This window comes from Acinetobacter sp. V89_7 (assembly GCF_029967895.1).
Lineage (GTDB): Bacteria > Pseudomonadota > Gammaproteobacteria > Pseudomonadales > Moraxellaceae > Acinetobacter > Acinetobacter soli.
On the sequence record NZ_JASCAJ010000034.1, the window covers coordinates 1 to 55,995 of the forward strand.

Sequence of the window (55,995 nt, forward strand, 5' to 3'; positions counted from 1 at the left end):
TCAATTAATGATAATATATATCGATTAATCAACCAGTAAAAATCCACACAAGTTGTTCTTCTATTCTCTTAATGATCTTCTCGATGATTCGTCATCATCAAGCTAGGTCGGCTATGTTACTCTAAATCTCTTCAAAGTCAACAGGCAATTTCGATATTTTTAAAACTTTATCTTCAAACCCATAACCCAACCACTCAAGCCAAGTTACTGTTTTTCAACAAGTTTCTATCTGCATCACCGCCGATGGATGTGCATTCTACACCATCTCCATTCCTTTACAACCCCTTTCGCCTTTCTTTTTTTTCAAGCGAACAGTTTTTGTTCGAAATTATGATTTTCGGTTTATTTTTAATCTTTTTTTAGTATACAAGGCTGAATTTCAGTGTTTTTAAGCTCTAATAATGCACTTTGATCTTTTTCTTGCCAGTGTAACGGCCGCATATCGATGTATTCGATATACCCAGCTTCGCCCTTGTAATGTTGATTGTTATAAATCGCATTGAATTGAAAGCTTCCGGCATAACCTGCTGCCAAACCGAATTTAAAATCGCCTCGACTCTTTCCTTTGACCTCTAATAACAAACAGTCTTTCACATATACCTGCCATAAGAACTCACGCGGCAAATACATTTCTTTAAAATTGGGGGTCGTCACTTTTGGATAGACACGCTGTATCTGAAAAAACACATTGTCTTTATAGCTTTCTACACGGCCATCCAAATTCCGTAAATCGGCGCGTGAATAAATAATCTGGTTCCATTGATTGCGTACTTGAGTCAAAAGTACCTGTAACTGATCAGTCAAATTTAAAACATGATGAGTAAAGAAACAAACGGGCATATAAGGCAAATGCGCAGAGCGTGCATATTCAAAACTCCCCATGCCCTGCACTTCATAGCAGTGATTTTCAAACATCACGCGCCCTTGACACCAGCACAAAAGCGACCAGTGTTCAAACACGCCCCACTTTAAAGGAGTGTAGTGTGACAGTACATTAACAGTATGTACTTTCAAATCTACACTTAAAGCAGAGTCGGTTCGTTTAAAGTGAAAATCTGGAAAATAGCCTTGAATAACGTCTTGCTGATCAAAATTAAATGCGTCAGATCTGAAATGACATTGTTCTGAAATGGAATAGGATTTGAGTTGGCCTGCCAGATGCGGACTCGAACTGACAAAAACCGATGCGGTATCTAACGCTTTGTGTTTGAGAATATTTTTATTGTATAAAATCGGAATTTTCGCCTGACCGATCAGGCTCATGAAATTGATGTAGTGTAGCGGTGCGGGTAAGCCCGGCAAAATCAGACCCTGATAAATCAACTTAAAACGCCCTTTGGGCGGATGATATGCCAAGGTCCGTTGTCGGGAGTGAGGACTCAGTTGCATCGATGGATTAAATGGTGTCATCAACATCTGCATACTCAACCTCACTTCGAATTTATGTCTTGGTGACTGAAGCCTGTTTTCGAGCAAATAAAGTGGTCACAAAACCAGATAATGCATAAACCAGTGATACCACTAAAATACCCATAGGAATATTATACGTGATTGCTGCAAAAATTAGCACCACTGGCAACATCACGGCAAATGGAACGCGTTTACGATCCATTTCTTTAAACGAATAATATTTAATATTCGAGATCATGAGCAAGGCCACAACAACCATATAAACCGCATATCCGATTTGAACGGCGATATCTCGCACATCAAAGATAAACGGATAATCACGACTGACCCAAACCAATGAAATCACAAGAATAGCCGCTAGAGGACTGGCAATACCAATAAAATAACGTTTATCGACTACACCAATTTGAACGTTGAAGCGTGCCAGACGAAATGCGGCACATGCTGTATAAATAAAACAACAGGCCAGTCCAATTCGACCCAAATCATGCAGACTCCAACTGTACATCAGCATTGCTGGTGCAACACCAAAAGCCAGTAAGTCGGATAAAGAATCGTATTGTTCACCAAAAGCACTTTGCGCACCAATCGCACGCGCCACTCGTCCGTCTAGACCATCGAGCAATGCTGCCAGGAAAATGGCATACACTGCGTGAACAAAATCGCCATTAAAACTTGCAATGATCGAATAAAACCCCGACAGCAATGCTGCCGTGGTAATCAAATTGGGCCAGAGATAAATGCCACGGCGTTTAACTTTCTGACCTTCATTGGTGTGCTCTTCTTCGACCACTTCAAAAGTGATGCCGTCAAATCCATGCTCGTCTGACTTGGAGTCATTTTCAAGTTTTGGTGTATTTGTCATTGTTATGTATTCCCAAGAATCCTCTCGCTTAGATGCCGCGTATTATTCGCCAACCAACCAGCGCACTGCCGCGTGTCCACCTGTCTCTTGCATACGCAAATGTGGAAATAACCACTGTAATGCTTGATCCGCTTGCTCTGAGAACTGCCAAGGTGGGTTGATCACCAATAATCCACATCCATTTAAACCGACCGGTGTATCGTCAGGCCATACGCAAATTTCGCAAATCAATTGACGACGAATGCCGGTTTTCATCATTTTCTTTTCAAAACGATCAATCATGGCGCGGTCTTTGATTGGATACCATACCGCAAAAACGCCTGTCGGCCATTTTTTGTAGGCTTCACACAACAGCTCGACCAACTGCGGAAAGTCTTTACGCTCTAGCTCGTAAGGTGGATCAATCATCACCAAGCCACGTTTTTCTTTGGGTGGAATCACCGCAAGCAAGCCTTCGTAAGCGTCGCGCTCATGTAAGCCAGCACGCTTGTCACGAATGTTGTCACGTAACTGCTGAAAAACATCACGCTGCATTTCAAATACAGTGGCTTTATCAGTCTCGCGCATACCTTGAAGTGCAAACCAAGGCGAACCCGGATATGTTCCCCGCCCTTCTTCAGCGCGAAGTGCTTCAACGAGTTTTAGATACTGCTGAACGCCTTCAGGTGCTTGACGCTTTTCCATGTCGCCCAATTGAACCAGACGATGAATACCGGTTAGAAACTCACCCGACTTCTGCGCAGGTGCAAGTGACAAGTCGTATTTTCCCGCCCCACCATGCGTATCGATATATCGATATGGCTTATCTTTGGCATTTAATTTTGTCAAAAGTTGTAGCAGGAGCACATGCTTCATTACATCCGCAAAGTTGCCCGCATGAAAATGGTGACGATAATTCATCTTTCAAATAATTCCTCAAATCAGCGGCTATATTAGCATGAAAAAACTTACTTACGTGTCGATCGGATGTTTTAGAATACTTCAGAGTATTGATTTTTAGTTTTGAGAATGTATGCAACCCGAGTATTCAAATTGTGAATTTGACCTGGATCGTGTGCTCGATGATCTTAATTTTAAAGGCTTTAGTCTGATCGATCAGTTGCATCCATTGAGCTTGATGCAAAAACTAACCAACGAATGCACTCAGCATTTGAATGCGTTTCGTGAAGCACAGATTCAAAATGGCGTGGTGAGCCAGATTCGTAGTGATCATATTTTATGGATTGATGATCAGCTTCCTATCGCACAACAACACATCGATGTATTACACGCTTTAGGACAAGAGATTAATCGCGCTTTTTATACTGGAATACAAAATATTGAAGCGCACTACGCACGCTACAATGCTGGTGAATTTTATGCGCTGCACCGAGACAACCCGCAGCAAAAAAATCATCGCGTGATTTCAAGCGTCTATTATTTACATCAAACATGGCAAGACAGTTGGGGTGGACAACTTCGTCTTGAAGATAAAAATGGCGAGTGGCATATCATTCAGCCACGACCTAATCGCTTAGTAATCTTTCAAAGTGACTTGTTGCATGAGGTTTTAATGTCTCATCAGCAGCGATTATCCATTACCGCTTGGCTGCGAAGTGCAAGTAGCGCTTGGTCAAGCTGAGATCATATCGATCACCAATATTACCTTGGGTCTTTTAAACGATAAATCTACCCTCATTAATGTCATAAGAATCTCGAGGATCAATATATGTCTGATACAAGCAAAATGATTGTAGAACGAATTGGAGAAACGGATCAGCGTTATCTTGACGGCAACTCTCCTGAGCTTGCATTGGAGCGAGGTGATCTGCGACTACAACTGGTCACTTTAAGTCATAATCGCCAAGAGCGACTGCATTTTTTACACGAAGCGATTGCCATTTTAGAGCAGTCACGCGTGGAGTTTGAGGAAATGCCGATGTCGATGTATATCGACCTGTCGTTGCAACTGGCAAAAGCCTATATGGTTTATTTTGAATTAAGCCAAGACAACAAATTTGCGCTCATTACCCAGCAAATTTTAAAGCCGCTCGCACATTTAAATCATGGTGACGTGTATTTCTTTTTGGCTTATGCGTCTATAGTCAAAAAAGAGCTGGCCTTCACACGCCACTGGCTCGACAAATACATAAAGAGTGAACAGCTGGATCTTGAATTGCTGCAACAGCATAGTGCATTTAATTCAGTACGTTCGCTTGATTGGTTCAAAGCTTTGATACATTCAAAAACTCACTAATCAATTTCCAGCTTCGAGCTGAGACTATAACTTAAGATGAATGCGCCTCAACATGCAATTGTTGATTGAGCTCATCGACCACAATGGCCCATTCATCATCTTTTTCCCAGTGACTCTCTAGAAACTGGCGTTGTCCAGCCGACCAGAATTCGGCCTCATGAAGTTTAGTTTCAGCAGCAATCTGGTGAGTTTGGATAAATTGCTCGATAGCCTCCGGGGTTGCTTCCAAGCCCAATTGTTCAAACAGTAGTTCTAATGTAGGTTGTGACTCAAACATGCTGACATCCTCTTTTAAATCATATTGTTATATATTCAATATAAACAATATGATTTGAGTTTTCCGTTTGAGCGGTGTGTGTTCTTGTGAGTGTTTGTATGAGCATAAAAAAAGCACTTCATAAGAAGTGCTTTTTTTATGCGAGGGTGAATTATTTCACCATGTCTGCAATTGCAGCGCGCTCTTCTTCAAGTTCATTCAACGTGAAGTTGATGCGTTCACGGCTGAACTCGTCGATTTCAAGACCTTGAACAATTTTGTATTCGCCATTTTCACACGTCACAGGGAAACCAAACATTACGCCTTCTGGAATACCGTATGAACCGTCAGATGGAATACCCATCGTCACCCATTTGCCGTTTGTACCCAACGCCCAATCACGCATGTGATCGATCGCTGCGTTTGCAGCAGATGCAGCAGATGATAAACCACGTGCTTCGATGATCGCAGCGCCACGTTTACCTACTGTTGGAAGGAACACGTCTTTGTTCCAAGCCGCATCGTTGATCTTGTCTTTTAGGCTTTCACCATTTGCAGTTGCAAAACGATAGTCTGCATACATGGTTGGTGAGTGGTTGCCCCATACTGTCATGTTTTCGATGTCAGATACAGCAACGCCCGCTTTTTGCGCAAGCTGAGTCAAGGCACGGTTGTGGTCAAGACGTAGCATGGCAGTAAAGTTTTTCGCTGGAAGATCTGGAGCAGATTTCATTGCGATGTACGCATTGGTGTTCGCAGGGTTACCTACAACCAATACCTTTACGTCACGGCTAGCAACTTCATTCAGCGCTTGACCTTGACCGATGAAAATCTCGCCATTCACTTTAAGAAGGTCAGCACGCTCCATACCTGGACCACGTGGACGTGAACCCACTAACAATGCATAGTCTGCATCTTTAAATGCAACTTTTGGATCATCTGTACCGATCATACCCGCCAATAATGGGAATGCACAGTCGTCAAGTTCCATCATTACGCCTTTTAGCGCTTGTTGAGCTTTCTCAACTGGAATTTCAAGCAATTGCAAAATAACTGGTTGGTCTTTCCCTAACATTTCGCCGCTTGCGATGCGGAATAATAAGCTGTAACCAATTTGACCTGCAGCGCCAGTAACGGCAACGCGAACGGGTTGCTTCATGTAATTATCTCCAATTGAGGATCGTTAAGATGATTAAACAGTTCGTCCATTTAATCTAATAATCATAAACGGCAAAGATTGTACTCCAAACCCACAACAGTTGCATGTAAAAGAGAATGGATTTCAACAAAAGTATGATAGGAAATATGAATAAAATAACAAGGCTTTGGACCAAGGTCTAATAACTACCTTTAATGGTAAATTCTTCTGGGCAACTCGACACCACATGACTGGCACACTGCGTATAAGCACCGCTGACCTGATAACACACCTGAACCTCGGTCAGAATGGGTTTAGAGCGCGAGCTTTGGCAGGTAAATTTAATGCCACTGGCGGGAAGCGATGGATTAAGTCTTAAAAACTGCTGTCGAATGGTATTTTTCTGCACATCTTTAGTGGTGGGACCAGTCAGCTCAGATGGAATTTTCAAACGATCTGCAAAGTTAACAATCGTTCGGAAATATTGGCTGGCATTCATAGGCACACATCCGCCAACTCCTCGCCAGAGTTGCGTACGAGCACTCTCGTCTGGCATCAAACGGGCCACTACACTGGTTTGTATCGGAGAGAGCATGGCCGATGAATTGGTTTTACATTCGGTAATATTGCCTGTTTCTGGAATCAGGCCCATCACTGTAAGAGAATAACCTTCGAGACACTTGCGCTGTTTACGTTTGGATGCATCTATTGAGCAGACTGCGGGTGTCATTTCAATTTGCATGACATAGCCTTGTAATCGACCAGAATCGGCGTGGACCTGTGGTGTGACGATAAGTACATAGACCCATAAACATGCGCCTATCAACCCTGCCAAATATTTGGATACAAAACTTGTTTTTTTCATCGAATCAAAACTTAACGTTATTTCAAGGAAAACCCGATTAAGGTGTACTTCGTACTGGAATAGCACGCATTCGCTGTTGCAAAGATTGCGCACCTTGCCCCAACAGAACACCATAGTGCGATGCATTGGTCATCACATGTTTTACATAGTCACGTGTTTCGGTTAACGGAATACTTTCTGTGTATTGATCTGCTGCAATCGTTTGGGTATCCGGTTGCCAACGTCGTGCCCGATTCGGGCCTGCATTATAGCCTGCCGTCGCTAAAACGGCATTGCCACTCAGCTGATTCTGAATCATGGACAAGTAAAAGGTACCATATCGAATATTGGTATTCATATCGGTTAAGGCCGCCGGATTGTAGGTTTCTCCCATCTGACGCGCAACCAGTTTGGCGGTATCAGGCATGATCTGCATCAAGCCTCCTGCACCAACATGAGAACGCGCAGAAATCACAAAGCGGCTTTCCTGACGCATTAAACCGTATGCCCACGCCGGATCAATACCTGCATTTTGGCTATGGTTCACCACCGTCACCTGATGCGGCATAATATAACGATAACCATAATTGTGCTTGCTTACTGTACGGTCTGCGGCATAAATCGCACGATCATACCAGCCCATTTCTTGGGCACGCTGTGCAGCTGCAAGCAATAAACCATCGTCGTTACGCAAATACGCCTGACGAACAGCCCAGTTCCACTCACGATTGACATAATTGTCTGGTGCATTGATACGGCGCAGTGTAAATGCACGATTAAAATGAATATCTCGGCGTAAACGATCGAGGTCGCTGGCGGTGGCTTGCGCATACGGCGGAATATTACTGTAGCGCTCACCCAAACGGTCTTTGGCAAGCAAATTGTGATAGTCATCGCCAGATTGCGCCAGCTTACGATAGATTTGCTGGGCTGTTGCCTTGGCATTTGCATCATTGCGCTGCTCAGAGGCGCGTGCAAGCCAGTATTGCCAGCGATCTTCTTGCTTTTGCGCCACCGACATACTATCAATCGCGCGAATCACACTTTCCCAAGCCCCAAAACGAATTGCCTGTCGTGCGTAAATTTCGGCTTCTTCTGGGCTAAACGGGTAACCGTAACTCATGTCAAACAAGGTCAACACATCACGGTTAAAGTTATTTTTCATCACCGTGGTGCCGCCAATATAGGCGACAGTGCGATAAAGATATTTCTGAACGTCTGCTGGTGTGCCTTCGGCATTACGTCGAACCGAAGCCAGCGCACCGTTTAGATCAGTATCTGCCAAACGGCCTGTTGCATAAATGAGATAAGCATAATCGGCATCGTTGTTTTTAGGTGCCGACCATAAATAGTTCTGTGGTGCCGCCTGAATCTGATTGAGCTGCGCTAAAGATAAATTCACGCCAATGGTCTGTGCAGTACTGAGCGCCAACCCGGACTGACCCGCACGCAACTGCCCCCACAAACGCTGTTTTTTATCCTGAGTGGTCATCAGTGGACTTGAAAGCATCATACGCCCCAAACCGTTACATAAATCTGGCTGGGTATTTGTCGTGAGCCAGACATCTTTGTATTCGGCAAAAACCAGATCATCGCCCGCTTTGGCACGTACTTGTGCCAGCGCACAGCTTTCCGCGCGATCAGGATTGGTCACATACGGCACCACACTTTGCGGACTAACATAGTCGCCAAGTTTGACTTTTTCTTCGACATAATCTGCAGAAAGCTTTTCTGCCATGGCAGACTGTGGATAGCGCTGGGCAAAAGCAACAATATTCGCGGGTGGTTGTAACACCAGATTGGTATTGAGTTTCCAGTACTCGGGGTAGTAACCCAGAACATCATTTTGCATGGACAACTGATACTGCTCTAAGAGTACGGTGTCGCCAGCACTGGCGGCACGGAGCGCATCGTTAAACTGTTCTTCGGCAGCAAAAACGGTAGAGCCTGACAACGTAGCCAAACTTCCGAGCATACTCAAGCGAATCAGCCGGCGATTTAGAAGCGTTGCAAGTAATGATTTGCTGTTTTTATTCCATGCCATAGATGCTTTTTTCCAAACCCCAACATTCGGTATGCAGTGCTAGTGTAATTATTCTTCATGCATCCTACTGTTGTGTTATGTAACCTTCTGATTCACCAAAATTAATCATGATTATATTTTAACTGGAAAATCAATACGCATTGTGCCCGATTTAATTTGCTATCTTTTGTGCAATTACTGCTACAATTGCGGCCTTTCAAAGTGCGTAGTTAAAATACGTGCGTTATCCCGTTTGTTTTAGGAGCCTACATGACGGTTCAAACCTTCATTCCAAATGGTGCCAAAGCTGCCTCAGAAAACACTGTTACCCAGCCAACGCACACCCCTGATGTTTCAATTAAAAAACTGTATATTGAAACTCAAGGGTGTCAGATGAATGAGTATGACAGTCACCGTATGGCAGATCTTCTCGGCGACTCTCACGGTTATGTGTTGACGCAAGATCCCAAAGAAGCCGACATTTTGCTAATGAACACCTGTTCGATTCGTGAAAAAGCGCAGGAAAAAGTATTTAGTGAATTGGGGCGCTGGCGCAAGCTAAAAGATAAAAATCCAGAGCTGATTATTGGCGTGGGTGGCTGCGTAGCCTCTCAAGAAGGCGACAATATTCAAAAACGCGCGCCATATGTCGATATGGTCTTTGGTCCGCAAACCTTGCATCGTTTGCCACAGATGTTAGATCAGTATCAAGATCAGATTGAAAAACCTAAAAAAGACAAAATCAAGCTGGTGGATATTTCCTTTCCAGATATCGAAAAATTCGACTTTTTGCCTGAACCGCGAGTTGAGGGCTTTAAAGCATTTGTTTCGATTATGGAAGGCTGCTCAAAATACTGTTCGTTTTGTGTAGTGCCGTATACGCGTGGCGAAGAAGTGTCGCGCCCACTCGACGACGTTCTGGCTGAAATTGCGGGTCTGGCCGAAAAAGGCGTGCGTGAAATCTCGCTCCTTGGTCAAAATGTAAACGGTTATCGCGGCGAAACATTCGACGGCGGGATCTGCACCTTCCCTGAATTGTTACGACTCGTTTCAGAAATCCCGGGCATAGGTCGCTTGCGCTATACCACATCGCATCCACTTGAGTTTTCAGAAGATCTTATCCAGTGCTACCGTGATTTACCGCAAATGGTCTCGCACCTGCATTTACCTGTTCAAAGTGGTTCAAATGCAGTATTACAAGCCATGAAACGCAACCACACCATTGATGTGTATATCGAGAAAATTGCCAAGCTACGTGCTGTTCGCCCCGATATGCATCTCTCTAGTGATTTTATCATTGGCTTTCCGGGTGAAACCGATGAGCACTTCGAAGAAACTTATCAGTTTATCAAAGACTTGGATTTTGATCATTCGTATAGTTTTGTTTACTCAAAACGCCCGGGAACACCGGCTGCCGAGCTTGAAGATACGACCTCTGAAGATGTGAAAAAAGAGCGATTGGCCAAGGTGCAACACTGGATCAAACAATCGAGTATCCGTAAGACCGATGCCATGAAAGGCACAATACAGCGGGTTTTAATTGAAAAAGTATCTGATAAAGATCCGAATCTTTTACTCGGCACAGCGGACAATACCCGTATGGTCACTTTTATTGGTGATGCAGCATGGGTGGGGCGTTTTGCAGAAATCGAGATTACCGAAATTAAAACTTTAAATTTAGTTTACGGTGAGCTCTTGAATCTTGAGCCTGACGTGGCGTAATGTAAGGGTACTAGAACAAAGGCTACAAAAAGGATAATTCTTTGACTGCAGCGATTCGACGTACCGTTAATTTTCCCGGCGTTTCAATGACCCGTTTAAAAAGCATGCTTGGTGCATACAACGGTCATTTGAAGCAGATTGAACAGCGTTTAGATGTACAAATTACTCATCGTGGTGACGCGTTCTACATCGATGGTGACATTGATGCAGTCGAGCGAGCTGAGTCCCTGCTCCAGCGTCTTTACGACGAATCTGAAATTTCCGATCAGATCAGTGCCGATATTTTGCACCTTATGATTCAAGGCAGCCAGACAGATCGAGAACTGATGGATGATGCAAATCAGGAACATACAGGTCTTGATAATGTCTGGTTACAGACCCCAAAAGGTCGTATCAATCCACGCGGAACCAATCAAAAACGTTATGTGCAGCGCATTTTACAAAGCGATATTTCGTTTGGGATCGGGCCTGCAGGAACAGGTAAAACCTATCTTGCGGTAGCTGCGGCCGTCGATATGCTAGAACGCAATGAAATTCAGCGCATTCTACTGGTTCGACCTGCAGTTGAAGCAGGTGAAAAACTGGGGTTCTTGCCGGGCGATCTGGCACAGAAAATCGATCCGTACTTACGTCCCTTGTATGATGCGCTTTACGAAATGCTCGGTTTTGAAAAAGTGGCCAAGCTGATCGAACGTCAAGTCATTGAGGTGGCACCACTGGCGTATATGCGCGGTCGTACACTGAATCATTCCTTTGTTATTCTGGACGAAGCCCAGAATACCACGCCAGAACAGATGAAAATGTTCCTGACCCGCTTAGGGTTTGGTTCACGCGCGGTCATCACTGGCGACATCACTCAGGTGGATTTGCCTCGCGGTCAGCAGTCGGGTCTGGCACATGCTTTACGCGTGCTGGAGCCGGTTAAAGAAATTCACATTACGCGTTTTCACTCGCGTGACGTGGTCCGTCACCAATTGGTTCAGAAGATTGTTGAGGCCTATGAAGGCTGGGATTCTGAACAAAATCGCTTAAGTTCTGAAGCACGCGCTGAACGTAAAGCGCGACAGGAAGCCTTAATGAGTGAACATGATGCCGCTGCGGATGCTCAGCATCAGGAAGCTTAAGTTATAGCTCTTGTACCCATTTTAACAACACACTTAAATCAGGGGATTGCCATGCTTTCCCCTATTTTTATGAAGGTAATATTTTGAAACTCAATCTTAGTTTGCAAGACGATGTGCAATCGCCCGATTTAATTTTGAAACGAGCTCCGCTTAAAAAAGCCATCGAAATGACATTGCGTCATGTCGATGTGCAGTCGGATTGCGAAATTGGGATTGCCTGTGTCGATCATGAGGAAAGTCATCGCCTCAACCTCGAGTATCGCGGTAAAGATAAATCTACTAACGTGCTGTCTTTTCCAAGTGACTTTCCAGAAGATATTTTACCGTTACTCGATGCGCGTCCACTGGGTGATCTGGTGATCTGTATTCCAGTGGTTTTGCAAGAAGCCATTGATCAAAAAAAAGCGGCCTATGATCATTTTATGCATATGCTGGTACATGGCACCTTGCATTTACTCGGCTATGATCATGAAATAAGTGAAGAAGATGCCGAGGAAATGGAGGCACTTGAAATTGAGATTTTGGCTAAACTCGGCTTGGCCAATCCGTATCTCGAACAAGATTAACTGTTCGCTGATCTGTTCCCCATTTTAATGACCGCAAATGCGGTCTTTTTGATGCTGTCTTGGCTAATTGCGTATCCGCTTATATTAATTTTTATTCCATTGGCCAAAAAAATATTGATGATGATTGTGCATGTTCCCAAAGATCCACTCGATGGCTAGATCAAGAAACAACATCTTTTTTTATGTGCAAAATCCTATTGAAACATTGAATGATCAAATGATCTTATATAAAGCAAATATATCTGAATTGTTAACTCGATCACAAAATATTGCATCGTAAGACGAAAAAAGTCGTTATCATAACACTTGTAATTTGTGCACAAATGTAATCAACTTTAAAGGGAATTGCGCACCCGCTCAATTTAAAAAAATTAGACTTCTCCTGAAACTGAAATGTGTGATTTGCAAATTTTCTGATTTGTAATTTCTGATCATTTCAATGTGTTCAACTTTATTTTGGAACGCTTTTATGCCAACAATTCTGTCATCGATTGCTAAACAGCTTCAGCGAGTCTATCGTAAAGCTGAAGACTTCATTGAAGAAGAACGTGAATTTCCACTCTCTCAGGTTTTTCTCAATGCAACGTTTAAACGCTATGTGACAGACAATGTTGAAATTCTTGAAGATCTGCATGCCGATTTATATAACGACTGGTTACGCCTGTATGCCACATTAAATGTGAAGGGCTTACATACTACACTTTCAGTCGACTTAAAACTCATTCAGATGGAGCTAAACAAAGAGCTGCAATTGATTGTTTTTGAACAAATTAGTGACACGCAAATCGTCACAGCCACATACAAAAATATCTTTCAGAAATTTGCAGTGAAATCAGCGCTCTTTTTCTATCAAAAAGTCCTTAAAAAAGACCCACTGGGTGTAATTTTAGAAAAATTTGATGTGGTTAAAGTACGTGATGATTTGCTGTATCTGGATTTAAACCGCTGGCTAGGTAAAAATCGTAAAATTATTGAAACATTAGCCAAAGTACACGTGAATCATGCGGTATTACGCGATGCAGAACTGGTCATCATGGGCAATGTGAATTTGATGGCTCTCTTTAGCAAATCTGAAGATGAATATGACGAAATTGATGAAGAACTCGATATCGCCGAAACTGAAATCACGCCCATCAAACAAAAAGAAGATTAAATCGCCAACTTAGCACACCGTTTCATCCGCTTCTTTTACAGAACGTGATCGAATATTGGCATTTTCTTCATGATCTCGTGGCATCATCATGATTGGTTTTAATTGATTGTTCTCAGGTACAATCTTGTTTATTTTAAAAACGATAAGGATCTCTGTATGGCAAATCATGTAACGAAAACCTTAACTTTTGCAGCAGGACTTTCTAGTGCCCTGTTGTTTGCGGGGTTCTCTACACATACCCTCGCCATGAGTCCATTTCAGGCCAACTATCAATTTACCTACAACGGTAAAAACCTCGGTTCTGCTACACGAAGCTTGACTCAGCAAAGTGGTAACAACTGGACCTACAATTTCTCTGCAAAAGCAGGCGCCATTGCATCTGCAAGCGAAACCAGTAAATTTAACTGGTCAAACGGTAAAATTACCTCGCAGCAATTTAATCGTACCAGTAAAATTCTGGTGCATAGCAACACCATGAACATTAACTTTAATCCATCAAGTAAAATGATCAACACGCAAAAAGACGATAAAAAGCGTTCATTTGCATGGCAACAAGGTGTACTCGATGAACTCAATGCCGAATTGCAAATTCGTGAAGACTTGCAAGGCTCAGGCTTAAAATCGACCTATCCGATTGCAGATGCTAAAGGCATTGATACGCGTCGTTTTGTCAAACAGGGTACCGAATCGATCAAAACACCTTATGGTACCTATAACACCATTAAAGTGGTCATTCAGCATGATAAAGCGGAAAAAAGTACCATTTTCTGGTTGGCACCGAAGCTCGATTACTTACCTGTAAAAGTGAGCCATATCGATGGTAAAACTTCTTATGGGCTATTATTGACTAGCTATACCGGTAAAACCAACTAGTCGTTCAGCTGAATATTCTCTTTATAAAGACAAGCCATTTTTGACTAAGTGATCAACTTTTTTGTCGATTTTGGCTTGCATTTTTTCAGATGCTTTTTAAAATACGCTTTTGCTTGAAAAAGCATCCGTCCTAGAGGATTCTCCTGTGTACGCACTAGAACAGAAAATCTTAACCGAAGGCATCGTTCTATCTGATCAGGTGTTGAAAGTTGATGCGTTCTTAAATCACCAAATCGATCCTGTCCTTATGCAACAGATTGGTAAAGAGTTTGCTGCGCGATTTAAAGATACAGGGATCACCAAAATTGTTACGATTGAAGCATCAGGGATTGCCCCAGCCGTGATGGCGGGTCTTGAACTGTCAGTGCCTGTCATTTTTGCGCGTAAATATCAATCGTTGACACTCAAAGATGATCTTTATCGCTCGAAGGTATTTTCGTTTACCAAACAAGTTGAAAGCACCATTGCCATTTCAAACAAGCACATCAGTTCGACTGATAAGGTTCTGGTGATTGATGACTTTTTGGCCAATGGTCAAGCTGCTTTGGGTCTTATCGATTTGATCCATCAAGCCAGTGCTGAAATTATTGGTGTGGGTATTGTAATTGAAAAATCCTTCCAGCCAGGTCGTGATCTTTTGCTTGAGAAAGGGTATCGTGTTGAGTCTTTGGCACGTGTTGCCTCGCTCGAAAACGGCACTGTGACATTTGTGAAAGAATAAGACATTTACAACTGAGTTTTAATGTCAAAAAAAGCGCTTCGGCGCTTTTTTAATGTCTGAAACATTCGATTTGACCATTTACAAGCCTACTAAACTTTTATTATTTTATTTCGCTAGAATGCAATTACCGCCCTAGCTTTTACGCACGGCCAACAGGATCTAAAAATAGATGACCGAGACTTCTTCAAACGAACAAGATAGCCCAGTGATCTGCCCCAAATGTGGCTCGACCGAAATTGAGCAACGCAATCATGAGCAGCAAATGATACAAAAAGCCAGCGGCGTATTATTAACTTCGGCTGGTGCAGCCGCAGGTACAGTCGGCGGTGCAGCCTCTGGTGCTTCAGTGGGCGCCGCAATCGGTACTGTGGCAGGACCACTCGGTGTCATTGTAGGCGGTACGATTGGTACGTTTGTTGGTGCTATTAGTGTCGGAATTACCGGCGGCTTTTTGGGCAATCGTTTTGGTAAAAAAGCCGGCGTTGTAATTGATAAAAATATTTTTCAAGATTATCGCTGCGAAAAGTGCGGCACGCGCTTTAACCGCATTTTATAATGCATATCCGTTCCCTGCTTGGTATGAAGTCAGCCAAGTTAGGGAATTATATAGACCATACGCTGCAATCAATAATAGAACCATACCGCAAATCGCCAGTATCTTGGTACTCCATATCGAATCTGATAGACGCTTAAAGCCCAAATACACCAGCGATAACGTCAGAAAATCCAGCGCAATCCAGACCACCACCAATACACTCAGGCTAATATTCAGATCAGGGTGCAAACCAATAAACTGCGGAAAAAATGAGGAAAAGAAAATAATATCCTTAGGATTGGATATTCCCGTTAAAAAACCGCGCTGGAATCCACCCTGAACGTTCGAGGTGGTGAGGTTTTGTACTGGTTCAAGCCGGTAAGACTTTAAAATCTCAATACCCAAGTAGGCAATATAAAGACATCCTAATAATTTAATACCTTCAAACAAAATTGCGTTGACGGTAAATAGACCCTTAAGCATCAAAATAGAAAGACCGATTAAAATGAGTGAGGCCAGATTGGTGCCTAATATTGTTTTTAACGCTGCCAGATATCCTTGCTTCAGGCCTGTACTGGCTACCAGTAACATGACGGGACCAGGCGTGGCAATCATGACCAGAATACTAAAGATATACAGTGCCAAAATAAAATAATTCATCGAAATACACCATGCTGCAATGCCCTAAACACAAGGCCTGCAGCTTTTTTAGAATATCAAGTTGTAAAGGCTGTTAATGCTGTGTGAGTTTTTTGACCGTCGTTGCCAAACGTTTCCCCATCGCTTCACACAATGTTTTTTCATCTTGGCTGAGCGCTTGATCGTGACGTGGCCCACTGACATGGCTGGCACCATATGGCGTTCCACCAGTTTTGGTGTTAGACAGCGCCGGAAGTGAATTGGGAAGCCCTAAAATCATCATGCCATGGTGGAACAGTGGATTGAGCATACTCAGCAAGGTACTTTCCTGACCGCCATGCATCGAACCAGATGCAGTAAATACACATGCAGGTTTATCGTGCAAGGCACCATTGAGCCACAAACTGGTGGTCTGGTCCCAAAAATATTTCATTTCACTGGCCATATTCCCAAAGCGTGTAGGTGAACCCACTGCCAGTCCTGAACAGCCGGCCAAATCATCAAGTGTGCAATAGACATCTCCTGTATCTGGCACCGCAGGTTCAAGCTCACTCACAGTCGTGGTCAGATTCGGGACGGTTCTAATTTTAGTGGCAATGCCCTGTGCTTCAATACCATTGGCAATCAAATGCGCCATTTGTTGTGTCGAGCCATATTTGCTGTAATACAAGACAAGTACATACGGTTGCATAATTTTTAAAAACTTTGTTAAAAAGAAAACTATACGATATTTATGCGCTTTTTTGGCTAAGCTTTAACACTGAAACTGAAGAAACATCATGATTATAAAATTGGGGCATCATTTTTATGCTAGATCTATTTAAGAAACTACCTTTTTATGAGAAAAAATGGTTCCAATTCATTTTATTTGTGTTGAAACGTTTTGAAGCCGACCGTTGTCGCGAACAAGCGGGCTCTCTCACCTATACCACCTTATTTGCGGTGGTTCCGATGCTGACCGTTTTTTTGGTGATCATCTCTTCCATCAAAGCACTCGAACCTGCCCGTCAGCAACTGCAACAGCTGATTTACAGTAATTTTTTGCCGAAAAGTACCATTGCATTCGATCGATTACTCAATTCATTCACTGAAAAATCCAGTAATTTGACGGTGATTGGGGTGTTATTCCTGTTTATTACCACAGTGATGATGCTCAGTACCATTGAAACGGCGTTTAACCGGATCTGGCGCGTTCAGGAAACCCGCACGGGCCTGATTGGCTTTATGCGCTATTGGACCATTATTTCACTTGGACCCATTATATTGGGTAGCGCCTTCGTGATTTCATCGACCGTTGCATCGATGAATATTCTGAGCAGTAATTTTGCTGGCTATGAACTTAACGGTGCCTTTATCTTGTGGCTCATTTCTTTCGGCTTGACCATCTTGGGCTTTTTTATTCTGTATTGGACGATTCCAAATCGAACGGTACCGATGTATTCAGCCATTATTGCCGCATGTTTTAGTGCCACTATTTTTGAGTTACTCAAACATATCTTCAGCTTTCTGATGTCCAATTTTACCAGCTACGAGTTGGTCTACGGTGCTTTTGCTGCCATTCCTATTTTTCTGCTCTGGATTTTCTTGTCTTGGAATATTGTGTTGCTCGGAGTAGAAGTCAGCTATGCGCTGACCGCATTTCATTCTGAAAAAATTCAAACACGCCATCCTGTGTTAATGCTGCTCGATGTACTTGAGCTGTTTTATAAGAAACAGAAAAAGGGCGAAAGTGTGACTGATCTTGAAGCATTGGATATTTTAGGGCGCGGCGAAATTGGTCGCTGGCCAAGTTATGTGCATTTGCTTGAACAGCAAAATCTGATTAAACGCACCGATAAGGATGAATACGTATTGGTGCGTAATTTGTCGCAAGTCGACTTCTGGACCTTCTTTACCGCACTGCCTTTTGCTTTGCCCTTGCGTCAGGATGTCGGCAACATTCATCCCGATGATGAATGGATGCAAAAAATTGGCCCTGCGCTGATTGATGCCGATGATTATCTGGCGGCAAAACTTTCGATGCCCTTGTCGACTCTATTTGAAAGCAAGTGATTCGGTCTTTAGAGGTCGTGATGATTATGGTTGTGCTGCATTTTTAAAGACTGAATTAAACTGGCAAAGTTGATGGCAGGCTGCGAATGTGTATTTTTACGATACGCCAATGCCAGACTAACCATTGGCTTTGGCGGTTGTATATCGAGATACTTAACGCCGGTAATACCCAATTGTTTGGTCGAATCGGGCACCAACGATACGCCTAGATTGGCCGCAACCAATGACACAATCGAGACAATCTGCGGTGCATTCTGACCAATTTTGGGTTCAAAACCATGGCTACGACAGGCATTGGTGATGGCATCGAAAAGGCCTGCACTGATTGACGGCGGTGATAATATAAAATTATCTTGCTTGAGTGCGTTGAGTTCAATCGAGGTTTGATGAGCGAGCGGATGTCCGCTGGGTAATACAGCCAGCATCGGTTCATGCATCAGCAATTGTAAACTGAGCCCAGCGGGAACATGTTCTGGAGGGCGCACCAAGGCAATATCTAATTGGTCTTCGAGCAGGCGATCCATCAGTACCAGTGAATTGGCTTCTTCCAGTTTAAGCCTGATTTTGGGGTAATGTTGTTGAAACAAGCGAATACTTTTGGGCAAAAGCAGATTGAGCATAGACGTGCCTGTAAAACCCAGCCGCAATTGTCCTGACTCACCATTGGCCACCTGCTGTGCCAACTGCATCGCATCATTCACTCGCTGCTGAATCGGCTGCACGCTCAGCAAAAATGCCTCGCCCGCAGGGGTGAGTTCTACGCCTTGAGCAGAGCGATAAAATAACTCGGTTCCAATTTCATCTTCTAGATTTTTAATTTGCATACTGAGCGGCGGTTGACTAATTCCGAGTCGAAGCGCTGCTTTGGTAAAACTTTTTTCTTCTGCGACCACGATGAAGTAGCGAATATGTCGAAGTTCCATATATAAAAGCTATGACGTTCCCTATTTTTATATATTAGACAAATATACAGTAGATTGCTAATCTTTGTTGTGTTGGCAGCTAGGCAAGCACTGCCAACAAACCCCCTCTCTTTTAAAAAATCAATTTCAGGTTATGTTATGTCGATTCGTTCCACTGTTAACGAGTCCGGGACGGCTATTGCCTCAAATCAGACCTCTACAGATCAATCTCATCAAGAATCTGCTTCAAATTTTATCAGGCGTGGTACGACTGCTTATCGTAAAGCGGGTTTTGCATTGTTTTTGTTAGGCTTTGCCAGTTTTTCAATGATTTATTGCGTTCAGCCCCTATTGCCTGAATTTACGCATACCTTTCACATCAGCCCCGGTACCAGTGCACTGGCTTTATCTCTGACCACCGGGTTTTTGGCCTTTTCCATTGTGCTTTCCAGCGCATTTTCTCAAGCCTTGGGTCGTAAAGGTTTGATGTTTATCTCGATGGCTCTGGCCGCAATACTGAATGTGATTGCGGGCTGGGTTCCCGACTGGCACTTGCTGTTAGTCGCCAGAGCCGTGCAGGGTTTTGTGATCGGCGGTGTGCCTGCGGTGGCGATGGCATGGATTGCAGAAGAAATCCATCCGGCCGATTTGGGTAAAACCATGGGATTGTACATTGCGGGTACTGCCTTTGGCGGCATGATGGGTCGTGTTGGAATGGGTTTGCTGACCGAAATATTTTCATGGCGCTCTGCTCTGGGCGTACTTGGGGTGATCTGTTTATGTTGCGCAATCGGTTTTTTATGGTTATTGCCCACTTCACAAAACTTTATTGCACGTAAAGGCATGCAATTGCGTTTTCATCTTTCAGCATGGAAAAATCATCTTCAAAATCCACGCTTACTTCGCATTTACTGGATTGGTTTTCTCATCACCAGTATTTTTGTGACCTTGTTTAATTATGTGTCTTTTCGTCTTGCGGCGGCCCCGTACCTTTTAAGTCAGACTCAAATTAGCTTGATCTTTTTATCGTATAGTCTGGGCATGGTATCGTCGTCGTGGGCGGGCGCCATAGTCGATCGACTTGGTCGTAAAATTGCACTTTTGGTCGGTTTTTCTGCCATTGTAATCGGTACACTGATGACGCTTGCCCATGGATTATTTGTGATTATTTTGGGGATTGCCGCAATCACAACAGGCTATTTTATTGCGCACTCTATTGCGAGCAGTAATGTAGGATTAGAAGCAAAGACAGCCAAAGGCCATGCGACCGCATTGTATTTGCTTTTTTACTACTTAGGATCGAGTATTGTGGGTTCTGCTGGCGGCTGGTTTTGGCAATATGGCGGCTGGCATGCGGTGGTGTATCTGACACTGGCGCTGGCTTTTATCGCAATTGTGATTGTACTCACAGCATCACAACCGATTACATCTAAACGTATTTAAAGCAATGCCTTGCTGTATGGCGAACACAACAAGGCAGCATATGATTTTAAAAGTTGGCGTGTACAAAGGTTTCCCAAACAAAAGCTTGGGTTTTGCCGTTTAAGGTCATTTTTAAACGGTCGCCTGGTGTTAATGCACCTACACCTGCGGGGGTTCCTGTCATGACCACATCACCCGCCTCAAGCGTGAATGCCTGGCTCATATCACATAGATATTCCCCAATACTACGTAACAACAGCGCAGTATCACCCGATTGACGAAGCTGATCGTTGATATGGAAACTGTACGTGACATGTGCCCAATCTTGAACCTCACTGACATCTACCCAATCCGCAAGTACACAAGCACCATCAAAAGCTTTTGCGCGCTCCCACGGCTGTCCCTTGTTTTTTAACTCGGTTTGCAACTCACGTAGGGTCAGGTCAAGCCCGATGGTTACCGCACCAATTGCCTCAAGTGCTTTGGCTGGGTCTGTTTCCTGACGTAAAGTACGGTCCAACCTTAAAGTTAGCTCACATTCATAATGACATTCGCCCTCTGCCGTATTCCATTGAATACCTTGCGATAGACCAATCAAACTGCTCGGTGGCTTAATAAACAAAACTGGACGATCTGGAATCGCATTTCCCAATTCTTTTGCATGTTCGGCGTAGCTTCGTCCGACACAAATAATTTTAGATGGCCGTGCTGTCATTTTTGTCTTCCTTCTGGACAGGTAAAATCTTTAGGTTTTATCGTTTAAATGCATGTTCAAACGTGTTTTTTTCTGCGGTATTTGCTAGAACGCGTTTTGGCACAATCACCACAGTTCGATTTTTCAGCTCAATCATGTAGGTCAGTTTTCCAGTTGCAAAATGTGCCACATCACTATAGGCAAACTGCTGCTTACGCCCTGTGGCATACAGCTCGATCCGGTCTTGATATAAATCAATTCCCTGTTCACTTTTACCAAATTGATATTTTACAAATTGACGTTTAAACATCATCGGCAAAAACCAGTAGCGCATAATGATTTGCAAGATCAGGAAAAATACACCCAAGCCAACGTAGTAGCGCCCTACGCCATCCAAGCCTAAATAAATCCCCCATGCAATAATTGCGATACTAATCACTGGGGTAATAAAACGTGTAAAAAGCTTTTTACCGAAAGTTGCAAGGGTAAAACCATCTTGCGACTCTTCTAAATTCAAGTGATAACGTAAAGAAACGGTAGGTTTAAGTTCTGACATAGTGGGTTCAACATACGCGATGAATTACGTTCAAAATACTACACCAGTTCACGCATTTTCTTTAGCATTACCTGTATTTGATTGAAGATTTACATTCGATTATTGGTTAGCTGTCATGTAAATTTATATTTGTATCGAGCTGATAGACGATAGAGCTGGATGTATCAGGAAAGGAAATTGAACGAATAGATCTGCCCATACATTTCAGGCACAAAAAAACCGCAATTAAGCGGTTAATTCTTCAAGTGGTGCGCTCAGAGAGATTCGAACTCCCGACCCCTTAGTTCGTAGCCAAGTGCTCTATCCAGCTGAGCTATGAGCGCGTACTTGATGGAGCGCATTATACGTGTTTTTTAGTTTTTGATAAGTAGTTTTTTCACAAAATAGAGTCAACCGTTCAGTTCTTAAACGAATAAGCTCATCTTGATACTTATTAATGCTTTTTTATAGCAACTTTAGCATTTTCAGCCTATGTACCGTTATCGCTCAAACGCTGATACCCTTGACTCAATCTCTGCTGTATAAACTTTGTCATAAATTCTTACAAAAGCAGAATATATTCATTTTCAATGCATTAACAAAATAAAATGAGAACTTGAATAAGCTTAGTATTAAAAAATTAATTAAGTAAAAGCATTCAAAATAATAAAATTGACCTTACTGCCAAAAATAAAATAAAAAATTTCGCCTCAGGTAAAAGAAAAATTGCATTATAGACATGGGATTAAATCACTTAAATTTATCAATTTTTATTCAAAATAGCTTTAATTCATCGGTTAAATTTTTCTCAGATTCTTTTTTTAAAATTGGCTCAGGTGCCGCTTTTTCTTAATTTTAAGATTTTGTTGACTGTTTTTTATACATAGCCAATACTGAGTCATGGTTAACAAATAGACCGATACATCATTCGCAATAAAGACACAAAACAAGATTAAATTTACAGTTAACCAAAAAATGTATAAGAATTGCACAAATAGGAATGCACACTCATGTTTCTTAAAGCTCTCGTTTCATCTATTTCAAAAATTACTCACGACCTGGGTAATGCTGTTACCAGTCAATCAAGTGCGTCATCGGAAGGTTCGCTGAATCTTTCTTTGTCTTTATCGACCACAGTAACTGCGGTTGCGAGTAGTATTTCCACACTACCAACCACCATTAGCTCCGTGGTAACAAGTTTACCTACAGCACCAACCAGCGTGGTCAGCGATTTATTGGGTACAGTTACTGGTGGCACATCAGGAAATCCACTCGAAACTGTCACCAATTTATTAGGCGGCCTTGCAGGTGGAGGTTCAGGGAATCCACTCGGTACTCTTACAGGCGCATTGAGTAGCGTGACCGCACCATTGCAAACCGGAATCGATGTACTTCAAGGCGTGGAGTCATTGAAAACCGATATTATTACCTCCACGATTGACACCCTAGCCAGCTCTGGCATCAATATTTTGCCTCAGGCTGCCGAGCAGATCTCAGCATTGGCTGGCTTGGGTACACTGACTTTTGAAACCTCTGAAAGCACAGTCAATGGTGTTTTGGATGCCGTTTCGGGTGTGCTCGACCTGAATCCAACAGCAGTCAGTGATGCGTTAACAGGGGTTGCGGCGACATTGGTCGACAGTGGCACAAGTGCCACGGAGATTTTATCCGGCCTCGCAGGTGGACTCGATAGTAATCCACTTGAGTCTGTGACCGATTTATTGGGCGGACTCACTGGCGGTACATCAGGTAATCCACTAGAAGCTGTCACGGATTTATTAGGCGGACTCACTGGCGGTACATCAGGTAATCCACTAGAAGCTGTCACGGATTTATTGGGCGGACTCACTGGCGGTGCATCAGGTAACCCGCTTGAAGCTGTCACGGATTTATTGGGCGGTATTACGGGTGGAACATCCAGCGATCCATTAAGTACCTTAACAGGTGCATTAAGTAGTGTAACCGCACCATTGCAAACTGGAATCGATGCACTTCAAGGGCTAGAATCACTCAAAACCGATATCATTACCTCCACGATCGATACTTTAGAAAGTTCTGGTATTCATATTTTGCCTCAAGCTGCTGACCAAATTTCAGCATTGGCGGATTTAGGTACTTTAACTTTTGAAACTTCTGAAGCGACCGTCAATGGTGTTTTGGATGCTGTTTCTGGTGCACTCGACCTGAATCCAACAGCAGTCAGTGATGCATTAACAGGGGTTGCGGCGACATTGATCGATAGTGGCACGAGTGCCACAGAGATTTTATCTGACCTCACAGGCGGACTCGATAGTAATCCGCTTGAATCTGTGACCGACTTATTAGGTGGACTTGCTGGCGGTACATCAGGCAACCCACTTGAAGCCGTGACGGATTTATTGGGCGGTCTTGCGGGTGCAGGCAGTGTTGGCTCATTTGATACATTAACCGATGTGCTGGGCAGTGTAAGTGATGCTGTCCATGGATTAATAGATGTGGGTGAAACCTTGGTAGTCAGTACTGCCGAAGTAACAGCGGATACTGCACATGCACTTGTTGATATTGTCGATGTCGCCGCAGACAGTACTCTCGATGTGGTCGAGACACTCTTAAACAGTCTCGAAAGCATTTCAACTTCTGCGACAGGTTCAAGTGCTTCCCTTGGTGGCCTAACAGATCTATTAGGCGGTGTGACCTCATCGCTTGGTTCAGTCACCAGTACAAGTCAAGGCTTGGGCAGCGTAACCAATTTGCTTGATCAGCTCTTTGATCAAAACTTAAGCGTGGTTTAAACCCATTTAAACCTTGAACAACCCAGCCGCCTGCTTGATGTAGGCGGTTTTTTTATGGCGTATAAGTAACACGTCATATAGCCAAATTTCAGGCACAAAAAAACCGCAATTAAGCGGTTAATTCTTCAAGTTGGTGCGCTCAGAGAGATTCGAACTCCCGACCCCTTAGTTCGTAGCCAAGTGCTCTATCCAGCTGAGCTATGAGCGCATTACTTGTATGCCTTTCGGCGTTCGTTACTTTTGCAATATTTTACTTGGTGCGCTCAGAGAGATTCGAACTCCCGACCCCTTAGTTCGTAGCCAAGTGCTCTATCCAGCTGAGCTATGAGCGCATTAAGTAAAGTGGCGGTGAGAGAGGGATTCGAACCCTCGGTACAGTTACCCGTACGCATCCTTAGCAGGGATGTGGTTTAAGCCACTCACCCATCTCACCGTAACGAGCCGCCATAATACAAACTAAAGCCCATGACTGCAAGTCATCACTTCTAATTTTTCTTAGTTTTTTATCCAATCATCTATTTTTTAAACAAAAACCACATTAATTTGAGTATTTTCATGCACTGGGCTTGCTACTATAGCGATAAGCACGAATGTATTCGGCCCAAACAGGCATCACACAATCTTGCAATCCATTACGTGCAGTATGTAATGCGATGACGTATGCTAAACTTATCTTCTGTTATGAAGTCAAACGAAATTATGAAAAACTGGATCGATCCTGAAGCAAAAGCGGAAGCTGAACGTTACGATAATCCTATTCCTAGCCGAACCCTTATTCTTAGCACATTAGAACAATTGAATACGCCGCAGTCTCATGCCGAGCTGGTCGAGCATTTTGATATTTTTGATCAAAAAAGTATCGATGCCTTGAGCCATCGTCTGATTGCCATGGTGCGTGATGGTCAGCTGGCAAAAGATGGTTTCAGATTCCAGCTCATTGGTGAGCAACCTACGTTTGATGCCACCGTATATATCAATGCCAAAGGTTTAGGTTCGGCGCATATCGACGGACAAACCGATTTACTCTTGCCTGAACGTGAACTCCGTTTGGTTTTCAATGGTGATCGCGTGACTGTGCGTCAAAGCTCTGTCGATCGTAAAGGCAAAGCATGGGGCTTTATCACAGAAGTATTGCAGCGCCGTGTGAAACAGGTGATTGGTAAATTAAATGTCCATGATGGCGAGTATTTTTTACAGCCAAGTGCTCCAAATGCCCATCAGCCTATTCCGCTTGAAAAAGAATTGGTCGAGCACGCCAAGGTCAATGTTGGCGATCATCTACGTATTGCAATTGATGATTATCCAACACGTGAAGAGTTTGCAACTGGGCACATTGTGCAGTCGATGTCGGATAAAGCCGATACTGAAATTATCATTCCGCAAACGATTTTAGAATTTGGTCTGCCGTATGAGTTTCCAGATGAAGTGATTCAGGAAGCTGAGAGTTTTAAAGAACCCTCGAAAAAAGATATTGAAGGTCGAATCGATTTACGCGATCTACCGCTGGTTACCATTGACGGCGAAGACGCACGCGACTTTGATGATGCTGTTTATGCCGAAAAACGCGCAGGTGGCGGCTACCGTGTCGTGATTGCTATTGCCGATGTGAGCCATTATGTACGTGTTGGAAAACCGCTTGATGATGAGGCACAAGAACGCGGTACATCGGTCTATTTCCCGCATTTTGTATTGCCGATGCTGCCAGAGGCACTCTCGAACGGTTTATGTTCGCTCAATCCGCATGTCGATCGTCTGTGTATGGTGTGTGATCTCAAGCTATCGCGTGCAGGACGCGTCATGAGCTATGAGTTTTATCCATCCGTCATGCATTCAAAAGCGCGTCTCACCTATACCCAAGTGGCGCGGTATTTTGAGGGACAAACCGATGCGATTCCAAATGACAAAAGTGTGCAAAAATCACTAAATACACTGTTTCAGCTCTATCAAACTTTAAAAGACTTGCGTGCCAAACGCCATGCGATGGAGTTTGAAACGGTTGAAACCTACATGACCTTTGATGCTCTAGGTGGTATTAACGAAATTTTGCCACGTACACGTAACGATGCACATAAACTGATTGAAGAATGCATGTTGCTTGCCAACGTCGCAGCCGCTGAATACGCCTTGGCCAATGATATTCCGATGCTTTATCGTGTACATGAGCCACCTGAGTTCTCTCGCATTCAAAAGGTTAAAGATTTTGTTAAATTGCTCGGCCTTCCGTTTCCAGACCAGCCAACACAGGCCGATTACCAGCGCGTGATTGAAGCCACTAAAGACCGAATTGATGCGCCAAGTATTCATTCTGTGTTGCTGCGCTCTATGATGCAGGCGTACTACGGTGCAAAAAATGCGGGACACTTTGGTTTGGCTTATGAGGCCTATACGCATTTCACCTCACCGATTCGTCGTTATCCGGATTTACTGTTACATCGTGCACTCAAAGCACATTTACAGCATAAACCATCTCCACTTTCAGGTGCCGCGCTCGATGAAGCTGGTGAGCATTTCTCACGTACCGAGCGTCGTGCAGATGAAGCATCACGTAGTGTAACCACATGGCTCAAATGTCATTATATGCAGCAACATTTGGGTGAAGAGTTTATTGGTAATATTAGCGCGGTTACTGAGTTTGGGCTGTTTGTTACCTTAAAAGATTTATATGTCGATGGCATGATTCATGTGAGCCAATTAGGCGATGACTTCTTTATCTATGATCAAGCCAGTCAGAGCCTTGTGGGGCAAAATCGTGGGCAAATCTTTGGTTTGGGCGACGAAGTCAAAATCAAGGTCGCAGGCGTGAATCTTGATGAACGTAAAATCGATTTCGAACTGACGCAGCAAATCACGCATGCCGGCCGTATCATTCGTAGCCGTGCCCCGCGCACTACAAAAGCTCAAGCCACTGAACAGGTGTTTCATGGTGCGTCGGATACACAGCCACGTGAACAGCAACGCTCCGAGAAAAAAGACAAAAGCAAGCCAAGCTCTTATACCAAAAAGACGGGCAAGAAAAAAACCTCGTCCAAAACCGCAGTGAAAGCGGAAAAGGACAAGAAAAAGTCTAAAGTCAAAAAGAAAAAGTCCAATGCCAAACCTAAAAGTGATTAATCTAATTGCAGATTAATTTTAGGTCTATGGCAACGATGGCCTAGCATTCATTGACATGCTAGGCCGTCAAAATAAGGTAAAGATTATTTTAACCCAGCAAAAAAGAAATAAAGCATCCTTGATTTCCAGCGCTCGAAGCCTTACATCTATAAGTAAGTTCACTCGATACGGCGAAGACAATGCAATTAGAAAAAGCACATTTACCTGTTCCTCAATTTGACCAGATTCAACTGGACACCCTCAAACAAGATATCGAAAAAAATATTCAGGCAGGTCAACGCTTTCTCGATCAATTAGATACGCCACCTTCAGACTTTGCCGCACAACATGCGCTGGTACAACAGCTTGATCAGCTCGAAAATGCCATGAGCGAATCTTGGGGCGTGTTATCACACTTAAATGCCGTGATGAACAATGCTCAGACGCGTGAAGTCTATCAGGCGCTTTTACCGAGCTTGAGTGAATATTATACGCAGTTGGGTCAACACACAGCGCTGTATCAAAGCTATCAACAGCTTCACGACAGCAGTCAATTTTCAAGTTTAAGTGCTGCCGAACAAAGCGCGATTCGGTTGGCCTTACGAGACTTTAAACTTTCAGGTGTCGCATTAGAAGGTGCCAACAAAGCACGTTATGCAGAAATTTCGGCGCGCCTGTCGCAATTGTCTTCAGACTTTTCCAATCATGTTTTGGATGCCACACAAGCGTATTTCAAACCGCTGTCTGAAGAGGAACTTATAGGTTTACCACAAAGTAGTATCGAATTGCTCAAACAATACGGTCAACAGCGTGAACTAAATCAGCCCGTGGCGACGCTAGATTTTCCGGCCTATCTGGCCATTATGACCTATGCCGAAAATCGTGAGTTACGTGAAACGCTCTATAAAGCTTACACGACACGCGCCTCGGATCAGGCCGATCATCCAGAGTACGATAATACTGCGGTGATGGAAGAGATTTTAGCACTGCGCCAAGAAATGGCTCAGCTCTTGGGCTTCGAAAATTTTGCCGCTTACTCACTGGCCAGTAAAATGGCACCTGATGTAGACACTGTACATGATTTTCTGGTTGATTTAGCGGCGCATGCACGCACACCTGCGCTAAACGAAGTTGAGGAACTGACTGCAATTGCACGTCAAGACGGACTCGATCAGCTACAACCGTGGGACAGCGGCTATTACTCGGAAAAACTGAAACAGCAGCAGTTTAATTTGTCGCAAGAAGCACTCAAACCTTACTTCCCTGCACCTAAAATCATTCAAGGTCTGTTTCAGATTGTGCAGCGTTTATATGGTGTCGATATTGTAGAACGTGAAGCGCCGGTCTGGCATCCGGATGTGCGTTATTACGAACTTGAAGACCAAGGTCAAGTGCTGGCAGGTTTTTATTTCGACCTCTACGCGCGCAGCGGCAAACGTGGTGGCGCATGGATGAGTGGTTTCCGCTCGCGTATGCAAAGCGCACAAGGCTTACAAAAGCCAATCTGCTATATGGTGTGTAATTTTACGCCGCCAGTTGGCAAACAGCCTGCCCTGCTCACACATGATGAGGTCAACACGCTGTTTCATGAGTTTGGTCACGGCCTACACCACATGCTGACCGAAGTCGACAATATTTCAGTTGCAGGTACGCATGGGGTGGCATGGGATGCCGTCGAGCTGCCAAGCCAGTTTATGGAGTTTTGGACATGGGATCAGCAAAGTCTTAATCTGCTCAGTGAACATATCGAAACCAAAGCCCAGTTACCAGAAGCGTTACTCAATGCCTTGCTCAGCGCACGCTTTTTCCAGTCTGGCATGCAAACCTTACGTCAAATCGAATTTGCGTTATTTGACTTAACGATTCACCGCAAGACACCTGCATTAACCAGCAGTCAGATTCAAGCCGAGCTGGATCAGATTCGCCGTGAATTTTCCGTTCTGCCAACTGCTGCTTACAATCGTTTCCAGCACAGTTTTAGCCATATTTTTGCTGGCGGTTATGCAGCGGGTTATTATTCCTATAAATGGGCAGAAGTGCTGGCCAGCGACGCATTTGACCGCTTTGAGAAAGAAGGAATTTTCAATACACAAACTGGTGCAGAGTTCCGTAAGGCCATATTGGCCGTTGGTGGCAAAGACACCGCACTGGATGCATTCGTAAATTTCCGTGGCCGTGAACCCAAAATTGATGCGCTATTGCGTCACCAAGGTTGGACGAACGACCCTCAAACGGCTTAAACTTATCCATCCAGATCAAGCAAGGTGAGTAAATCATGAAACGTCGATTCATTGCAGGTGCAAAATGCCCCAAATGTGGCGCAATGGACCGCGTGGTCATGTTAACCACAGATGAGCATGAATGGATCGAGTGTATCGAATGCGATTACACCGAAAATCGTCCTACTCATGTGGAGGAGCCGGAACAACCGGCTGCGCCAGATGAAGTGGGCGTGATTCAGTTCAAGCCACGAACTAAGTCTTAAATCAATAAAAAAGCACCCGAAGGTGCTTTTTTATTGGACTTATGAATACCAGCCAAACATTTTAAACAGATACGGCGCAAAGGTTACAATCATTAAGGCGGGGAACAACACCATAATCGGAAGCAACCAGCGTTCATAACGATAATAAAAACTGGTGTATTTTTCTTTGGCTTCCTTATCGGCTGCCGAGACTTCTTCATCTCCCACCGACAGCCGCGTCAGTAAGTGATTCAGTGCCACTGGAGGCGTCACATAGCCCAGCTCGAAAGCCACCAAAACGATCATCCAGAAATGAATAGGATGAATCCCATTTTCGTAGGCCACAGGTGCAATGGTCGCTGCTACCAAAATCACTGCACCAAATGGATCGGTACACATACCAATCAGCGCAAGCAACATGGCAATAAAGAACAATGAAATGGTAATACTGCCCAAGTGAGTCGGTAAATACTCGACAATCTCGGTACGCTCAATCAATCCACCAACACTTGCAGACAGTGCCATCAGAATAATTAAGGCGCCAATGTGTCCTACTGTTTCAGCGGTTGCGAAATGCATTGATCTGGCAAATCCACGGCGATACTGACTGCTTTGCGCACCATGTTCACGCAGAAAAGGCGAGTTCTTTTCATGCTCCTTAATTAAAGATTCATGCTCAGCCAATACAGGCACAGATTTTGGCTCTTTACGGGTTTTATCAAACAAAATAATCGCGATCAGGATCAATGGTAGGATCACTGGTGCGGTAAATTCGTTCATGCCGGTATCGAGCGCATATTTATAAAATGCCAGTACCACAATCGTAATCACAATATATGGAATAACCGGAATACAAGCACGCAGCATATTCGGTAATGCTACACGTGGCGAATTCACGCGGAATTTTGTATCGGCCAGTAATAATGATACGCCTAAAAAGATAAATGCAGTCAACCAGAAAACATAAAAGCCATGATCGAATAATTCATCTGAGGTGACATGACGGCTATCCAGCATGGCAATTAAAACCACCAGCAAACATGGTCGAACCACCACCCCGAGTGAGCCAGACATTGCCGATACAGCTAGCGCATATTGACGGCGTGCACCCGAATTCCAGACTTCTTTGTAAATAATTGCCCCTGCTGCAATTACGAAAATACCAGAAGCTCCGGTATAGGCGGTTGGAATCGCAGCAGCCAGCAAAATTAGCCATGTTAGGGTTTCAGGTGCCAGATTCCACGGACGTAAAATATCCAGAAATAGATCCATTACTCGGGTTTGGGTCAGTAACATCCCCGCCCAGATAAACAGCGCCAGATTTAGGAAAATCCCGGAAAACTCGACCAGAATTCCCAAGTAAATCCCTTGCCCCATCGGGTAATCCATAAAGAAGGTAAAGGCTAGACCCGTCAAAATCGACATATAGGCATACAGCGGTACACTGAGCAAGGCAAGGCCGATATTCCCTCCAGGTTGCGCCTGTTTAGGAATACGAAACAATTGAAATACGCTGATCAATGTCAAAATACCAAATAAGCCAATCCATAGCCACGACACCACCAATGCTTCATGGGTAATGGCCACACCGGACTGGATTAAAGAATGATACTGACTGATAGTCGATAGCGTCAGCAAAGCATTCCCGATGACCATTGCAATCGAGTACACCACAAAATCAATTTTTGATTTTGGGCTACGTAAACCAATATGATGAATTTTTAAACTGGCTGTAATCGCGGCAAAAAACACCATGATCAAAAGGAAAATCGTGCGATTATCCACGCCAAATTTAAATATCCCAAAAAATCCTGTTTCAAGCGCGCGATAAGTCCGTAAGCTTGGGTGCTTGTCCAAATGCGCGATTGCCTTGTCATAAAACTGATATTTTTCTTCACACAACTGCTGTGCTGCCAGAAGTGATGCGCGAACGTCCTGTTCGGATGCTGCACCAAAGAAGTCGGCAAACTCATCATTTTTATTGGCTTTCATCTGCGCCTGAACTTGCGCATCAATATTAGGATGTCGATCGCAACTCGGCTTTTGTGGTTCAGCACGTAAAAATGAATATTGCATTCCGGTGGCCGGATCGCCATAGAGCCGTTCACCCATACGCAATAGCTGCCCATGAATCATTTCTCCTGTCCCGACAATCAAGGTCAGTAACAGCAAAATAAGGATGGCAAATGTCGAAATCCATTCATTCCAGATATAACCCAGCAGACCTAGGCCAGACCTTTGTTGTTGATTTTCTTGCATATCTATTCCACTTTATTTTGATTGTCAGGTTTATCTACCGATAAACATGCGTTCCTTGGCAGTAGGTATCCGCCCATCCGCCGTACGTTATATTTGTTTAAATTTGCAACACTCCGTTCAAGATAAGAATGACTCAAATGATTTTTTTAAAGGCGTTTTGTGTCAACTCTTTGCTAATTTAAATTGAGTATAGAGTAAATAAAGTCCGCCTGCGGCAGCGCCAGCAATTGCTCCAAGCAAATGTGATTCAATCAAAACAGGACTGCCAATCAGTTGGGCCGTACCCGTTTGTCCAAATGTATTTTCCCAGATCACCTTGAGCACAATCAGCGCCAACACCAATGCGGCAAATTTTCGCTCCTTGCGATAACGTAACGACACCAATGCTACGGCCACATAGAGCCCATGCAGTACACCCGAAAAGCCGGCATAGGCCTCAATATAGGGCATAAGATAATAAAATCCGAGGCTAATACAGGGTGAAATCGTCACAATCAAGATGAGCAACTGTAGATTCTTAACATGCGGAAAAATAAAGGGTAAACACACAAATGCCAGCAGATTTAAAATGAAATGAATCCAACCAACATGCACCCAATGCGCAGTCCAGAATCGCCAGAAGTCGTTGGGTAAACTATCACGCCAGTAAATAAAGACATCGGAAAAAACCTGCAAGCTTGCAGACAACGAGGCACACACCGCAACAAAAATGAATCTGGACATCCAAAATTGATGTTTGTTCATGTGACCTCCTTTGCCGCCCTCATGCATACTTGTGAGATCTACCGTCAGTCAAATCGCCGACAGATCATTGAGGCATTGGCTTATTTCGACGACACTGCTTTCGGCGTTGCCGCAGGTTGACTGGCAGCAGCTGCACCATCGGCATTAAAAAGATCTTCCAAGTCAGATGATCCTTTACTTTGCTCATCCCAGAACGTACTCATACCACCGTCATCGGTACGAATACCTGTATGTTCGGTCCAGTAACGATCCGAAATATTTTGGACCATAACACCTGCCATGGCATCGATCAGTTTGAAATCTGGATTCACTGGTTTATCTTCGGCACGCGAGGCATCATAAGTTTTTAAAGCATCTCGAATCTTGCTGTCATCACCGCTGGCCTGTGCTGCAACGGCATACAAGGCATGCGATAAACGCACTCCTTTTTGCTCACCGATCTGTGCAGATTGTTTGAGTGTGGTATAAGGATCTGGTTTGCCATCTCCCGCCCCTGGCAATAACGTCCAGATTACGGCTCGGGTTGCATTTGGTGCGCCCCAAAACTTGGTATTGTCCAGACAGGTCATGCTGCGCTCTACAATACCTGCGATATCTTTGGGTACATTTACCGATCCACCCGAATTGATGTCATTGGTAATGGCTTGCAAGCCACTCACCAAACCTAATAAGTAGATGGTCTGATCTAGATCGTTACGCATGGTTGGGCATGATTCGCCAAGATGATAGTGGTACTTGCTCTCCCAGCGCTTTGCAAACAGTTGATATCCTGAATATTGTCTTTCTGCTGCCACGGCAGCCCAGCGTTTTTGCTCGATCCGGGCATCTTGAGCCTCAGAGACCTGACCTGCTTTGGATGCACGTAAATAGCGAAGTTCTTGCTCTAATGCCTGACGCTCTGCACACATGCCTGAAGCGGCATAAAGGAGCACTGCCATGCGGGTTGGATCTGCCCCCATGTCTTTGGTCGACATCACTACAGGCGTTAAGCTATTGCCAGCATTACAGACCATATCGACATCATCCATCTTTAATATGGGCGGTACGATATGTTTTTCACCGAACTTCAAGGCGACGTTCGCACCCGATTTGATAAAATATGAACATCCAGAGAGTACAGATGTTGCAACAACCACTGCGGTCAGTCCTCGACCCAGTTTAAGCAGATTCGACATATCTCATTCCTCGAGGTAATTTTATTGTTTTGCTTTTGCCGTACATTAGCAGATGGATGATCCGTTTCAAAGCGTCAAAGGCGATGCTGCATTTCTATACTTTGACATATCTAAAGTAGAATGAATTGGCATTTTGACAAAAAATATATAAATTTTGGGCAAAAAAAAGTAGCATTGCGACGGTTCAGCACATGCTACTTATAAACTGGACAAATCCAGAATGAGACTATCGGTGTTGTAAATAATCCTTGATTACGGTTCCCACGCGTCCTACGATCACCGCCAGAACAAAGGCAATGACTGGAAACAACCATGCTGGAATATCGATCATTTCGACCTCCTTCACATTGAGCGTTGGTAAGGCTACTTTAGCGAATCGGTTTAAGAAGATTGAAGGATATTGTCTAACAATTCACACTTTTTAAGTTTTTTATGTAAGATGACCAAACAATTTTATCTTAAATTATCTTATTTATATGATTTATATCAAAAATATTATAAGTCGCTACCTAAGATTGTTAAACAATCAACCTAACTTTGCCAGACGTTTCAAACGCTTCCAGTCTTGCTGCATCACCTGATCTCGCCAAATCACCATGGAGAAGCGAGAGGGAACTGTGCGTAAGATCATATACAACTCGTGATCAATCACGCGCTCTAGCACAATTGAATAAGGCTGTGCTGAATCTGAAGCGTGGCAAGACCATAACTGCTGATCAAGTTGCCCTACCGCCATTACTCTGGGTCGGCGTAAAAACATCGCAAAGCTGATTAGCATAAGGATATTGAGTAGCAACCATAGCCACAATGGACAGATCTGCCAGAGCAATCCACTGATTGAACCGAAAATCATGAGCTGAAACAAAAGGGCAAGCTTACTTCGTTTCAGCGCAAAATATGGCTGCTTAGCCATGCACGTAATGTTTCAATTTTACAATTAAATGCTTGAGTTCAACTTGAGGTGGTTCACTCACTTCCATAAACCAGTCGAGTAAATCTGGATCTTCTTGCGCGACCAGCTCGGCAAATAATGCTTTTTCTGTCGGATCAGCTGTCAGATAGTGATGTTTGACATACGGATCAAAGTACACATCAATTTCTTTTAAGCCACGTCGTGCACGGTAAATAACTTTACGTTCTTCAAGTGTTAGATCTTCAGACATATATTTCCCCTTTCTGATTAAGCCCTCATAGTTTACCCGAAGCATCTATCAATGGAGGAATGATTTTTATGGATTGACCAATTTCATCATTTCCAGATCATGATTGAGCATTCTTCACATTGTCTCTAGCTAGCGATTTGGCATTTACTGCACAAAGAATCAACACAGTTTAAAAAGGATTTCTCATGCAATCTGGTGCCATTCGTCCAATTCCCTCCATGCTACCACGTGCATTGTTTAATGAAGAACACAATGCATTTCGCGAAACCGTGCGCAAGTTTTATGAAAAAGAAGTGGTTCCCAATATCGAAAAATATGAAGCACAGCAACACGTTGATCGGGATTTATGGAATAAAGCGGGTGCTCTAGGCCTGTTATGCACCACCATGCCTGAAGAGTATGGTGGATCTGGAGTGGATCGACTCTACAGCATGATCTTGATTGAAGAACAAGCCTACGCCATGGATTCAAGTACCGGCTTTTCTTTACACTCCGACATTGTGGCCAATTACATCAATAATTTTGGGAATGAAGCACAAAAACAGCAGTGGTTGCCACGTATGGCGAGCGGTGAAGTTGTGACGGCCATTGCCATGACTGAGCCGGGTACGGGCTCGGACTTACAAGCCGTGCGCACCAGTGCAGTACTCGATGGCGATGAATATGTAATCAATGGCTCTAAAATTTTTATTACCAACGGCTATCTTTGTGACATGGCCATTGTGGTGTGTAAAACCGGTCATAACGAAAAAGGCTCTGCGAATTTATCGCTGATCATGGTGGAAGCCAACCGTGCAGGATTTAGTAAAGGCAAACCGTTAAACAAGATTGGCATGAAAGGTCAGGATACCTGTGAGCTATTTTTTGATAACGTCCGCGTTCCCAAAGAAAACCTGCTGGGTATGGAAGGTATGGGCTTTATCATGCTAATGAAAGAACTGGCATGGGAGCGCATGCTAGTGGCGATTATCTGCCAAGCCGGTGCTGAGGCTGCATTTGCCCACACGGTTCAATATACCAAAGACCGTAAAGCCTTTGGTAAAGCCATTGCAAGCTTTCAAAATACACGCTTCAAACTGGCCGAATTGCGCACAGAAATTGATTTTGGACGTGCCTATCTCGATCGTTGCATGCAATTACAACTTGACGATCAACTTGGCATTGATGCAGCTGCGGCAGCCAAATACAAAATTTCAGATCTGTTCTCCAAAGTGGTCGATGATTGCTTACAATTGCATGGCGGCTACGGCTACATGATGGAGTATCCAATTGCACGCGCTTACATCGATAACCGGGCCAATCGTATTTATGCGGGAACAAATGAAATTATGAAAGAATTAATTGCCCGAACGCTTTAAGTTTATTGATTTAAGTTAATAAAAAAAGGGAGCAAACACGTGCTCCCCTTTTTTAATTTGATCATCTTCTATTACGAGACCAGTTTTGGCTTACGCTCTGCCACAGGTGTAGCCGTATGGAATTGCAAGACACCATCATCAAAACGCGCCTGTTTTAAAGCTTTACGATCGGCCAAATAATTATTGGTGACTTTCCAAGGCGCATGTTTACCTTGCTTTGGCATCACATTGGCCGCACGGGCAATATACCCCGAAGTTAGGCTTCCCATCACAGTATCATCAAGCAGTTCTGCCTGATCACCCTTTGGTATAACTTCATCGTAATGATGCTGATCCATATAATTGAGCAAGCGACAAATATAATCGGCAGCAATGTCGACTTTTAAAGTCCAAGATGCATTGATGTAACCAATAATCATGGCCATATTTGGCACATCACTCACCATCACGCCTTGATACAACATGCATTTAGAGGTATTCAATGGCTGACCATCGATTGAGCCTTTAATACCACCCAAAATCTGAATCTCAAGCCCAGTGGCAGACACAATAATATCGGCGTCTAGATGTTGCCCAGATTTTAACAAAATACCAGTTTCAGTCAGCTCTTGAATTTGATCGGTTTCAACACTGGCTTGACCAGAGCGCAGAATCTTAAATAAATCGCCATCAGGAACGACACATAAACGTTGATCCCAAGGATTATATGAAGGTGTAAAGTGTTTCATGTCCACTTTGCCCTTCAACTGCATTTCAATCGACTTCAGTAATAGTCGACGCACCAGCTTAGGCTGCTTTTGCGACAAGGCATAAATGCCGCGCTGGACACCAATATTACGTGCACGGGTCAGTTTATAGGCGACATCTTCGGGCAAAATCTTGCGCATGCGATCATAAATCATATCGATGGCTGGAACTGAAGCGATATAAGTCGGTGAGCGTTGCAACATCGTGACATGTCCAGCTCCACCCTTCACCATGGCTGGCACTAGTGTAATCGCAGTGGCACCACTTCCAATAATCACCACTTTCTTTCCAGCATAATCTAGATTTTCTGGCCAGTGTTGTGGATGAATCAACTGACCTTTGAAGGCTTCCTTATTTGGGAAATCAGGTGCAAAACCTTGATCGTAGTTGTAATAGCCCGTGCAACCCACAATAAAATTCGCAATCCACGTCTGTTTTTTTTGTGTCGCATCTTCTATTTCAACAAACCATTTTTTTTGTAAAGAATCGTAATTTGCAGACAATACGCGGTGTTTGAAATGAATTTTTTCAGCCAGTTTATATTCATCGACCACTTCTGCCAGATAGTTTTTAATGGCAGGACCAGAAGCAAGCACATTGGCACTTTGCCATGGCTTGAAGTTAAAACCAAAAGTTGACATGTCAGAATCTGATCGAATACCCGGATAACGGAATAAATCCCATGTACCGCCAATACTCTCACGACGCTCAATGATCTCAAACTGACGTTGAGGAGAACTTTTTGAAAGGTGTGCGGCAATTCCAATGCCAGAAATACCTGCACCCACAATCAAGATATCAATGTGCTTTTCCATGTTGTTTTTATAACCTTGAAAACAGTTCAACTTTATTAAAGCACAAATTTGACAATACACAATGTCAAGTTTAAACCATTTATCGGGTTTTCATGTCAATACAGGACAAAATATACAGGCATAAAAAAAGACCGGTAAAAACCGATCTTTTTTTGAATAAGAAACTTATTCTGCTGAAGTGTTTACTTCGCGATCTACTAGCTCTACGTAAGCCATCGGCGCTGCATCACCAGCACGGAAGCCCGCTTTAAGAACACGTAGATAACCGCCGTTACGTTCTTTGTAACGAGGGCCGAGTACGGTAAATAATTTACCTACAGTTGCAGCATTACGAGTACGAGCAAACGCTAAGCGACGGTTTGCTACAGTATCGTTTTTCGCTAGAGTGATTAAAGGCTCAGCAACACGACGCAATTCTTTCGCTTTAGGCACAGTTGTTTTGATTAACTCGTGCTCAAACAATGAATTTGCCATGTTTTGAAACATCGCTTTACGATGGCTGCTTGTACGGCCTAATTTCACACCACTATTACGATGACGCATGGTGATAGTCCTACTTAATTAACGGCTGCGATAGGCAAAGCGATCGTCCATGCGTAAACTAGCAGGTGGCCAGTTTTCTAAACGCATGCCGAGTTGCAAGCCTTTCGAAGCTAAAACATCTTTAATCTCAGTCAACGATTTTTTACCTAGGTTAGGAGTTTTTAACAACTCAACTTCAGTACGTTGAACAAGATCACCAATGTAGTAAATATTTTCTGCTTTCAAACAGTTAGCAGAACGAACAGTAAGCTCTAGATCATCTACTGGACGAAGCAAGATTGGGTCAACTTCTTCACGAGGTTCTTGAGCAACAGGTGCTTGATCTTTCTGAAGATCAACAAAAATTGCAATTTGTTGTTGCAAGATTGTTGCCGCTTTGCGGATTGCTTCTTCAGGATCTACAGTTCCGTTGGTTTCAAGATCGATAACCAGTTTATCTAGATCGGTACGTTGTTCTACACGCGCATTTTCAACGGTGTAAGAAACACGTTTGATCGGGCTGTACGACGCATCTAACTGTAGGCGACCTACCGGGCGAGTTTCGCCTTCCGGGAAACGCGAGTCAGAAGTTTCATAACCACGACCTTGAGATACTTTCAAGCGCATTTTGATTGAGCCTGAAGCACTCAAAGTACCAATAAGATGTTCTGGATTGACCACTTCAACATTATGAGGTAAACGTAGATCAGCGGCAGTAATGTCGCCTGGTCCTTGTTTCTCTAATGTCAAATATGCTTCATTTTGATCGAACAGCTTAATAGACAATCCTTTAAGGTTCAGCAAGAGCTCGACGATGTCCTGCTGCAAGCCTTCTAAAGTACTGTACTCGTGCTCGACGCCTTCTATTTCAACTTCAACCACAGCAGCGCCAGGCAAAGAAGACAATAGAATGCGACGTAAAGCATTACCTAGAGTGTGACCAAAGCCACGCTCTAAAGGTTCCAGAATCACTTTTGCCGAGGTCCCGCTCACCGCTTCGACCTTGATCGCTTGCGGAGTTAGAAACTCGTTTGCAGTACGCGTCATTTATTGCTACCTCAAGGATTATTTAGAATACAATTCTACAATCAAGCTTTCGTTGATTTCAGCAGGCAAATCAGAACGATCTGGCGCAGCTTTGAACGTACCTTCAAGCTTAGAATGATCAACTTCCATCCAAGCAGGAATACCACGTTGAGCAGCTAATTCAATTGCGTTTTTGATACGTAATTGTTGTTTAGCACCTTCATGCACTGCAATCACGTCACCCGCTTTCACTTGAATAGACGCGATGTTTACACGACGGCCATTTAAAGTGATTGAACGGTGACTTACCAACTGACGAGCTTCTGCACGTGTAGAACCAAAACCCATGCGATAAACAACGTTATCGAGGCGGCTTTCAAGCAATTTCAACAAGTTTTCACCTGTTGCGCCTTTAACACGAGCTGCTTCTTTATAGTAATTACTAAATTGACGCTCTAACACACCGTACATACGACGTACTTTTTGTTTTTCACGTAATTGTAGTGAATACTCTGATTGCTTACCGCGAGCTTGGCCATGTTGACCAGGCGCTTTCGCATGTTTTTTAGTTTTGACGTCAAATGGTTTAACGCCAGATTTAAGCTGCAGGTCTGTCCCTTCGCGACGAGAGAGTTTGCATTTTGGACCAATATAACGAGCCATGAATGTTTCTCCTTACACGCGACGTTTTTTAGGTGGACGGCAACCGTTGTGAGGGATTGGAGTCACATCGGTAATGCTGTTGATCTTATAACCCACTGCGCCTAATGCACGAACCGCAGACTCACGACCTGGACCAGGACCTTTTACAAGGACGTCTAGGTTTTTCAAACCGTAATCCAAAGCTGCTTTACCAGCAACTTCAGCAGCTACCTGAGCAGCAAACGGAGTTGATTTACGTGAACCACGGAAGCCTTGTCCACCTGAGGTGGCCCAAGCCAATGCATTACCTTGACGATCGGTAATCGTAACAATGGTGTTATTAAAAGACGCGTGAATGTGTGCAACACCTTCAGAGACGGTACGGGTGACCTTCTTGCGTGTGCGAGTATCTTTAGCCATCTTTTAGCTTCCAGAAATCTTACTTTTTAATCGGTTTGCGCGGACCTTTACGGGTACGTGCGTTAGTTTTGGTGCGTTGTCCGCGGACAGGCAAGCTGCGACGATGACGAAGGCCACGGTAGCAACCTAAATCCATTAAACGTTTAATGTTCATGGAAATTTCGCGACGTAAGTCACCTTCGGTTGGAACCTTAGCAACTTCTGCACGAATCGCATCAAGCTGAGCATCATCCAACTCACGGATTTTAGTGGTTTGACCAATACCAGCAGCAGCTAAGATGTTCTTAGCAGTGTGGCGACCAATACCAAAAATATACGTGAGGGAGATAACAGCATGCTTGTTATCCGGAATGTTTACACCGGCAATACGAGCCATTCACTTTCTCCAAAAAGGCAGTAGATAATCAACCGCCCCACAAAAAATCTTTGAGGGGCGGATATTAACCTAATTAGCCTACTGAAATCAACAGGTCTTGATCAGATTAACCTTGACGCTGCTTATGACGAGGTTCTGCGCTACAAATTACGCGAATTACCCCATTACGACGGATAACTTTACAGCTACCACAAATTTTCTTTACAGAAGCTTGTACTTTCATGATGAAACCTCTAAGTGCGCTTATCCCTTAGGATGAGCAGTCGTTTTTCTCATTAACGTTTGATTGTCATATTGATGAGACGTGAGATGTGCTTGCAATTGAGCCATAAAGTCCATCACCACAACCACTACGATCAACAACGATGTACCGCCCAAATGGAACGGAATACCGAATGAATTCTGCAGGATCATTGGCATCAAACACACCACAGTAATATAAATCGCACCAATAAACGTCAAACGATTAAGAATATGATCTAAATAACGAGCCGTTTGCTCACCTGGGCGTATACCAGGTACATATGCGCCGCTACGTTTTAAGTTTTCTGACACTTCTTTCGGACTGAAAACCAGTGCCGTGTAGAAATAACAGAAGAAAATAATTAACGTACCGAACAGCATTAAATACAACGGCTGTCCAGGCGATAACACGAGTGCCAAATCTTGCAAGCTACGCTTTACAATACCCGCATTCGGATCTGCACTACCTAACCATTGACCCAAGCTCGCTGGAAATAATAACAATGAGCTGGCAAAAATAGCTGGAATTACACCGGCCATATTAATTTTCAATGGCAAATGCGTTTGCTGTGCAGTGAATATCCGGCGACCTTGTTGCTTTTGTGCATAGTTAACAGGAATGCGTCGTTGTGCTTTTTCGATAAACACAATTGCTGCAAGGACAGCAAGAGATAACAAGGCAAATACGGCAATTCCAATTAAACTGCCCTGCCCATTTTGGACAGAAGTAAAGGCCTGAATTACCTGATTGGGTAACCCTGCAACAATTCCTGCAAAAATGATCATCGAGATACCATTACCAATACCACGTTCGGTAATTTGTTCTCCCAACCACATTAGGAACATCGTTCCAGCAACCAAAGAGGTTACCGCAGGAACATAAAATGCTAGTCCGGAAGTCAGCGTAATTCCCTGACTAATCAGACCAGCACACATCCCTACACCTTGCACGAGTGCAAGAAATAAGGTGCCATAACGCGTGTATTGATTAATTTTGCGCTTGCCTTGCTCGCCTTCTTTCTTTAAAGCTTCTAGCGAAGGAACGACCGTAGACATTAACTGCACGATAATCGATGCTGAAATATACGGCATGATCCCTAGTGCGAGAATTGACATACGTTCTAATGCACCGCCAGAGAACATATTAAATAAACCCAAGAAGGTTCCTTCATTGGCTTTAAAAAAACGTGCTAGCGCTACATTATCAATACCCGGCAACGGAATATGCGCTCCTAGTCGAAAGACCAGCAATGCACCAATCAAGAACATTAATCGGCGAATAATTTCACGGTATTTCACGTGAAACGGCTGTCCTTTCATCATGTTGACATGACCTGAAGAACTAGGAGACATAGACACTCGGCATTACTCCTCGACTTTACCGCCAGCAGCTTCAATTGCAGCTTTAGCGCCTTTAGTCAAAGCAACACCTTGCACAGTAAACGCGCGAGTTACTTCACCAGAAAGAACAACACGTGCACGAACTTGGTCACGACGAACAACGTTCGCAGCTTTCAAAGTTTCAAGGCTAACAACTTCGCCTTCCACTTTGTTGAGTTCAGATAAACGCACTTCAGCAGTTTTCAAAGCGATTTGGCTAGTGAAACCGAATTTAGGCAAACGACGATAAATCGCTGTTTGACCGCCTTCAAAGCCTGGGCGTACACCACCGCTCTTACGTGATTTTTGACCTTTGACACCACGGCCACCAGTCTTACCAACGCCAGAGCCGATACCACGACCTAAACGACGGTTGTCACGTTTTGCACCTTCTGCAGGTGCAAGTTCATTTAAACGCAGAGTCATGGTTTACTCCTCTACACTAACCATATAGTAGACTTTGTTGATCATACCGCGGTTTGAAGGAGTATCTTGTACTTCTACCGTATGACCAATACGACGCAGACCTAAACCTTGTAGGCAAAGTTTGTGATTTTTCAAACGATGCGAAGCAGATTTGATCTGGGTAACTTTAATCGTTTTCATGATTGATTACCCTTGAATTTGTTCTACTGAAAGACCACGTTTTGCAGCAACTTTCTCAGGAGAAGTCATATCACGCAAACCTTTAAAAGTCGCGTTTACTACATTCGCAGCATTCGTAGAACCATAACATTTAGCAAGTACGTTATGTACACCAGCAGCTTCTAAAACGGCACGCATAGCACCACCAGCAATTACGCCAGTACCTTCAGAAGCAGGTTGCATGTACACACGGCTTGCGCCATGACGAGCATTCACAGGGTGTTGTAGAGTAGTACCCGCAAGGTCAACTGTAATCATGTTACGACGAGCAGCTTCAAGTGCTTTAGAAATAGCAGCTGGAACTTCACGTGCTTTACCACGACCAAAACCTACACGGCCATTTCCGTCGCCCACAACAGTCAATGCTGTGAAAGAGAAAATACGACCACCTTTAACAACCTTGGCTACACGATCAACGGCAACCAGCTTCTCAACGAGACCTTCGTTTTGTTCAACTTTCGCCATGATTAGAACTCCAAGCCGCCTTCACGAGCAGCATCAGCCAAGGCTTTGATACGACCATGATATTTAAAACCAGAACGGTCAAACGCAACTTTAGTAACACCAGCTGCTTTAGCACGTTCAGCAATTAAAGCACCTACTTTAGTAGCCGCTTCAACGTTACCAGTAGTACCACTACGCAATGATGTATCCAAAGTAGAAGCTTGCGCTAAAACTTTGCCACCATCTGCTGAAATAACTTGTGCGTAGATGTGACGCGGCGTGCGGTTTACACACAAACGAGTCGCACCCAACGCACGGATGTGCAAGCGTGTGCTTTTCGCACGACGCAAACGGGATTGTTTCTTTTCGTTCATAAGAACCTCGCGCCTTATTTCTTCTTAGCTTCTTTACGAAGAACAACTTCATCCGAATAACGAACACCTTTACCTTTATACGGCTCTGGTGGACGGTAACCACGGATTTCTGAAGCAACTTGACCTAGTAACTGCTTGTCTGCAGACTTCAAAATAATTTCAGTCGCAGTTGGAGTTTCAGCAGTAACACCTTCAGGAAGGCTATACTCGATTGGGTGAGAAAAACCGAGGTTAAGGTTAATACTTGCACCTTTAACCGCAGCTTTGTAACCAACACCAATCAGTTGTAACTTACGTTCGAAGCCTTCGTTAACACCTTTTACAAGGTTGTTTAACACAGCGCGAGCAGTACCAGCTTGCATCCAAGCGTCTTTAGACTCTTTAACTGGAGCAAGTTGAAGTTTACCTTCTTCCTGTTTTAGCTCGACCAGCGCATGCAGGTTGAAAGACAATGTACCTTTAGTGCCTTTCACTTCGACCTGCCGGCCGTTCTGAGTAACTGTAACACCGTTAGGTACAGTTACTGGGGCTTTAGCCACACGAGACATGAGGAATCACCTATTAAGAAACAAAAGCAATAACTTCACCACCGATACCTGCAGCACGTGCAGCGCGATCAGTCATGATGCCTTTGCTTGTAGAAACAATTGCAATACCCAAACCTTGCTTAACGCTCGGTAGTTTATCTTTACCGCGATATTGGCGAAGGCCTGGACGGCTTACGCGCTTCACAGTTTCGATAACTGGTTTGCCTTCAAAATATTTTAAAGTCAAAGTTAAAGTCGCTTTAGCTTCTTCTTGCGCAACTTCAACGTTAGAAATATAACCTTCTTGTTGAAGTACGTTTGCAATTGCAACTTTTAACTTAGAACTTGGCATAGAAACAGATTGTTTCTTCGCCATTTGTGCGTTACGAACACGTGTTAGCATGTCGGCAACGGTATCTTGCATACTCATCTATAGTCGCCCCTTACCAGCTTGCCTTAACAACGCCTGGTACATCACCCTGCATTACTGTGTCACGTAGTTTGTTACGGCTTAAACCGAACTTACGGAAGTAACCATGAGGACGACCAGTTAAACCACAACGGTTACGAAGACGAACAGGAGATGCATTACGTGGCAATGCCTGTAACTTTAACATCGCTTCAAAACGCTCTTCGTCGCTTGCATTTACGTTTGCAATCGTTGCTTTTAATTCAGCACGTTTTGCAGCGTATTTAGCAACAGTTTGTTCGCGTTTTAATTCGCGATTAATCATACCTTTCTTAGCCATATCGACCTCTTATTTGAACGGGAAGCCGAATGCACGCATAAGCGCACGGCCTTCGTCATCGGTGCGAGCAGTGGTAGTAATAGTAATATCCATACCACGAATACGATCAATCTTGTCAAAATCGATTTCAGGGAAAACGATTTGCTCTTTCAAACCCATCGAGTAGTTACCACGACCGTCGAATGATTTCGCTGAGAAACCACGGAAGTCACGGATACGAGGGATTGCGATCGAGATCAAACGGTCCAAGAATTCATACATTTGTTCGCCACGTAAAGTAACTTTACAACCGATTGGCCAACCATCACGGATTTTGAAACCAGCGATTGATTTACGTGCAAGTGTAACTACTGGTTTTTGACCAGCAATAGACTGCATATCTGCTACAGCGCCGTCTAATAATTTCTTATCAGTTGCAGCTGCACCAACACCCATGTTTAGAGTGATTTTTGTAATGCGAGGAATTTCCATCACATTCTTAACGCCAAGTTCTTCTAATAACTTAGCTTTAAGTTCTTCGTTGTAACGTGTTTTAAGTCTGGCCATTGCCGTTTTTCAACCTATTACTTCGCTACCGCCACTGATTCACCATTTGATTTATAAACGCGAGTTTTCGCGCCATTTTCATCAACTTGGTAACCAACACGGTCAGCCTTTTGGGTTGTAGCATTAAAAACTGCCACGTTTGAGATATGAAGCGAAGCTTCCTGAGTAACGATGCCGCCTTCAGCGCCAGTTACACGGTTCGGCTTTTGATGCTTCTTCACTAAGTTAAGGCCTTCAACCTTAACGCGGTCTTCAGAAACAGACAAAACAGTACCCTGTTTGCCTTTTTCTTTACCTGCGATCACGATAACCTGATCGCCTTTTTTAATCTTAGCCATGATTGCCTCTTATAGAACTTCAGGAGCCAATGAAATAATTTTCATGAACTGTTCAGTACGAAGTTCACGAGTCACTGGTCCGAAAATACGGGTGGCAATCGGAGCTTTGTTGTTGTTTAACAATACAGCTGCATTGTCATCAAAACGGATTACAGAACCGTCTGGACGACGAATACCGAACTTTGTACGTACTACAACAGCATTCATCACGTCACCTTTTTTAACACGGCCACGTGGAATTGCTTCTTTTACAGTAACTTTAATAATGTCGCCAACAGAAGCATAACGACGATGTGAACCACCTAGTACTTTAATACATTGTACGCGGCGTGCACCACTATTGTCTGCTACGTCGAGCATACTTTCGGTTTGAATCATTGCCCTACTCCAAAACCGAGCAACACCGGTCACAATTTCGAAAGGCTCAAAGAGTACTCGAAATTGACCGATGATGCAACAAGAACCTAATTACTCAGCAGCTGCTTCAACAACTTCAACCAAAGTCCAAGCTTTAGTTTTAGAAATTGGGCGGCTTTCTTTGATGGTCACTAGGTCGCCAAGTTTAGCAACGTTGTTCTCATCATGAGCGTGTAATTTTGTTGAACGGCGGATTGATTTGCCATACAACGGGTGTTGAACGCGGCGTTCGATAAGGACAACAATTGACTTGTCCATTTTGTCGCTTACTACTTTGCCGGTTAACGTGCGGACTGTTTTTTCACTCATTGTCCGTTCCCCTGTTTTTCGGTAAGGAGTGTCTTGATACGAGCAACGGTTTTACGAGCAACTTGCACTTCGTGCGATTTACCCAATTGACCAGTCGCTTTTGCCATACGAAGACGGAATTGGTTAAGCTGTTGCTCATCAAGCAAAGCTTTCAACTCTTCTACCGACTTTTCACGTAGATCTTTAGTTTTCATTACATTACCGTCCGAGTCACGATAGTGGTTTTAAACGGAAGTTTAGCAGCAGCAAGCTTGAATGCTTCAGTTGCCAACTCGTCGTTCACACCTTCAATTTCGTACAGGATCTTACCTGGTTTGATCTCACAAACCCAGTACTCCACATTACCTTTACCGTTACCCATACGAACTTCTAATGGCTTTTCGGTGATTGGCTTGTCTGGGAATACGCGGATGAAGATTTTACCACCACGTTTAATACGACGGCTAATAGTACGACGCGCAGCTTCGATCTGACGCGCAGTCATACGACCACGTTCAGTCGCTTTAATCGCAATCGAACCAAATGATACTGTACTACCACGATGTGCAAGACCAGTGTTACGGCCTTTTTGCACTTTACGGAATTTGGTACGTTTAGGTTGCAACATGGATTATTCTCCCTTGTCAGCAGCACGGTCTGAACGACGACCACGACGCTCTTGACCTTCACCACGACCACGACCGCGTTTAGCTGGACGCTCTTCTTGTGGTGCAGGGTTCATGACTTGTTTCATGCCACCCAAGATTTCACCACGGAAAATCCAGACTTTAACACCAATCGTACCGTAAGTTGTTTCAGCACGCATAGTTGCATAGTCGATGTCCGCACGAAGCGTATGTAGAGGTACACGACCTTCACGATACCATTCTGTACGAGCGATCTCTGCACCACCTAGACGGCCAGAAACTTCAACTTTGATACCTTTCGCACCAGCACGCATGCTGTTTTGTACCGCACGCTTCATTGCGCGACGGAACATTACACGCTTTTCTAGTTGAGAAGCGATTGCTTCAGCAACAAGACGTGCGTCTAAATCTGGACGATCGATTTCATTGATGCTTACTTGCGCAGGAACACCCATGATAGTGGTAAGTTCGCGCTGTAATTTCTCGATGTCTTCGCCTTTTTTACCGATGACGATACCAGGACGAGCAGTGCTAATCGTTACTTTAGCAGCGCCTGTTGGACGTTCGATAAGAATATTGCTGATCATCGCGCTCTTAAGTTTTTTAGTCAAAAACTCACGAACTTGAAGATCTTTAAGCAAGTATTCAGCATATTGTTTCGGATTCGCATACCAGTTAGCGTTATGACGTTTCACAACACCTAGGCGGATACCGATTGGATGAACCTTCTGACCCATATCAAACCCCTACCTTAACGGTGATGTGACAAGTACGCTTAGTGATACGATCTGCACGGCCTTTAGCACGTGGCATAATACGTTTAAGGCTCATGCCTTCATCAACGTAAATCGTAGACACCTTAAGGTCATCAACATCTAAACTGTTATTGTGTTCAGCATTTGCAATTGCAGATTCCAAAGCTTTTTTCACTAGAACGGCAGCTTTTTTGTTGCTGAAGTTCAAAATGTTAAGCGCGTGAGCAACAGATTTGCCACGGATTAGGTCTGCAACCAAACGTGCCTTTTGTGCCGAGATAGCGGCACCGCGTAATTTAGCAGTTACTTCCATCATGACACCTATTAACGTTTAGATTTCTTGTCAACGCCGTGACCACGATAGGTACGAGTTGGCGCGAATTCACCGAGTTTATGACCAACCATATGTTCAGATACGATTACTGGAACATGGTTACGGCCATTGTGAACAGAAATTGTTAGACCAACAAAGTCTGGAAGGATCATCGAACGACGAGACCACGTTTTGATCGGCTTACGGTTGTTTGCAGCAATAGCAGCTTCAACTTTAGCGAACAAATGCGCGTCGACGAACGGACCTTTTTTTAATGAACGAGGCATTAGTCAGATTCCTTTACTTGACGCGACGATCGCGGATAATCATCTTAGTCGTACGCTTATTGGTACGTGTCTTGTACCCTTTCGCTTTTTGACCCCACGGGCTTACAGGTTGAATACCTTTGTTACGCCCTTCACCACCACCGTGCGGGTGATCTACTGGGTTCATCGCCATACCACGAACGGTAGGACGAACACCACGCCAGCGCGACGCACCAGCTTTACCCAATGAACGAAGGTTGTTTTCTTGGTTAGAAACTTCACCAATTACAGCGCGGCATTCAACATGGATTTTACGCATTTCGCCTGAACGTAGACGAACGATTGCGTAAGAACCATCACGACCCAACAACTGAACTGAAGTACCAGCAGAACGTGCTAATTGAGCACCTTTACCGATTTTAAGTTCAACGTTGTGAAGTGTAGAACCGATTGGCATGTTACGAAGTGGCAAGCAGTTACCTGGACGAATTGGAGCATCGTTACCAGATTGTACTTTATCACCAGCGCGCAAGCCTTTAGGTGCGATGATATAACGACGTTCACCGTCAGCATACTTCAACAATGCGATGTGTGCGGTACGGTTAGGATCGTATTCAATACGCTCTACAACTGCAGGAATACCATCTTTGTTACGTTTGAAGTCTACAAGACGGTAATGCTGCTTGTGACCACCACCAACGTGACGAGTGGTAATGTGACCGTTGTTATTACGACCACCAGTACGTTTTTTAGCTTCAACCAACGCTGCAAAAGGCTTACCTTTGTGAAGGTGGCTATGAACCACTTTTTCAACAAAGCGACGCCCTGGAGACGTTGGTTTGCATTTTTGAATCGGCATAATTTTCGTCCTTATTCCGCTGCGCTTTCAGCGGTATCGCCCAAGTCAGCCATTTCTACATCTTGGCCAGCTTTCAGGGTGACGTATGCTTTTTTAACATCAGAACGACGTCCTAATGTTTTACCAAAGCGCTTCGATTTACCTTTAGTGATCGTCGTGTTTACTTTAAGCACGTCTACACCAAAAAGTTTTTCAACTGCTTTTTTGATTTCAAGTTTAGTTGCATTGATATCAACTTTGAACACTTGAACACCAGCAGTTTCGCCTAAAACTTGTGCCTTTTCTGAGAAGACTGGTCCTTTTAGGACTTGATAGATACGTTCGTTGTTCATCCGAGTTCTACCTCAATTTTCTTAGCAGCAGCTACAGACATCACAACTTTATCGAACGCGATCAAGCTAACAGGATCGATTGCAGTTGCATCAACCACATCTACATGTGGAAGGTTACGTGCTGCAAGATATAGATTCTCATCTACAGCATCAGTAACGATTAATGCACGAGCAGCATTCAAGTCGTTCAGTTTAGCAAGCAATTCTTTAGTTTTAGGAGCTGCAACAGCAAACTCTTCAACCAATACAAGACGATCTTGGCGAACAAGTTCAGCTAAGATACATTGCATTGCACCGCGGTACATTTTACGGTTTACTTTTTGAGACCAGTCTTGTGGACGAGCAGCAAATGTTTTACCGCCGCCAACCCAGATTGGGCTACGAATAGAACCAGCACGTGCGCGGCCTGTACCTTTTTGACGGAATGGCTTCTTACCACCACCAGATACTTCTGCACGAGATTTTTGAGCACGAGTACCTTGACGACCACCAGCTAAGTAAGCTGTAACAACTTGGTGTACAAGAGCTTCGTTAAATTCACGTCCAAAAGCAACTTCAGACAACTCAACAGCAGAGCCGGAAACAGTTTTTAAATTCACGTTATTTCCCCTCAGGCCTTGATCGTAGGACGAACGATAACGTCGCCACCAGTAGCACCAGGAATCGCACCTTTAACAACGAGAACTGAACGCTCTGCATCGATAGATACAATTTCAAGACCTTGTACTGTTACGCGTTCGTCACCTAGGTGACCGGCCATTTTTTTGCCTTTGAACACGCGTCCAGGAGTTTGGTTTTGACCTGTAGAACCTAAAACACGGTGAGAAACTGAGTTACCGTGAGTCGCGTCTTGGGTACGGAAGTTCCAACGCTTAACACCACCTTGGAAACCTTTACCTTTTGATTGACCAGTTACGTCAACAACTTGACCAACTGCGAACAAATCAACACCAATTGTACCGCCAACTTCACGGCCTTCAAGCTCAGCTTCAGTTACGCGAAACTCTTTAACCAAACGACCAGCAGCAACACCCGCTTTCGCGAAGTGACCTTTCTGAGCATTAGTTACGCGAGATTCACGACGTTCGCCAGTAGTAACTTGAACCGCTTGATAACCATCAGTTTCAAGCGTTTTAATTTGAGTGATACGGTTAGGATCAACCTCAATCACTGTAACAGGCACAGAGACGCCGGCATCTGTAAAGATACGGGTCATACCGCACTTGCGGCCGACTAAACCAATAGCCATGTGTGTAACCTCTAAAAAAGCAGCTTAATTAATGCTAGGCACTAATTAACCCGAAAGCCTTAACCCAATGCGATCTGAACATCAACACCAGCTGCAAGATCCAATTTCATCAATGCATCAACAGTTTTGTCTGTTGGTTGAACGATATCGATCAAACGTTTGTAGGTGCGGATTTCGTACTGATCACGCGCGTCTTTGTTTACGTGCGGTGAAGTAAGAACGTTGAAGCGTTCGATGCGAGTAGGCATCGGGATTGGACCACACACTTGTGCGCCAGTACGCTTAGCGGTTTCTACGATCTCTTGAGAAGATTGATCAATTAAACGATGATCAAAAGACTTAAGACGGATACGGATTCTCTGGTTAGACATACCAGTAAACTCCAAGCCAAAAATATATAAAGAATCACCCTTGACGCACCTCACCTAATGGTAAGTGTCAAAGGCAGTGAAAATCACTAAGGTCACGATCGATGCCGCGACTGTCATGCATTTACTACGTTTTCCGCAGCAAATGCCCCATAATTTGGGGTGGCTCATTATAACGATTGTTTAAGTCTTATGCAATTCTATTTCTGGTTTTTTTCATAAAATTTGGGCTTTTTTTGTTTTTATTGATGCCCCTACCGATGCAATCAAGATGCCTCTAATACATATTCAATCGCTTGGTTGAGTAATTGATTACCTTCTTGAAAATACCCGCGCCGAGAATTCTTAAGCTCTGCCAGATTGCTGATAATATCGCCGGTTAAGTGACCAACATGCTCATCATCTTCTAGGAACAACTCAAGTGTCTGTGGGGTAATTTCGGGGTGAAACTGAAAGCCCAAAACATTTTTGCCAATCTGGTACATTTGGTTACGACAAATTTGATTTTCTGCCAAATGCACTGCACCTTTGGGAATTTCAAAGCATTCGTTGTGCCACTGCAATACATTGACGCGCTCGGGTAATTGAAAACACGTTGCTGGAATATTATGCACGCGCTGCACTGTGGTCCAGCCGACTTCATGATAGGCGCTATGACTTACCGCAGCGCCTAAGGCACTGGCAATCAGTTGCCCACCCAAACACAAGCCGATAGCCGGTTTTCCTGCCGCAAGATAGCGCCGGATCCAACGCTTTTCAAGCTTGAGCCATGGATAATTGGCTTCGTCATTCACACTAATATTACCCCCCATAATAATGAGCAGGTCGACATCTTCTATTTGTGGCAACGCTTCAATTTCAAGCGCCGAATCGGCTGGCAAGGCAAAAAATTCGGTTGCAGTAATTTTGGCGTGGTTCGACTTAAGAAATTCATAGCAACTTCCGAACCCTTCACCAGCAATATGCTGAAAATAATGCACTTTTAAAAACGGCTTCATGCGCAATTCAAACCTATATTGTTGTTAGTATCAAAGAGGGTTCTGCAAAATTGAAGCCAACTTAAATGAAAATTGACACTTTCAAATAAAAACCAACAAAACACGCAAAAACTGGCGTAATTGCTTAATTTTTTTTACTCTAGTTCAAATTCCATTACGATTTTGCACCATGTCTGACAATAAAAAAACTCAAACTGCACTGATTCATGCGCCACGCAATGCACCGCAGTATATTCATAGCATCCAACCTCCCCTGTTTCGTGCATCAACCATTATTTTTCCAAGTACGGCGCACCTTTTTGATCGCCATTGGAGCGATCCCTATGACTATAGTTATGGAACTCATGGCACACCCACTACATTTACGCTCGGTGATCAACTGGCACAGCTTGAAGGTGGACAGTTTTGCTTACTGGCACCGAGTGGTCTCTCGGCGATTAATTTAGTCAATTCGACATTTTTAAGCCAAGGTGATGAGGTTTGGGTGCCAGATAACGTTTATGGACCAAACATAGAGCACCTAAAAAATTTGCAACAGCGTTACGGTATTCATGTGCGAATCTATAATCCGATTGACGTAGACAGCTTCGTACCCAGCGCAGCAACCAAGCTCCTTTGGCTTGAAGCAGCAGGCTCGATTACCCTTGAGTTTCCAGATTTAAAAGCATTATTAAAAAAGGCCCAAGCTGCTCAGGTTATCACTGCTTTGGACAATACATGGGGAGCTGGTTTGGCGTTTAACGCTTTTGATATTGGCGATGAACATCTCTCGGTCGATGTAACGGTACATGCCCTGACCAAATACCCCAGTGGTGGAGGCGACATCTTAATGGGTAGCGTAATCACCCGCAGTAAAGCCTTGCATGATCGACTTTTTAAAATTCATGCCAATCAGGGCATTTGTGTGTCGGGTGATGATACAGCACAGATTATACGCAGTTTGCCGCATATGGCGCTGCGTTATCAACAGCAGGCCGATCACGCACGCACTTTAATAACGTGGCTGCAACAGCAAACGCAATTTACACAAGTGCTCCATCCTAGCCTTGCCAGCAGTCCGGGACACATCTACTGGAAAGAGGTATGTACTACAGGGCAAAGTGCGGGTCTGGTCAGTGTAATTTTTGACTCCAAATATGATTTGGCTGCGATTCGACGTTTTTGTGATGCATTAACACTCTTCAAACTGGGGTTTAGCTGGGGAGGCCCGATGAGTCTGGTCATGCTTTATGATCTGAAACAGATGCGTCAGTTAGATACTACACATTTACAACAGGGTTTACTGGTTCGTTTTTGCATAGGACTGGAACATCCGCAAGATTTAATTCAAGATATCCAAAACGCACTACAACAACTTGAATAACAATCACCAGAGGACAACCTATGGGAACACCAATTATCATTGCAAAAAACAGCCGTGATCCTTCACAAGAGATTGTTTTACATTCCGAGTTTGCCAATCGGCATGGTTTGATTGCCGGCGCAACCGGAACAGGAAAAACAGTTACTTTAAAAGTATTGGCAGAAAATTTTTCACGGATTGGTGTCCCGGTTTTTTTGGCCGATGCCAAAGGTGATGTATCAAGTATCGCCAAAGCTGGTCGCAGTAACCCCAAATTTGAACAGCGCTTACAACTCTTAGGCCTTGATCAAATTCCATTTGCTGCCTCTCCTACTGTATTTTGGGATGTATTCGGTCAGCACGGGCACCCTATTCGAACCACCATTTCCGAAATTGGGCCGCTGCTTTTAGCACAAATGCTCAATCTGAACGACACTCAAGAGGGCGTGTTATCGGCAGTGTTTCGTATTGCCGATGATCAAGGATTACTGCTCATCGATTTTAAAGATTTAAAAGCCATGCTCAGTTATGTCAGTGACAATGCTGCCGATTTAAAAGCCGAATACGGTAATTTATCGCCTGCCAGTATTGGGGCAATTCAGCGCAATTTATTGGCCTTGGGCGATCAGGGTGCCGAGCAATTTTTTGGTGAACCCAGCTTAAATATTTTGGATTTTATTCAAACCGATGCTCAAGGCCATGGCTACATCAATCTGCTTGCCGCGGATCAGCTCATGAACTCACCAAAACTTTATGCCACCTTTCTACTGTGGATGTTATCCGAACTGTTTGAACAACTGCCTGAAGTCGGCGATGCGGACAAGCCTAAACTGGTGTTCTTTTTTGATGAAGCCCACTTGCTGTTTGACAACGCCAGCCCTGCCCTACAACAGAAAATTGAGCAGGTGGTCCGTCTGATTCGCTCCAAAGGGGTTGGGATATACTTTATTACCCAAAATCCACTGGATTTACCAGAAAGCGTACTTGGCCAGCTGGGTAATCGTGTCCAGCACGCCTTACGCGCCTTTACTCCTAAAGATCAGAAAGCGGTAAAAACAGCCGCCGATACCTTTCGGGCCAATCCAGATTTTAAAGTCGATCAGGCCATTACAGAACTGACAGTTGGAGAGGCCCTGATCAGTTGTCTCGACGAACAAGGCACACCTCAAATTGTACAACGTGGCTGGGTTATGCCGCCCTACTCATCGTTTAGCCCGCTCAGTGATGAAGAACGTCAAGCGCTGATGGCGCAGAGTTTGGTAGCGGGTGTGTATGAAAAGATGGTCGATCGCGATAGTGCATATGAAATGCTGCAACAAAAAGTCAGTGATCGGCTTGAGCAAGAGCAGGCGCAAGCTGAAGCTGCGCAGCAAGCCAAACAGCAGGAAGCTTTAGCAAAACAGCAGGCCAAAGAACAAGAGCGCTTAGCGCGTGAACAGCAAAAAGCCGATGAAAAGGCTCAGCGTGACCGTGACAAACTGACTCAAGATGTGCTGGGTACATTTGCTAAAAGTGCAGCACGCACTCTGGGCGGACCAACCGGCCAGAAACTGGTTCGTGGCTTGCTCGGCTCACTGTTTGGAAAGCGATAGATCTTTATTTTTATCTATTTTTAAAAGGTATATTGAAAATG

64 protein-coding genes, 4 tRNA genes and 1 pseudogene are annotated in these 55,995 nt (G+C 44.0%); 18 read left to right on the forward strand and 51 right to left on the reverse strand.

The genetic code is table 11. The annotated features are described in order from the left end of the window. Positions 1-348 precede the first annotated feature (348 nt). From QLG00_RS14525 to rlmJ, 3 genes are read right to left on the reverse strand one after another with little or no spacing between them, the layout of a single operon-like run. Positions 349-1,422 (reverse strand): DUF6670 family protein, encoded by a 1,074-nt coding sequence (locus tag QLG00_RS14525; protein ID WP_004945251.1) that lies wholly within the window; start codon positions 1,420-1,422, stop codon positions 349-351. Between the two features lie 19 nt (positions 1,423-1,441). After that, a complete protein-coding gene (gene pssA, locus QLG00_RS14530; RefSeq protein WP_004934670.1) occupies positions 1,442-2,275 on the reverse strand; it encodes a CDP-diacylglycerol--serine O-phosphatidyltransferase in 834 nt (277 codons plus the stop codon). 42 nt (positions 2,276-2,317) lie between these two features. Continuing rightward, on the reverse strand, positions 2,318-3,175 hold the full coding sequence (rlmJ, locus tag QLG00_RS14535) for a 23S rRNA (adenine(2030)-N(6))-methyltransferase RlmJ (protein WP_004934667.1): 858 nt from the start codon (positions 3,173-3,175) through the stop codon (positions 2,318-2,320). Between the two features lie 112 nt (positions 3,176-3,287). Here rlmJ and QLG00_RS14540 point away from each other — a divergent pair, with 112 nt between their 5' ends. Together QLG00_RS14540 and QLG00_RS14545 are read left to right on the forward strand one after the other, a co-directional pair. Continuing rightward, entirely contained in the window at positions 3,288-3,896 is a 609-nt protein-coding gene (locus tag QLG00_RS14540; RefSeq protein WP_025095649.1) for a 2OG-Fe(II) oxygenase, read from the forward strand. An 87-nt stretch (positions 3,897-3,983) separates the two neighbouring features. Next, positions 3,984-4,511 carry a hypothetical protein gene (locus QLG00_RS14545; RefSeq protein ID WP_119025332.1) on the forward strand — a complete coding sequence of 176 codons (528 nt, stop codon included), beginning with the start codon at positions 3,984-3,986 and terminating at the stop codon, positions 4,509-4,511. A gap of 31 nt (positions 4,512-4,542) precedes the next feature. Here the strand turns inward: QLG00_RS14545 and QLG00_RS14550 are convergent, their stop codons facing one another. From QLG00_RS14550 to QLG00_RS14565, 4 genes are all read right to left on the reverse strand, one after another. Next, complete coding sequence (locus QLG00_RS14550) at positions 4,543-4,788, reverse strand: DUF2789 family protein (protein ID WP_004934654.1); 246 nt, start codon at positions 4,786-4,788, stop codon at positions 4,543-4,545. A gap of 151 nt (positions 4,789-4,939) precedes the next feature. Next, positions 4,940-5,926 carry a malate dehydrogenase gene (locus QLG00_RS14555; protein WP_004934651.1) on the reverse strand — a complete coding sequence of 329 codons (987 nt, stop codon included), beginning with the start codon at positions 5,924-5,926 and terminating at the stop codon, positions 4,940-4,942. A 178-nt stretch (positions 5,927-6,104) separates the two neighbouring features. Next, on the reverse strand, positions 6,105-6,770 hold the full coding sequence (locus QLG00_RS14560; RefSeq protein ID WP_004934648.1) for a ribonuclease T2: 666 nt from the start codon (positions 6,768-6,770) through the stop codon (positions 6,105-6,107). 37 nt (positions 6,771-6,807) lie between these two features. Next, complete coding sequence (locus QLG00_RS14565) at positions 6,808-8,724, reverse strand: lytic transglycosylase domain-containing protein (protein WP_282471331.1); 1,917 nt, start codon at positions 8,722-8,724, stop codon at positions 6,808-6,810. A 318-nt stretch (positions 8,725-9,042) separates the two neighbouring features. Here QLG00_RS14565 and miaB point away from each other — a divergent pair, with 318 nt between their 5' ends. From miaB to QLG00_RS14600, 7 genes are all read left to right on the forward strand, one after another. Beyond that, entirely contained in the window at positions 9,043-10,494 is a 1,452-nt protein-coding gene (gene miaB / locus QLG00_RS14570; RefSeq protein ID WP_004934643.1) for a tRNA (N6-isopentenyl adenosine(37)-C2)-methylthiotransferase MiaB, read from the forward strand. Positions 10,495-10,535: 41 nt separating this feature from the next. Continuing rightward, positions 10,536-11,618, forward strand: a complete 1,083-nt coding sequence (locus QLG00_RS14575) for a PhoH family protein (RefSeq protein WP_004934640.1) — start codon at positions 10,536-10,538, stop codon at positions 11,616-11,618. 83 nt (positions 11,619-11,701) lie between these two features. After that, complete coding sequence (ybeY, locus tag QLG00_RS14580) at positions 11,702-12,184, forward strand: rRNA maturation RNase YbeY (RefSeq protein WP_004934638.1); 483 nt, start codon at positions 11,702-11,704, stop codon at positions 12,182-12,184. 469 nt (positions 12,185-12,653) lie between these two features. After that, positions 12,654-13,337 carry a hypothetical protein gene (locus tag QLG00_RS14585; RefSeq protein WP_004934635.1) on the forward strand — a complete coding sequence of 228 codons (684 nt, stop codon included), beginning with the start codon at positions 12,654-12,656 and terminating at the stop codon, positions 13,335-13,337. A 156-nt stretch (positions 13,338-13,493) separates the two neighbouring features. Then, entirely contained in the window at positions 13,494-14,210 is a 717-nt protein-coding gene (locus tag QLG00_RS14590; RefSeq protein ID WP_004934628.1) for a DUF3108 domain-containing protein, read from the forward strand. A gap of 145 nt (positions 14,211-14,355) precedes the next feature. After that, positions 14,356-14,931 carry a xanthine phosphoribosyltransferase gene (locus tag QLG00_RS14595; RefSeq protein ID WP_004934626.1) on the forward strand — a complete coding sequence of 192 codons (576 nt, stop codon included), beginning with the start codon at positions 14,356-14,358 and terminating at the stop codon, positions 14,929-14,931. 169 nt (positions 14,932-15,100) lie between these two features. Further along, the gene (locus QLG00_RS14600) at positions 15,101-15,487 is read left to right on the forward strand and encodes a hypothetical protein (RefSeq protein WP_282471299.1); all 387 of its coding nucleotides are present in this window, start codon (positions 15,101-15,103) and stop codon (positions 15,485-15,487) included. On the opposite strand, the gene QLG00_RS14605 is transcribed toward QLG00_RS14600, so the two are convergent. Both QLG00_RS14605 and wrbA read right to left on the reverse strand, forming a co-directional pair. Then, the gene (locus QLG00_RS14605) at positions 15,482-16,126 is read right to left on the reverse strand and encodes a LysE family translocator (RefSeq protein WP_282471300.1); all 645 of its coding nucleotides are present in this window, start codon (positions 16,124-16,126) and stop codon (positions 15,482-15,484) included. The genes QLG00_RS14600 and QLG00_RS14605 overlap by 6 nt on opposite strands. Before the next feature lie 73 nt (positions 16,127-16,199). Continuing rightward, complete coding sequence (gene wrbA / locus QLG00_RS14610; RefSeq protein ID WP_025095654.1) at positions 16,200-16,796, reverse strand: NAD(P)H:quinone oxidoreductase; 597 nt, start codon at positions 16,794-16,796, stop codon at positions 16,200-16,202. A gap of 116 nt (positions 16,797-16,912) precedes the next feature. Between wrbA and QLG00_RS14615 the strand changes: the two genes are divergently transcribed. Continuing rightward, entirely contained in the window at positions 16,913-18,157 is a 1,245-nt protein-coding gene (locus tag QLG00_RS14615) for a YihY family inner membrane protein (protein ID WP_004934611.1), read from the forward strand. Between the two features lie 8 nt (positions 18,158-18,165). Here QLG00_RS14615 and QLG00_RS14620 read toward each other — a convergent pair whose 3' ends face one another. Beyond that, positions 18,166-19,080: a LysR family transcriptional regulator gene (locus QLG00_RS14620; protein WP_004934610.1), complete on the reverse strand. Its 915-nt coding sequence runs from the start codon at positions 19,078-19,080 to the stop codon at positions 18,166-18,168. 138 nt (positions 19,081-19,218) lie between these two features. On the opposite strand from QLG00_RS14620, the gene QLG00_RS14625 reads away from it, so the two are divergent. Next, positions 19,219-20,502 carry an MFS transporter gene (locus QLG00_RS14625; protein WP_151764093.1) on the forward strand — a complete coding sequence of 428 codons (1,284 nt, stop codon included), beginning with the start codon at positions 19,219-19,221 and terminating at the stop codon, positions 20,500-20,502. Between the two features lie 46 nt (positions 20,503-20,548). Here the strand turns inward: QLG00_RS14625 and QLG00_RS14630 are convergent, their stop codons facing one another. From QLG00_RS14630 to QLG00_RS14640, 3 genes are all read right to left on the reverse strand, one after another. After that, positions 20,549-21,196, reverse strand: a complete 648-nt coding sequence (locus tag QLG00_RS14630) for a fumarylacetoacetate hydrolase family protein (protein ID WP_004945219.1) — start codon at positions 21,194-21,196, stop codon at positions 20,549-20,551. A 37-nt stretch (positions 21,197-21,233) separates the two neighbouring features. Beyond that, a complete protein-coding gene (locus QLG00_RS14635; RefSeq protein WP_004934603.1) occupies positions 21,234-21,731 on the reverse strand; it encodes a YcxB family protein in 498 nt (165 codons plus the stop codon). A 246-nt stretch (positions 21,732-21,977) separates the two neighbouring features. Beyond that, positions 21,978-22,054, reverse strand: a tRNA-Arg gene (locus tag QLG00_RS14640). A 666-nt stretch (positions 22,055-22,720) separates the two neighbouring features. On the opposite strand from QLG00_RS14640, the gene QLG00_RS14645 reads away from it, so the two are divergent. Beyond that, on the forward strand, positions 22,721-24,481 hold the full coding sequence (locus tag QLG00_RS14645; protein WP_119690027.1) for a hypothetical protein: 1,761 nt from the start codon (positions 22,721-22,723) through the stop codon (positions 24,479-24,481). 131 nt (positions 24,482-24,612) lie between these two features. Here QLG00_RS14645 and QLG00_RS14650 read toward each other — a convergent pair. The 3 genes from QLG00_RS14650 to QLG00_RS14660 all read right to left on the reverse strand — a co-directional run bounded on the left by QLG00_RS14650 (position 24,613) and on the right by QLG00_RS14660 (position 24,914). Then, positions 24,613-24,689 (reverse strand) — tRNA-Arg (locus QLG00_RS14650). Between the two features lie 47 nt (positions 24,690-24,736). Beyond that, a tRNA-Arg gene (locus QLG00_RS14655) sits at positions 24,737-24,813 on the reverse strand. Positions 24,814-24,824: 11 nt separating this feature from the next. Next, a tRNA-Ser gene (locus QLG00_RS14660) sits at positions 24,825-24,914 on the reverse strand. Positions 24,915-25,177: 263 nt separating this feature from the next. Between QLG00_RS14660 and rnr the strand changes: the two genes are divergently transcribed. The 3 genes from rnr (at position 25,178) to QLG00_RS14675 (ending at position 30,056) form a co-directional block, all read left to right on the forward strand. Further along, complete coding sequence (rnr, locus tag QLG00_RS14665) at positions 25,178-27,592, forward strand: ribonuclease R (RefSeq protein WP_282471332.1); 2,415 nt, start codon at positions 25,178-25,180, stop codon at positions 27,590-27,592. Between the two features lie 179 nt (positions 27,593-27,771). Beyond that, positions 27,772-29,811, forward strand: a complete 2,040-nt coding sequence (locus tag QLG00_RS14670; protein WP_227264833.1) for a M3 family metallopeptidase — start codon at positions 27,772-27,774, stop codon at positions 29,809-29,811. Positions 29,812-29,846: 35 nt separating this feature from the next. Continuing rightward, complete coding sequence (locus tag QLG00_RS14675; RefSeq protein ID WP_004934591.1) at positions 29,847-30,056, forward strand: YheV family putative zinc ribbon protein; 210 nt, start codon at positions 29,847-29,849, stop codon at positions 30,054-30,056. 39 nt (positions 30,057-30,095) lie between these two features. On the opposite strand, the gene QLG00_RS14680 is transcribed toward QLG00_RS14675, so the two are convergent. The 5 genes from QLG00_RS14680 to QLG00_RS14700 form a co-directional block, all read right to left on the reverse strand. Further along, the gene (locus tag QLG00_RS14680; RefSeq protein ID WP_004945206.1) at positions 30,096-32,294 is read right to left on the reverse strand and encodes a TRAP transporter large permease subunit; all 2,199 of its coding nucleotides are present in this window, start codon (positions 32,292-32,294) and stop codon (positions 30,096-30,098) included. Between the two features lie 162 nt (positions 32,295-32,456). Beyond that, positions 32,457-33,038, reverse strand: a complete 582-nt coding sequence (rrtA, locus tag QLG00_RS14685) for a rhombosortase (protein WP_282471301.1) — start codon at positions 33,036-33,038, stop codon at positions 32,457-32,459. Positions 33,039-33,118: 80 nt separating this feature from the next. Further along, positions 33,119-34,213 carry a hypothetical protein gene (locus QLG00_RS14690; RefSeq protein ID WP_004934582.1) on the reverse strand — a complete coding sequence of 365 codons (1,095 nt, stop codon included), beginning with the start codon at positions 34,211-34,213 and terminating at the stop codon, positions 33,119-33,121. A gap of 526 nt (positions 34,214-34,739) precedes the next feature. Next, complete coding sequence (locus QLG00_RS14695; RefSeq protein WP_151746509.1) at positions 34,740-35,126, reverse strand: hypothetical protein; 387 nt, start codon at positions 35,124-35,126, stop codon at positions 34,740-34,742. Then, a complete protein-coding gene (locus tag QLG00_RS14700; RefSeq protein ID WP_004934571.1) occupies positions 35,119-35,376 on the reverse strand; it encodes a succinate dehydrogenase assembly factor 2 in 258 nt (85 codons plus the stop codon). Before QLG00_RS14700 ends, QLG00_RS14695 begins: the two co-directional genes overlap by 8 nt. Positions 35,377-35,561: 185 nt before the next feature. Between QLG00_RS14700 and QLG00_RS14705 the strand changes: the two genes are divergently transcribed. Beyond that, on the forward strand, positions 35,562-36,734 hold the full coding sequence (locus QLG00_RS14705) for an acyl-CoA dehydrogenase family protein (protein WP_004934569.1): 1,173 nt from the start codon (positions 35,562-35,564) through the stop codon (positions 36,732-36,734). Positions 36,735-36,805: 71 nt separating this feature from the next. Here the strand turns inward: QLG00_RS14705 and QLG00_RS14710 are convergent, their stop codons facing one another. The 30 genes and pseudogenes from QLG00_RS14710 to QLG00_RS14855 all read right to left on the reverse strand — a co-directional run bounded on the left by QLG00_RS14710 (position 36,806) and on the right by QLG00_RS14855 (position 53,020). Then, positions 36,806-38,296, reverse strand: coding sequence for an NAD(P)/FAD-dependent oxidoreductase (locus QLG00_RS14710; protein WP_055414910.1), 1,491 nt, complete (start codon positions 38,294-38,296; stop codon positions 36,806-36,808). Positions 38,297-38,461: 165 nt separating this feature from the next. Continuing rightward, positions 38,462-38,839 carry a 50S ribosomal protein L17 gene (gene rplQ, locus QLG00_RS14715; protein ID WP_004934563.1) on the reverse strand — a complete coding sequence of 126 codons (378 nt, stop codon included), beginning with the start codon at positions 38,837-38,839 and terminating at the stop codon, positions 38,462-38,464. A gap of 18 nt (positions 38,840-38,857) precedes the next feature. Further along, the gene (gene rpoA / locus QLG00_RS14720; RefSeq protein ID WP_004924164.1) at positions 38,858-39,865 is read right to left on the reverse strand and encodes a DNA-directed RNA polymerase subunit alpha; all 1,008 of its coding nucleotides are present in this window, start codon (positions 39,863-39,865) and stop codon (positions 38,858-38,860) included. A gap of 18 nt (positions 39,866-39,883) precedes the next feature. Further along, positions 39,884-40,507, reverse strand: coding sequence for a 30S ribosomal protein S4 (gene rpsD, locus QLG00_RS14725; protein WP_004934559.1), 624 nt, complete (start codon positions 40,505-40,507; stop codon positions 39,884-39,886). A 12-nt stretch (positions 40,508-40,519) separates the two neighbouring features. Continuing rightward, complete coding sequence (gene rpsK, locus QLG00_RS14730) at positions 40,520-40,906, reverse strand: 30S ribosomal protein S11 (RefSeq protein WP_001040166.1); 387 nt, start codon at positions 40,904-40,906, stop codon at positions 40,520-40,522. 19 nt (positions 40,907-40,925) lie between these two features. Further along, positions 40,926-41,282: a 30S ribosomal protein S13 gene (rpsM, locus tag QLG00_RS14735; RefSeq protein ID WP_004934556.1), complete on the reverse strand. Its 357-nt coding sequence runs from the start codon at positions 41,280-41,282 to the stop codon at positions 40,926-40,928. Positions 41,283-41,388: 106 nt separating this feature from the next. After that, positions 41,389-41,505, reverse strand: coding sequence for a 50S ribosomal protein L36 (rpmJ, locus tag QLG00_RS14740; protein WP_000867907.1), 117 nt, complete (start codon positions 41,503-41,505; stop codon positions 41,389-41,391). Positions 41,506-41,525: 20 nt separating this feature from the next. After that, positions 41,526-42,845: a preprotein translocase subunit SecY gene (secY, locus tag QLG00_RS14745; protein WP_171063726.1), complete on the reverse strand. Its 1,320-nt coding sequence runs from the start codon at positions 42,843-42,845 to the stop codon at positions 41,526-41,528. Between the two features lie 45 nt (positions 42,846-42,890). After that, positions 42,891-43,331: a 50S ribosomal protein L15 gene (gene rplO, locus QLG00_RS14750; protein WP_004934550.1), complete on the reverse strand. Its 441-nt coding sequence runs from the start codon at positions 43,329-43,331 to the stop codon at positions 42,891-42,893. Between the two features lie 3 nt (positions 43,332-43,334). Further along, a complete protein-coding gene (gene rpmD / locus QLG00_RS14755) occupies positions 43,335-43,511 on the reverse strand; it encodes a 50S ribosomal protein L30 (protein ID WP_004924142.1) in 177 nt (58 codons plus the stop codon). Between the two features lie 6 nt (positions 43,512-43,517). Continuing rightward, positions 43,518-44,015, reverse strand: a complete 498-nt coding sequence (rpsE, locus tag QLG00_RS14760) for a 30S ribosomal protein S5 (protein ID WP_004657688.1) — start codon at positions 44,013-44,015, stop codon at positions 43,518-43,520. Positions 44,016-44,017: 2 nt separating this feature from the next. Continuing rightward, positions 44,018-44,368: a 50S ribosomal protein L18 gene (rplR, locus tag QLG00_RS14765; protein ID WP_004924139.1), complete on the reverse strand. Its 351-nt coding sequence runs from the start codon at positions 44,366-44,368 to the stop codon at positions 44,018-44,020. 14 nt (positions 44,369-44,382) lie between these two features. Continuing rightward, positions 44,383-44,916 (reverse strand): 50S ribosomal protein L6, encoded by a 534-nt coding sequence (gene rplF / locus QLG00_RS14770; protein WP_004934548.1) that lies wholly within the window; start codon positions 44,914-44,916, stop codon positions 44,383-44,385. Between the two features lie 13 nt (positions 44,917-44,929). After that, positions 44,930-45,325 carry a 30S ribosomal protein S8 gene (gene rpsH / locus QLG00_RS14775; RefSeq protein ID WP_004934546.1) on the reverse strand — a complete coding sequence of 132 codons (396 nt, stop codon included), beginning with the start codon at positions 45,323-45,325 and terminating at the stop codon, positions 44,930-44,932. A 13-nt stretch (positions 45,326-45,338) separates the two neighbouring features. Then, positions 45,339-45,644 (reverse strand): 30S ribosomal protein S14, encoded by a 306-nt coding sequence (gene rpsN, locus QLG00_RS14780; protein WP_004934544.1) that lies wholly within the window; start codon positions 45,642-45,644, stop codon positions 45,339-45,341. Positions 45,645-45,653: 9 nt separating this feature from the next. Beyond that, positions 45,654-46,190 carry a 50S ribosomal protein L5 gene (gene rplE, locus QLG00_RS14785; RefSeq protein WP_004934541.1) on the reverse strand — a complete coding sequence of 179 codons (537 nt, stop codon included), beginning with the start codon at positions 46,188-46,190 and terminating at the stop codon, positions 45,654-45,656. 17 nt (positions 46,191-46,207) lie between these two features. Beyond that, positions 46,208-46,528 (reverse strand): 50S ribosomal protein L24, encoded by a 321-nt coding sequence (gene rplX / locus QLG00_RS14790; protein ID WP_004924123.1) that lies wholly within the window; start codon positions 46,526-46,528, stop codon positions 46,208-46,210. Positions 46,529-46,537: 9 nt separating this feature from the next. After that, positions 46,538-46,906, reverse strand: coding sequence for a 50S ribosomal protein L14 (gene rplN, locus QLG00_RS14795; protein ID WP_004924120.1), 369 nt, complete (start codon positions 46,904-46,906; stop codon positions 46,538-46,540). A 90-nt stretch (positions 46,907-46,996) separates the two neighbouring features. After that, positions 46,997-47,254: a 30S ribosomal protein S17 gene (gene rpsQ / locus QLG00_RS14800; RefSeq protein ID WP_004657679.1), complete on the reverse strand. Its 258-nt coding sequence runs from the start codon at positions 47,252-47,254 to the stop codon at positions 46,997-46,999. Continuing rightward, complete coding sequence (gene rpmC / locus QLG00_RS14805) at positions 47,251-47,448, reverse strand: 50S ribosomal protein L29 (protein ID WP_004934539.1); 198 nt, start codon at positions 47,446-47,448, stop codon at positions 47,251-47,253. The genes rpsQ and rpmC overlap by 4 nt, the downstream gene beginning before the upstream one ends. Then, positions 47,448-47,861 (reverse strand): 50S ribosomal protein L16, encoded by a 414-nt coding sequence (rplP, locus tag QLG00_RS14810; RefSeq protein WP_004934537.1) that lies wholly within the window; start codon positions 47,859-47,861, stop codon positions 47,448-47,450. The genes rpmC and rplP overlap by 1 nt, the downstream gene beginning before the upstream one ends. Further along, positions 47,804-48,617: pseudogene (rpsC, locus tag QLG00_RS14815) on the reverse strand (30S ribosomal protein S3); the annotation flags it as partial. The pseudogene rpsC and the gene rplP, both read right to left, overlap by 58 nt. Before the next feature lies 1 nt (position 48,618). Next, positions 48,619-48,948: a 50S ribosomal protein L22 gene (gene rplV, locus QLG00_RS14820; RefSeq protein ID WP_001982638.1), complete on the reverse strand. Its 330-nt coding sequence runs from the start codon at positions 48,946-48,948 to the stop codon at positions 48,619-48,621. 11 nt (positions 48,949-48,959) lie between these two features. Continuing rightward, positions 48,960-49,235: a 30S ribosomal protein S19 gene (rpsS, locus tag QLG00_RS14825; protein ID WP_004281508.1), complete on the reverse strand. Its 276-nt coding sequence runs from the start codon at positions 49,233-49,235 to the stop codon at positions 48,960-48,962. Positions 49,236-49,248: 13 nt separating this feature from the next. Beyond that, complete coding sequence (gene rplB / locus QLG00_RS14830) at positions 49,249-50,073, reverse strand: 50S ribosomal protein L2 (protein ID WP_004924105.1); 825 nt, start codon at positions 50,071-50,073, stop codon at positions 49,249-49,251. 11 nt (positions 50,074-50,084) lie between these two features. Next, the gene (gene rplW, locus QLG00_RS14835) at positions 50,085-50,405 is read right to left on the reverse strand and encodes a 50S ribosomal protein L23 (RefSeq protein WP_004924102.1); all 321 of its coding nucleotides are present in this window, start codon (positions 50,403-50,405) and stop codon (positions 50,085-50,087) included. Further along, positions 50,402-51,004 (reverse strand): 50S ribosomal protein L4, encoded by a 603-nt coding sequence (gene rplD / locus QLG00_RS14840; RefSeq protein ID WP_004924100.1) that lies wholly within the window; start codon positions 51,002-51,004, stop codon positions 50,402-50,404. The genes rplW and rplD overlap by 4 nt, the downstream gene beginning before the upstream one ends. A gap of 11 nt (positions 51,005-51,015) precedes the next feature. Continuing rightward, positions 51,016-51,654, reverse strand: a complete 639-nt coding sequence (gene rplC, locus QLG00_RS14845) for a 50S ribosomal protein L3 (RefSeq protein WP_004934532.1) — start codon at positions 51,652-51,654, stop codon at positions 51,016-51,018. 59 nt (positions 51,655-51,713) lie between these two features. Continuing rightward, positions 51,714-52,025, reverse strand: a complete 312-nt coding sequence (gene rpsJ, locus QLG00_RS14850; RefSeq protein ID WP_004725677.1) for a 30S ribosomal protein S10 — start codon at positions 52,023-52,025, stop codon at positions 51,714-51,716. Positions 52,026-52,288: 263 nt separating this feature from the next. Further along, on the reverse strand, positions 52,289-53,020 hold the full coding sequence (locus tag QLG00_RS14855) for a type 1 glutamine amidotransferase (protein WP_004934531.1): 732 nt from the start codon (positions 53,018-53,020) through the stop codon (positions 52,289-52,291). 169 nt (positions 53,021-53,189) lie between these two features. Here QLG00_RS14855 and QLG00_RS14860 point away from each other — a divergent pair, with 169 nt between their 5' ends. Further along, on the forward strand, positions 53,190-54,383 hold the full coding sequence (locus tag QLG00_RS14860) for a PLP-dependent transferase (RefSeq protein ID WP_282471302.1): 1,194 nt from the start codon (positions 53,190-53,192) through the stop codon (positions 54,381-54,383). A gap of 20 nt (positions 54,384-54,403) precedes the next feature. Beyond that, the gene (locus QLG00_RS14865; protein ID WP_282471303.1) at positions 54,404-55,954 is read left to right on the forward strand and encodes a helicase HerA-like domain-containing protein; all 1,551 of its coding nucleotides are present in this window, start codon (positions 54,404-54,406) and stop codon (positions 55,952-55,954) included. The last annotated feature ends 41 nt before the right edge of the window (positions 55,955-55,995 follow it).

Coding starts and splice junctions, on each gene's coding strand:
- QLG00_RS14525 (WP_004945251.1), bottom strand. CDS start 1,422: ATGCAGATGTTGATGACACCATTTAATCCATCGATGCAACTGAGTCCT.
- pssA (WP_004934670.1), bottom strand. CDS start 2,275: ATGACAAATACACCAAAACTTGAAAATGACTCCAAGTCAGACGAGCAT.
- rlmJ (WP_004934667.1), bottom strand. CDS start 3,175: ATGAATTATCGTCACCATTTTCATGCGGGCAACTTTGCGGATGTAATG.
- QLG00_RS14540 (WP_025095649.1), top strand. CDS start 3,288: ATGCAACCCGAGTATTCAAATTGTGAATTTGACCTGGATCGTGTGCTC.
- QLG00_RS14545 (WP_119025332.1), top strand. CDS start 3,984: ATGTCTGATACAAGCAAAATGATTGTAGAACGAATTGGAGAAACGGAT.
- QLG00_RS14550 (WP_004934654.1), bottom strand. CDS start 4,788: ATGTTTGAGTCACAACCTACATTAGAACTACTGTTTGAACAATTGGGC.
- QLG00_RS14555 (WP_004934651.1), bottom strand. CDS start 5,926: ATGAAGCAACCCGTTCGCGTTGCCGTTACTGGCGCTGCAGGTCAAATT.
- QLG00_RS14560 (WP_004934648.1), bottom strand. CDS start 6,770: ATGAAAAAAACAAGTTTTGTATCCAAATATTTGGCAGGGTTGATAGGC.
- QLG00_RS14565 (WP_282471331.1), bottom strand. CDS start 8,724: ATGCTCGGAAGTTTGGCTACGTTGTCAGGCTCTACCGTTTTTGCTGCC.
- miaB (WP_004934643.1), top strand. CDS start 9,043: ATGACGGTTCAAACCTTCATTCCAAATGGTGCCAAAGCTGCCTCAGAA.
- QLG00_RS14585 (WP_004934635.1), top strand. CDS start 12,654: ATGCCAACAATTCTGTCATCGATTGCTAAACAGCTTCAGCGAGTCTAT.
- QLG00_RS14590 (WP_004934628.1), top strand. CDS start 13,494: ATGGCAAATCATGTAACGAAAACCTTAACTTTTGCAGCAGGACTTTCT.
- QLG00_RS14600 (WP_282471299.1), top strand. CDS start 15,101: ATGACCGAGACTTCTTCAAACGAACAAGATAGCCCAGTGATCTGCCCC.
- QLG00_RS14605 (WP_282471300.1), bottom strand. CDS start 16,126: ATGAATTATTTTATTTTGGCACTGTATATCTTTAGTATTCTGGTCATG.
- wrbA (WP_025095654.1), bottom strand. CDS start 16,796: ATGCAACCGTATGTACTTGTCTTGTATTACAGCAAATATGGCTCGACA.
- QLG00_RS14615 (WP_004934611.1), top strand. CDS start 16,913: ATGCTAGATCTATTTAAGAAACTACCTTTTTATGAGAAAAAATGGTTC.
- QLG00_RS14620 (WP_004934610.1), bottom strand. CDS start 19,080: ATGGAACTTCGACATATTCGCTACTTCATCGTGGTCGCAGAAGAAAAA.
- QLG00_RS14625 (WP_151764093.1), top strand. CDS start 19,219: ATGTCGATTCGTTCCACTGTTAACGAGTCCGGGACGGCTATTGCCTCA.
- QLG00_RS14630 (WP_004945219.1), bottom strand. CDS start 21,196: ATGACAGCACGGCCATCTAAAATTATTTGTGTCGGACGAAGCTACGCC.
- QLG00_RS14635 (WP_004934603.1), bottom strand. CDS start 21,731: ATGTCAGAACTTAAACCTACCGTTTCTTTACGTTATCACTTGAATTTA.
- QLG00_RS14645 (WP_119690027.1), top strand. CDS start 22,721: ATGTTTCTTAAAGCTCTCGTTTCATCTATTTCAAAAATTACTCACGAC.
- QLG00_RS14670 (WP_227264833.1), top strand. CDS start 27,772: ATGCAATTAGAAAAAGCACATTTACCTGTTCCTCAATTTGACCAGATT.
- QLG00_RS14675 (WP_004934591.1), top strand. CDS start 29,847: ATGAAACGTCGATTCATTGCAGGTGCAAAATGCCCCAAATGTGGCGCA.
- QLG00_RS14680 (WP_004945206.1), bottom strand. CDS start 32,294: ATGCAAGAAAATCAACAACAAAGGTCTGGCCTAGGTCTGCTGGGTTAT.
- rrtA (WP_282471301.1), bottom strand. CDS start 33,038: ATGAACAAACATCAATTTTGGATGTCCAGATTCATTTTTGTTGCGGTG.
- QLG00_RS14690 (WP_004934582.1), bottom strand. CDS start 34,213: ATGTCGAATCTGCTTAAACTGGGTCGAGGACTGACCGCAGTGGTTGTT.
- QLG00_RS14695 (WP_151746509.1), bottom strand. CDS start 35,126: ATGGCTAAGCAGCCATATTTTGCGCTGAAACGAAGTAAGCTTGCCCTT.
- QLG00_RS14700 (WP_004934571.1), bottom strand. CDS start 35,376: ATGTCTGAAGATCTAACACTTGAAGAACGTAAAGTTATTTACCGTGCA.
- QLG00_RS14705 (WP_004934569.1), top strand. CDS start 35,562: ATGCAATCTGGTGCCATTCGTCCAATTCCCTCCATGCTACCACGTGCA.
- QLG00_RS14710 (WP_055414910.1), bottom strand. CDS start 38,296: ATGGAAAAGCACATTGATATCTTGATTGTGGGTGCAGGTATTTCTGGC.
- rplQ (WP_004934563.1), bottom strand. CDS start 38,839: ATGCGTCATCGTAATAGTGGTGTGAAATTAGGCCGTACAAGCAGCCAT.
- rpoA (WP_004924164.1), bottom strand. CDS start 39,865: ATGACGCGTACTGCAAACGAGTTTCTAACTCCGCAAGCGATCAAGGTC.
- rpsD (WP_004934559.1), bottom strand. CDS start 40,507: ATGGCTCGTTATATTGGTCCAAAATGCAAACTCTCTCGTCGCGAAGGG.
- rpsK (WP_001040166.1), bottom strand. CDS start 40,906: ATGGCTAAAGATACTCGCACACGCAAGAAGGTCACCCGTACCGTCTCT.
- rpsM (WP_004934556.1), bottom strand. CDS start 41,282: ATGGCTCGTATTGCCGGTGTAAACATTCCGGATAACAAGCATGCTGTT.
- rpmJ (WP_000867907.1), bottom strand. CDS start 41,505: ATGAAAGTACAAGCTTCTGTAAAGAAAATTTGTGGTAGCTGTAAAGTT.
- secY (WP_171063726.1), bottom strand. CDS start 42,845: ATGAAAGGACAGCCGTTTCACGTGAAATACCGTGAAATTATTCGCCGA.
- rplO (WP_004934550.1), bottom strand. CDS start 43,331: ATGACTCTGCGTTTAAATGAACTTGCACCTGCAGAAGGTGCAAAACGT.
- rpmD (WP_004924142.1), bottom strand. CDS start 43,511: ATGAAAACGATTAAAGTTACCCAGATCAAATCTGCTTCGCATCGTTTG.
- rpsE (WP_004657688.1), bottom strand. CDS start 44,015: ATGGCGAAAGTTGAACAAAACGAAGGTCTCGTTGAGAAGCTGGTTGCC.
- rplR (WP_004924139.1), bottom strand. CDS start 44,368: ATGAACGAAAAGAAACAATCCCGTTTGCGTCGTGCGAAAAGCACACGC.
- rplF (WP_004934548.1), bottom strand. CDS start 44,916: ATGTCTCGTGTGGCTAAAGCCCCAGTAACTGTACCTAACGGTGTTACA.
- rpsH (WP_004934546.1), bottom strand. CDS start 45,325: ATGAGTATGCAAGATACCGTTGCCGACATGCTAACACGTGTTCGTAAC.
- rpsN (WP_004934544.1), bottom strand. CDS start 45,644: ATGGCTAAGAAAGGTATGATTAATCGCGAATTAAAACGCGAACAAACT.
- rplE (WP_004934541.1), bottom strand. CDS start 46,190: ATGGCCAGACTTAAAACACGTTACAACGAAGAACTTAAAGCTAAGTTA.
- rplX (WP_004924123.1), bottom strand. CDS start 46,528: ATGGCTAAGATTAAAAAAGGCGATCAGGTTATCGTGATCGCAGGTAAA.
- rplN (WP_004924120.1), bottom strand. CDS start 46,906: ATGATTCAAACCGAAAGTATGCTCGACGTAGCAGACAATAGTGGTGCA.
- rpsQ (WP_004657679.1), bottom strand. CDS start 47,254: ATGAGTGAAAAAACAGTCCGCACGTTAACCGGCAAAGTAGTAAGCGAC.
- rpmC (WP_004934539.1), bottom strand. CDS start 47,448: ATGAAAACTAAAGATCTACGTGAAAAGTCGGTAGAAGAGTTGAAAGCT.
- rplP (WP_004934537.1), bottom strand. CDS start 47,861: ATGTTGCAACCTAAACGTACCAAATTCCGTAAAGTGCAAAAAGGCCGT.
- rplV (WP_001982638.1), bottom strand. CDS start 48,948: ATGGAAGTAACTGCTAAATTACGCGGTGCCGCTATCTCGGCACAAAAG.
- rpsS (WP_004281508.1), bottom strand. CDS start 49,235: ATGCCTCGTTCATTAAAAAAAGGTCCGTTCGTCGACGCGCATTTGTTC.
- rplB (WP_004924105.1), bottom strand. CDS start 50,073: ATGCCGATTCAAAAATGCAAACCAACGTCTCCAGGGCGTCGCTTTGTT.
- rplW (WP_004924102.1), bottom strand. CDS start 50,405: ATGAACAACGAACGTATCTATCAAGTCCTAAAAGGACCAGTCTTCTCA.
- rplC (WP_004934532.1), bottom strand. CDS start 51,654: ATGGCTATTGGTTTAGTCGGCCGCAAGTGCGGTATGACCCGTATCTTT.
- rpsJ (WP_004725677.1), bottom strand. CDS start 52,025: ATGTCTAACCAGAGAATCCGTATCCGTCTTAAGTCTTTTGATCATCGT.
- QLG00_RS14855 (WP_004934531.1), bottom strand. CDS start 53,020: ATGAAGCCGTTTTTAAAAGTGCATTATTTTCAGCATATTGCTGGTGAA.
- QLG00_RS14860 (WP_282471302.1), top strand. CDS start 53,190: ATGTCTGACAATAAAAAAACTCAAACTGCACTGATTCATGCGCCACGC.
- QLG00_RS14865 (WP_282471303.1), top strand. CDS start 54,404: ATGGGAACACCAATTATCATTGCAAAAAACAGCCGTGATCCTTCACAA.